The sequence below is a fragment of the Brevundimonas sp. GW456-12-10-14-LB3 genome, assembly GCF_059424365.1.
Map to the genome: position 1 here is coordinate 1 of NZ_JBWKZJ010000024.1, position 43,992 is coordinate 43,992.

Annotated in this window: 46 protein-coding genes; 27 read left to right on the forward strand and 19 right to left on the reverse strand. The window is 69.7% G+C overall.

The annotated features are described in order from the left end of the window. Positions 1–903 (forward strand): prolyl oligopeptidase family serine peptidase (locus tag AC07XS_RS10595; protein ID WP_182714394.1); only part of this gene is annotated, 903 nt, incomplete at its 5' end. Between the two features lie 6 nt (positions 904–909). On the opposite strand, the gene AC07XS_RS10600 is transcribed toward AC07XS_RS10595, so the two are convergent. Next, positions 910–2,844 (reverse strand): methyl-accepting chemotaxis protein, encoded by a 1,935-nt coding sequence (locus tag AC07XS_RS10600; RefSeq protein ID WP_182714393.1) that lies wholly within the window; start codon positions 2,842–2,844, stop codon positions 910–912. 153 nt (positions 2,845–2,997) lie between these two features. Between AC07XS_RS10600 and AC07XS_RS10605 the strand changes: the two genes are divergently transcribed. After that, on the forward strand, positions 2,998–4,203 hold the full coding sequence (locus AC07XS_RS10605) for a carbohydrate porin (RefSeq protein WP_182714392.1): 1,206 nt from the start codon (positions 2,998–3,000) through the stop codon (positions 4,201–4,203). On the opposite strand, the gene AC07XS_RS10610 is transcribed toward AC07XS_RS10605, so the two are convergent. Beyond that, a complete protein-coding gene (locus AC07XS_RS10610) occupies positions 4,200–4,679 on the reverse strand; it encodes an Lrp/AsnC family transcriptional regulator (RefSeq protein WP_182714391.1) in 480 nt (159 codons plus the stop codon). The two genes, AC07XS_RS10605 and AC07XS_RS10610, sit on opposite strands and share 4 nt — an antisense overlap. Before the next feature lie 85 nt (positions 4,680–4,764). Between AC07XS_RS10610 and AC07XS_RS10615 the strand changes: the two genes are divergently transcribed. The 4 genes from AC07XS_RS10615 (at position 4,765) to AC07XS_RS10630 (ending at position 8,707) form a co-directional block, all read left to right on the forward strand. Then, positions 4,765–5,667, forward strand: coding sequence for an EamA family transporter (locus AC07XS_RS10615; protein ID WP_182714390.1), 903 nt, complete (start codon positions 4,765–4,767; stop codon positions 5,665–5,667). Positions 5,668–5,732: 65 nt separating this feature from the next. Then, complete coding sequence (gene fliI, locus AC07XS_RS10620) at positions 5,733–7,076, forward strand: flagellar protein export ATPase FliI (protein ID WP_182714389.1); 1,344 nt, start codon at positions 5,733–5,735, stop codon at positions 7,074–7,076. 4 nt (positions 7,077–7,080) lie between these two features. Next, complete coding sequence (locus tag AC07XS_RS10625) at positions 7,081–7,491, forward strand: flagellar export protein FliJ (protein ID WP_054764866.1); 411 nt, start codon at positions 7,081–7,083, stop codon at positions 7,489–7,491. Positions 7,492–7,672: 181 nt separating this feature from the next. Next, positions 7,673–8,707 (forward strand): endo-1,4-beta-xylanase, encoded by a 1,035-nt coding sequence (locus tag AC07XS_RS10630; RefSeq protein ID WP_321208075.1) that lies wholly within the window; start codon positions 7,673–7,675, stop codon positions 8,705–8,707. A gap of 64 nt (positions 8,708–8,771) precedes the next feature. Here AC07XS_RS10630 and AC07XS_RS10635 read toward each other — a convergent pair whose 3' ends face one another. After that, positions 8,772–9,014, reverse strand: a complete 243-nt coding sequence (locus tag AC07XS_RS10635; protein WP_054764864.1) for a hypothetical protein — start codon at positions 9,012–9,014, stop codon at positions 8,772–8,774. Between the two features lie 195 nt (positions 9,015–9,209). Between AC07XS_RS10635 and AC07XS_RS10640 the strand changes: the two genes are divergently transcribed. The 5 genes from AC07XS_RS10640 (at position 9,210) to AC07XS_RS10660 (ending at position 13,595) form a co-directional block, all read left to right on the forward strand. Beyond that, entirely contained in the window at positions 9,210–9,920 is a 711-nt protein-coding gene (locus AC07XS_RS10640) for a response regulator transcription factor (RefSeq protein ID WP_182714387.1), read from the forward strand. After that, a complete protein-coding gene (locus AC07XS_RS10645; protein WP_182714386.1) occupies positions 9,908–11,254 on the forward strand; it encodes an ATP-binding protein in 1,347 nt (448 codons plus the stop codon). The genes AC07XS_RS10640 and AC07XS_RS10645 overlap by 13 nt, the downstream gene beginning before the upstream one ends. A gap of 82 nt (positions 11,255–11,336) precedes the next feature. After that, positions 11,337–11,621, forward strand: a complete 285-nt coding sequence (locus AC07XS_RS10650) for a type II toxin-antitoxin system HigB family toxin (protein WP_182714385.1) — start codon at positions 11,337–11,339, stop codon at positions 11,619–11,621. A 44-nt stretch (positions 11,622–11,665) separates the two neighbouring features. Beyond that, the gene (locus tag AC07XS_RS10655) at positions 11,666–12,049 is read left to right on the forward strand and encodes a helix-turn-helix domain-containing protein (protein ID WP_007390098.1); all 384 of its coding nucleotides are present in this window, start codon (positions 11,666–11,668) and stop codon (positions 12,047–12,049) included. 169 nt (positions 12,050–12,218) lie between these two features. Continuing rightward, positions 12,219–13,595 (forward strand): serine hydrolase, encoded by a 1,377-nt coding sequence (locus AC07XS_RS10660; RefSeq protein ID WP_321208074.1) that lies wholly within the window; start codon positions 12,219–12,221, stop codon positions 13,593–13,595. A gap of 66 nt (positions 13,596–13,661) precedes the next feature. On the opposite strand, the gene ctrA is transcribed toward AC07XS_RS10660, so the two are convergent. Beyond that, positions 13,662–14,363: a response regulator transcription factor CtrA gene (gene ctrA / locus AC07XS_RS10665; protein WP_054764860.1), complete on the reverse strand. Its 702-nt coding sequence runs from the start codon at positions 14,361–14,363 to the stop codon at positions 13,662–13,664. Between the two features lie 368 nt (positions 14,364–14,731). Between ctrA and AC07XS_RS10670 the strand changes: the two genes are divergently transcribed. Further along, a complete protein-coding gene (locus AC07XS_RS10670; protein ID WP_182714384.1) occupies positions 14,732–15,088 on the forward strand; it encodes a chromosomal replication initiator DnaA in 357 nt (118 codons plus the stop codon). Continuing rightward, complete coding sequence (locus AC07XS_RS10675; RefSeq protein ID WP_182714383.1) at positions 15,085–15,807, forward strand: DUF6456 domain-containing protein; 723 nt, start codon at positions 15,085–15,087, stop codon at positions 15,805–15,807. Before AC07XS_RS10670 ends, AC07XS_RS10675 begins: the two co-directional genes overlap by 4 nt. A gap of 2 nt (positions 15,808–15,809) precedes the next feature. Here the strand turns inward: AC07XS_RS10675 and AC07XS_RS10680 are convergent, their stop codons facing one another. Then, the gene (locus tag AC07XS_RS10680; protein ID WP_494732669.1) at positions 15,810–17,045 is read right to left on the reverse strand and encodes an acetyltransferase domain-containing protein; all 1,236 of its coding nucleotides are present in this window, start codon (positions 17,043–17,045) and stop codon (positions 15,810–15,812) included. A gap of 12 nt (positions 17,046–17,057) precedes the next feature. Between AC07XS_RS10680 and AC07XS_RS10685 the strand changes: the two genes are divergently transcribed. Together AC07XS_RS10685 and AC07XS_RS10690 are read left to right on the forward strand one after the other, a co-directional pair. After that, positions 17,058–19,145 carry a TonB-dependent siderophore receptor gene (locus AC07XS_RS10685; protein ID WP_182714382.1) on the forward strand — a complete coding sequence of 696 codons (2,088 nt, stop codon included), beginning with the start codon at positions 17,058–17,060 and terminating at the stop codon, positions 19,143–19,145. Between the two features lie 76 nt (positions 19,146–19,221). Continuing rightward, positions 19,222–19,818 (forward strand): class I SAM-dependent methyltransferase, encoded by a 597-nt coding sequence (locus tag AC07XS_RS10690; protein ID WP_182714381.1) that lies wholly within the window; start codon positions 19,222–19,224, stop codon positions 19,816–19,818. Between the two features lie 13 nt (positions 19,819–19,831). Here AC07XS_RS10690 and AC07XS_RS10695 read toward each other — a convergent pair whose 3' ends face one another. From AC07XS_RS10695 to AC07XS_RS10705, 3 genes are all read right to left on the reverse strand, one after another. Then, on the reverse strand, positions 19,832–20,986 hold the full coding sequence (locus AC07XS_RS10695) for a glycosyltransferase family 4 protein (RefSeq protein WP_182714380.1): 1,155 nt from the start codon (positions 20,984–20,986) through the stop codon (positions 19,832–19,834). 2 nt (positions 20,987–20,988) lie between these two features. After that, positions 20,989–21,942 (reverse strand): glucosamine inositolphosphorylceramide transferase family protein, encoded by a 954-nt coding sequence (locus tag AC07XS_RS10700; RefSeq protein WP_182714379.1) that lies wholly within the window; start codon positions 21,940–21,942, stop codon positions 20,989–20,991. Positions 21,943–22,108: 166 nt separating this feature from the next. Further along, complete coding sequence (locus AC07XS_RS10705) at positions 22,109–22,546, reverse strand: SufE family protein (RefSeq protein WP_182714378.1); 438 nt, start codon at positions 22,544–22,546, stop codon at positions 22,109–22,111. Positions 22,547–22,705: 159 nt separating this feature from the next. On the opposite strand from AC07XS_RS10705, the gene AC07XS_RS10710 reads away from it, so the two are divergent. Beyond that, positions 22,706–24,418: a HAMP domain-containing sensor histidine kinase gene (locus tag AC07XS_RS10710; RefSeq protein WP_321208073.1), complete on the forward strand. Its 1,713-nt coding sequence runs from the start codon at positions 22,706–22,708 to the stop codon at positions 24,416–24,418. A 13-nt stretch (positions 24,419–24,431) separates the two neighbouring features. Here the strand turns inward: AC07XS_RS10710 and AC07XS_RS10715 are convergent, their stop codons facing one another. Beyond that, positions 24,432–25,340, reverse strand: a complete 909-nt coding sequence (locus AC07XS_RS10715) for a hypothetical protein (RefSeq protein WP_321208072.1) — start codon at positions 25,338–25,340, stop codon at positions 24,432–24,434. A gap of 55 nt (positions 25,341–25,395) precedes the next feature. Here AC07XS_RS10715 and AC07XS_RS10720 point away from each other — a divergent pair, with 55 nt between their 5' ends. The 3 genes from AC07XS_RS10720 (at position 25,396) to AC07XS_RS10730 (ending at position 27,072) form a co-directional block, all read left to right on the forward strand. Continuing rightward, a complete protein-coding gene (locus AC07XS_RS10720) occupies positions 25,396–25,725 on the forward strand; it encodes a DUF1491 family protein (protein ID WP_054764853.1) in 330 nt (109 codons plus the stop codon). 110 nt (positions 25,726–25,835) lie between these two features. After that, a complete protein-coding gene (locus AC07XS_RS10725) occupies positions 25,836–26,837 on the forward strand; it encodes a GAF domain-containing protein (RefSeq protein WP_182714377.1) in 1,002 nt (333 codons plus the stop codon). Positions 26,838–26,898: 61 nt separating this feature from the next. Beyond that, positions 26,899–27,072 (forward strand): hypothetical protein, encoded by a 174-nt coding sequence (locus AC07XS_RS10730; RefSeq protein ID WP_152949596.1) that lies wholly within the window; start codon positions 26,899–26,901, stop codon positions 27,070–27,072. Positions 27,073–27,114: 42 nt separating this feature from the next. Here the strand turns inward: AC07XS_RS10730 and AC07XS_RS10735 are convergent, their stop codons facing one another. Continuing rightward, the gene (locus AC07XS_RS10735; protein WP_224761268.1) at positions 27,115–27,516 is read right to left on the reverse strand and encodes a winged helix-turn-helix transcriptional regulator; all 402 of its coding nucleotides are present in this window, start codon (positions 27,514–27,516) and stop codon (positions 27,115–27,117) included. A gap of 112 nt (positions 27,517–27,628) precedes the next feature. On the opposite strand from AC07XS_RS10735, the gene AC07XS_RS10740 reads away from it, so the two are divergent. Further along, positions 27,629–28,381 carry an SDR family oxidoreductase gene (locus AC07XS_RS10740; protein ID WP_182714376.1) on the forward strand — a complete coding sequence of 251 codons (753 nt, stop codon included), beginning with the start codon at positions 27,629–27,631 and terminating at the stop codon, positions 28,379–28,381. Positions 28,382–28,455: 74 nt separating this feature from the next. Here AC07XS_RS10740 and AC07XS_RS10745 read toward each other — a convergent pair whose 3' ends face one another. From AC07XS_RS10745 to AC07XS_RS10760, 4 genes are all read right to left on the reverse strand, one after another. Beyond that, positions 28,456–29,916: a hypothetical protein gene (locus AC07XS_RS10745; RefSeq protein WP_182714375.1), complete on the reverse strand. Its 1,461-nt coding sequence runs from the start codon at positions 29,914–29,916 to the stop codon at positions 28,456–28,458. A gap of 178 nt (positions 29,917–30,094) precedes the next feature. Continuing rightward, a complete protein-coding gene (locus tag AC07XS_RS10750; RefSeq protein WP_152949594.1) occupies positions 30,095–30,379 on the reverse strand; it encodes an Hpt domain-containing protein in 285 nt (94 codons plus the stop codon). Between the two features lie 7 nt (positions 30,380–30,386). Then, positions 30,387–30,770, reverse strand: a complete 384-nt coding sequence (locus AC07XS_RS10755) for a response regulator (protein WP_054764848.1) — start codon at positions 30,768–30,770, stop codon at positions 30,387–30,389. After that, positions 30,767–33,244 carry a CHASE3 domain-containing protein gene (locus AC07XS_RS10760; protein ID WP_182714374.1) on the reverse strand — a complete coding sequence of 826 codons (2,478 nt, stop codon included), beginning with the start codon at positions 33,242–33,244 and terminating at the stop codon, positions 30,767–30,769. Before AC07XS_RS10760 ends, AC07XS_RS10755 begins: the two co-directional genes overlap by 4 nt. A gap of 45 nt (positions 33,245–33,289) precedes the next feature. Between AC07XS_RS10760 and AC07XS_RS10765 the strand changes: the two genes are divergently transcribed. Next, entirely contained in the window at positions 33,290–33,643 is a 354-nt protein-coding gene (locus tag AC07XS_RS10765; RefSeq protein ID WP_054764846.1) for a response regulator, read from the forward strand. Here AC07XS_RS10765 and AC07XS_RS10770 read toward each other — a convergent pair. Beyond that, the gene (locus AC07XS_RS10770; RefSeq protein ID WP_182714373.1) at positions 33,606–34,379 is read right to left on the reverse strand and encodes a sterol desaturase family protein; all 774 of its coding nucleotides are present in this window, start codon (positions 34,377–34,379) and stop codon (positions 33,606–33,608) included. The genes AC07XS_RS10765 and AC07XS_RS10770 overlap by 38 nt on opposite strands. 38 nt (positions 34,380–34,417) lie before the next feature. Between AC07XS_RS10770 and AC07XS_RS10775 the strand changes: the two genes are divergently transcribed. Beyond that, on the forward strand, positions 34,418–34,939 hold the full coding sequence (locus AC07XS_RS10775; RefSeq protein WP_321208071.1) for a sterol desaturase family protein: 522 nt from the start codon (positions 34,418–34,420) through the stop codon (positions 34,937–34,939). Here the strand turns inward: AC07XS_RS10775 and fni are convergent. Next, complete coding sequence (gene fni / locus AC07XS_RS10780; RefSeq protein ID WP_182714372.1) at positions 34,906–35,958, reverse strand: type 2 isopentenyl-diphosphate Delta-isomerase; 1,053 nt, start codon at positions 35,956–35,958, stop codon at positions 34,906–34,908. The genes AC07XS_RS10775 and fni overlap by 34 nt on opposite strands. A gap of 139 nt (positions 35,959–36,097) precedes the next feature. On the opposite strand from fni, the gene AC07XS_RS10785 reads away from it, so the two are divergent. From AC07XS_RS10785 to AC07XS_RS10795, 3 genes are read left to right on the forward strand one after another with little or no spacing between them, the layout of a single operon-like run. Next, positions 36,098–36,994: a polyprenyl synthetase family protein gene (locus tag AC07XS_RS10785; protein ID WP_182714371.1), complete on the forward strand. Its 897-nt coding sequence runs from the start codon at positions 36,098–36,100 to the stop codon at positions 36,992–36,994. After that, the gene (locus AC07XS_RS10790) at positions 36,984–37,901 is read left to right on the forward strand and encodes an ABC transporter ATP-binding protein (protein WP_182714370.1); all 918 of its coding nucleotides are present in this window, start codon (positions 36,984–36,986) and stop codon (positions 37,899–37,901) included. The genes AC07XS_RS10785 and AC07XS_RS10790 overlap by 11 nt, the downstream gene beginning before the upstream one ends. After that, positions 37,898–38,965 carry an ABC transporter permease gene (locus AC07XS_RS10795; protein WP_182714369.1) on the forward strand — a complete coding sequence of 356 codons (1,068 nt, stop codon included), beginning with the start codon at positions 37,898–37,900 and terminating at the stop codon, positions 38,963–38,965. The genes AC07XS_RS10790 and AC07XS_RS10795 overlap by 4 nt, the downstream gene beginning before the upstream one ends. Before the next feature lie 6 nt (positions 38,966–38,971). On the opposite strand, the gene AC07XS_RS10800 is transcribed toward AC07XS_RS10795, so the two are convergent. From AC07XS_RS10800 to crtY, 3 genes are read right to left on the reverse strand one after another with little or no spacing between them, the layout of a single operon-like run. After that, positions 38,972–39,904, reverse strand: a complete 933-nt coding sequence (locus tag AC07XS_RS10800; protein ID WP_152949587.1) for a phytoene/squalene synthase family protein — start codon at positions 39,902–39,904, stop codon at positions 38,972–38,974. Continuing rightward, complete coding sequence (locus AC07XS_RS10805; RefSeq protein ID WP_182714368.1) at positions 39,901–41,382, reverse strand: phytoene desaturase; 1,482 nt, start codon at positions 41,380–41,382, stop codon at positions 39,901–39,903. Before AC07XS_RS10805 ends, AC07XS_RS10800 begins: the two co-directional genes overlap by 4 nt. Continuing rightward, positions 41,382–42,560: a lycopene beta-cyclase CrtY gene (gene crtY / locus AC07XS_RS10810; protein WP_182714367.1), complete on the reverse strand. Its 1,179-nt coding sequence runs from the start codon at positions 42,558–42,560 to the stop codon at positions 41,382–41,384. The genes AC07XS_RS10805 and crtY overlap by 1 nt, the downstream gene beginning before the upstream one ends. 80 nt (positions 42,561–42,640) lie before the next feature. Here crtY and AC07XS_RS10815 point away from each other — a divergent pair, with 80 nt between their 5' ends. Together AC07XS_RS10815 and AC07XS_RS10820 are read left to right on the forward strand one after the other, a co-directional pair. Continuing rightward, positions 42,641–43,375: a fatty acid desaturase gene (locus AC07XS_RS10815; protein WP_182714366.1), complete on the forward strand. Its 735-nt coding sequence runs from the start codon at positions 42,641–42,643 to the stop codon at positions 43,373–43,375. A 104-nt stretch (positions 43,376–43,479) separates the two neighbouring features. Next, a complete protein-coding gene (locus tag AC07XS_RS10820; protein WP_182714365.1) occupies positions 43,480–43,815 on the forward strand; it encodes a hypothetical protein in 336 nt (111 codons plus the stop codon). Positions 43,816–43,992: the final 177 nt, after the last annotated feature.

Here is a 43,992-nt window from a genome sequence, read left to right on the forward strand (position 1 = left end):
GTCCCACAGCCCCCGACGCCCGCCGCACCCCCGTCCGAGGCCGCCGTCGCCTTCGCCCGTTTGGAGATCCCGGACGGCGCCGGTCCGGCGATCGAGGCGGGGGTCTGGACGCCCGGCGCAGACGGCGGCGCCCGACGCCCCCTGATCGTCATTTCCCACGGCAACGGCGGCGATTTCCGCAGCCATGAGGCGACGGCGCGCGCCCTGGCCCAGGCGGGCTTCGTCGTCGCCGCCCTGACCCATACGGGCGACAACTGGCGCGACCAGAGCCGGGCGACCGACGTGGCCCAGCGCCCGCGCCAGCTTCACGTCCTGATCGACTATCTGCTGAGCGACTGGACCGGCCGGACGGCGATCGACGCCGACCGCATCGGCGCCTTCGGCTTTTCCGCAGGCGGCTTCACCGTCCTGACCGCAGCGGGCGGCGAGCCCGACCTGGGCCGGATCGGCGACCACTGCCGCGCCCACCCGGCCTTCTACGACTGCGGCCTGATCGCCGCCCGTGGCGCGCCGAAGACGGATCAGACCTGGGTGCATGACCGACGGATCAAGGCCGTGGCCGCCGCCGCCCCCGCCCTGGGCTTCGCCTTCACCCGCCAGGGCCTGTCGGGGGTCGCCCAGCCGGTCCAGCTGTGGCGGGGCGAAAACGACCGGGTCCTGCCCAGCCCCTTCTACGCCGAACCGGTGCGCGACGCCCTGCCCCGTCCGCCGGAATACCGGTCGATCCCCGGCGCCGGCCATTTCGACTTCATGCCGCCCTGTTCGGCGCGCCTGGCCGAACTGGCGCCGGCCGTCTGCGCCCCCACCCCCGGCTTCGACCGCGCCGCCTTCCAGCAGACCTTCAACCGCGACCTGATCGCCTTCTTCCGCCGCACCCTGACGGCGCCGGGCGGCGGCCGCTGAGCCGCCTCAGAACGCTTCCCAGCCGTCCTCGTCCGCTGCGGCGGAGGGGGCGGGGGCGGCGCCGCCGCGGCCGACGCTCTTCAAGGCCGTGACGGCGGCCGAGGGGGACGGCGGGGGCGTGACCGCGACGGGCGCCGGGGTGGAAACGCGAGGCGCGGCGGCGCCGACCTTGAAGCGGGCGACGGCGGCGTGCAAGCCGTCGGCCTCCTGGGACAGGGCGTGGCTGGCGGCGGTGGACTGTTCGACCATGGCGGCGTTCTGCTGGGTCATCTGGTCCATCTGATTGACGGCCGTATTGACCTCGGCCAGGCCGGTGGCCTGTTCGGCGGCCGAGGCGGAGATGTCGGTCACCAGGCTTTCGATCTGGGCGACATGGGCCACGATCCGGTCCAGGGCTGCGCCGGTCTCGGTCACCAGTTTGACGCCCGATCCGACCTGGGCGGTCGATTGGGTGATCAGCCCCTTGATCTCCTTGGCGGCGTCGGCCGAGCGTTCGGCCAGGGCGCGCACCTCGGAGGCCACCACGGCGAAGCCGCGGCCGCTTTCGCCGGCCCGCGCCGCCTCGACCCCGGCGTTCAGGGCCAGGAGATTGGTCTGGAAGGCGATCTCGTCGATGACGCCGATGATCTGGCTGATCTGGCTGGACGAGCGTTCGATCTCGCCCATGGCGGCGACGGCGTCGCGCACCACCGAACCGCTCTTGTCGGCGTCGTCGCGGGCGGCCTGAACGGCGCCGGCGGCCTGGACCGCGCCTGAGGCGGTGGCGCGCACCGTGGCCGTGACCTGATCCAGGGCGGCGGCGGTCTCCTCCAGGCTGGCGGCCTGCTGTTCGGTGCGGCGCGACAGGTCGTCGGCGGCCTTGGCGATTTCGGCGGCGCCCGCATTGATGGCGCCCGTATTGGCGGCGATGGTGGCGATGGCCTGTTGCAGCCCGTCCACCGCCCCGTTGAAGTCGGTGCGCAGCCGTTCATAGGCGGCCGGGAAGGGATCGACGATGCGATAGGTCAGGTCGGCGCGCGCCAGGGCCTCCAGCCCGTGCCCCAGGCCGGCGACGATGGCGGCCTGTTCGCGGGCGGTCGCCTCGCGCATCGCCTCGTCGGCGCGGCGGCCCTCTTCGTCCTTCAGCCGCAGCTGTTCGGCCTGATCGGCCTCGGCCCGGACGCGGGCGGCGATCAGGGCCTGGATGTCGACCACGGCGCGGGCGATGTCGCCGATCTCGTCCTTGCGGGCGGCCTCGCCCAGCTTGACCTCGGTCCGGCCCTGGGCCAGGGCGCGCAGATCGTCGGTCAGGCGGCGGATCGGCGCCACCATGCCGCGCACCCCCGCCAGGATCAGGCCCGCGCTGATCAGAAGGGCGGCGATGACGGCCGCGATCATGACGATGCGGCTGACGGCGGCCGTCGCCTTGGCGGCGGCGGCGTCGGACTGGGCCTCGGCCTCGATCTTCTCGGCGGCGGCGCCCATGGCGGTTTCCAGCACGCCGAACTGATCCTGGAACTCGGCCATGCGCCGCTGGGCGGCGGCGGGATCGGTTTCAGCCAGATCGACCATCTGGCCCGCAGCCTGGACATAGGTGCGAAGCGGCGCCTCCACCTCCAGAAGCGCGGCCTTCAGCTCGGGATCGGTGGCCAGCCGCGTGTTTTCGGCGACGGCGGCCTCGAACGTCTCGCGGTGCTCCTTCATCCCGGCCTTCATCTCGGCGGGATCGACGCCGTTGGCCGGGTCCGACGACAGCAGCGCGCCGAAGACATCGGAGCGCAGGGCGTCGTGCATCATGTCGGCCTGCATATGGTTGCGCAGGATCGAGGCCGAGACCGTCGCCCGGTCCAGGGCGTCGCCCAGGTCGGCGTTCATCTTCAACCCCAGGCCGGCGGTGCCGACGGAGAGGACCAGGACCGCGATCCCGGTCGCCGTCACCTTCTTGCCGATCGTCCAGTTCATCGCGCGCGCTCCCACACAATTCCGAACGGGGTTACGGGAGTTTGGGTTAACGCGCCGTTGCCGGTCCGATACGGCTTGCCCCCAATGTAATGCGAAGGTCCGTGTTCACCTTCCGAAGCTAGGCTGGAGGTTCAACATCACGGACTTCCGGCCATGCAGAATGCTAAGCCCCGCTCCCTTCTCCGCCGTCTGGCGGCCCTGGCCGGTCTGGCCGCCGTCGCGGCGCCGACCTTCGCCCTGGCCCAGGCCGAGACGGAGATCGAACCGACCTGGGCCTTCGCGGCCGAGTACGCCGCCGACGTCACGGGCGTCGTCTCGGGCGGGGCCGCGCGGGCGGGCCGCTATCTGGACAATCTGAGCGTCAGCCTGGACGGGGATCTGGAACGGGCCTGGGGCTGGCGCGGCGCGCGGCTGCATCTGTCGGGCCTTTACAACGGCGGGGGCGAGCCCAACGCCCTGGCCGGAACCCTGCAAGGGGTCGACAACATCGAGGTCTCCGCCCAGGGCGCACGACTGTATGAGGCCTGGATCGAACAGGACCTGGGCTGGGGCAGTCTGTTGGGCGGCCTGTATGACCTGAACAGCGAATTCTACGCCACCGAGGCCTCGGGCCTGCTGCTGGCGCCGCCGTTCGGCATCGGCTCGGAACTGGCCTCCACCGGTCCGAATGGCCCGGCCATCTTCCCCTCCACCTCCCTGGCTGCGCGGCTGCGGATCGGGGACGTCGAGACCTTTTACGCTCAAGCCGCCGTGATCAACGCGGACGCCCGCACCATCGGGGACCGGGGCGGGGTGGCCACCACCCTGGATCACGGCGTCCTGGGGATCGTCGAGGTCGGGGGCCGCGTCAACGGGGCGGGCCGCTACGCCGTCGGCGTCTGGCGCTATGACCAGCATCAGGACGACATCCGCGACCTGACGCCCGACGGCGAACCGGCCCAGAGCCTGGCGCGCGGCGCCTACGCCCTGGCCGAGGGGCGGATCTATGGGACGGCGAAACCGGACGGGCCCCAGGTCGATCTGTTCGGCCGGATCGGCGCCTCGGACGGGGACACCACCGATTTCGAAGGCGGCTGGCAGGCCGGCGTCCTGGTCAGCCAGGTCTGGGCGAGCCGCCCCGACAGCCAGGTCTCCTTCGGCGTCCATCAGGGCTGGCTGTCCGACAAGGGCCGCGCCAACATCGCCGACGCCGGCGACGACCCCGCCCATTACGAAGAGGGGCTGGAGCTGACCTACGCCGACCGGATCGGCCGTTTCACCCTCCAGCCGGACGTCCAGCTGATCCGCTACGCCGGGGGTCTGCGCGACGCCGACACGGTGGTGGTGGTCGCGCTGCGGGTCACGACCGCCCTCTATTAATCCACCACGGCGCGGGCGGGGTCGAAGCCGACCACCTCGCGGATCACGATCATGCTGCGATAGCTGCGGACCCCCTTTTCCGGGACCAGTTCGCGGATGCCGAAGGCTTCGTAATCGGCCATGGTCGGGACGGCCACGGTCAGCAGATAGTCGGTCTCGCCCGTCACGTCCCAGGCGCCCTGGACCTCGGGACTGGCCCTCATGGCCTGCTGGAAGGCGGTCATGACCTTGCGATCCTGAGTGTTCATCTCGACCAGCACATGCAGGACGATGCGCGGCTTGATCCGGGCCGGATCGACCAGGGCGACGTCGGCGACGATGACCCCTTCGGCCCGGAGGCGCCGCATCCGTCGCAGCACCGCCGATTCCGACAGGCCCACCGCCTGGGCCGTGACCCGCGCCGGCTCCTGATTGTCGCGCCGCGCCCGCGCCAGCAGCCGCCGGTCGAACTCGTCCAGGGTGACGAAATCCGTCATATCATGCTCTTTAACGCCGTTTTTCGGCGCAAGGAGGCCGGAAATCGGCGAGATACGCAAGCGGCTTTGGGCTATCTCTCGTCCCATGACCGCGCCCAGCCTGAGCCCGAGCCTGCAGTCCCCGCTGATCGCGCGGCTGATCCCCTACGCCGCCCTGTTCGCGGGCATGATGATCCTGGCGGGGGGCACCTCCTTCGCCAAGAGCCTGTTTCCGGTGATCGGGGCGCAGGGGGCCACGGCCTATCGGGTCGGGATCTCGGCCCTGCTGCTGGTTCTGGTGTTCCGGCCCTGGCGGTTCGCCCTGACCCGGGCCGATCTGAAGGCCGTCGTCCTGTACGGCGCCGTCCTGGGGGCGATGAATCTGAGCTTCTACATGGCGCTGCGCACCATTCCGCTGGGCGTGGCCATCGCCATCGAATTCATCGGGCCGCTCAGCCTGGCCCTGATCCATTCGCGCCGGCCGATCCATTTCGTCTGCGTCGGCTTTGCGGTGCTGGGCCTGGGCCTGCTGCTGCCGCTGAAGGGCGGAGCGGGATCGCTGGACCCGGTCGGCGTGGCCCTGGCGGCCTTCGCCGGCCTGTGCTGGGCGCTGTACATCATCTTCGGCAAGCGGCTGACCCATCTGCATCCGGGCCAGTCGGTGGCCCTGGGCATGAGCGTGGCGGCGATGGTGGTCGTCCCCTTCGGCCTCGCCCACGCCGGGGCGGCCCTGTTCAACCCGGCCATCGTCGTCGCCGGCCTGGCGGTGGCGATCTTCTCCAGCGCCCTGCCCTATTCGCTGGAGATGGTGGCCCTGCGCGGCATTCCCAAACGCACCTTCGGCGTGGTGCTCAGCGCCGAACCCGCCATCGGCGCCCTGGCCGGCCTGATCGTCCTGCACGAACATCTGACCGGCCAGCAATGGATCGCCATCGCCGCCATCGTCATCGCCTCGGTCGGCGCCATCGCGACGACGCGGGAGACGCCGGTCGCAGGAGATCCGGTTTAACCCCCCCTTCACCCCCCGTTAACCATGATGGCGCAAACGGTTAACGCCTGTTTCTGGGGTTCGTCTTGCATAATCTCGTCGCCGCCGTCGAAGCGATCGACCCCCTGGTCGTCACCGGCAAGGTCGCGGGGGTGTCGGGCCTGCTGATCGAGTCGCGAGGCGGGCTGTCGCGGCTGGCGGTCGGGGCGCGGGCCGAGATCGGGCGGCGCGGGCTGGAGCCCCTGCCGGCCGAGGTGGTGGGGTTCCGCGACGCCAAGGCCCTGTTGATGCCGTTCGGCCCGGTCGAGGGGGTGGCGCCCGGCGCCGAGATCCGCATCGTCGACCAGGCCGCCAGCGTGCGCCCGACCACCGCCTGGCTGGGCCGGATCATCGACGCCTTCGGCCATCCCATCGACGGCCTGGGCCCCCTGCCCCAGGGGCCGGCGCCCTATCCCCTGCGCACGCCGCCGCCCCCGGCCCATTCGCGCGGCCGGGTGGGCGAGCGGCTGGACCTGGGGGTGCGGGCCATGGACGTCTTCACCACCACCTGCCGGGGCCAGCGGCTGGGCATCTTCGCCGGTTCGGGCGTGGGCAAGTCGGTGCTTTTGTCCATGCTGGCCAAACAGGCCACCTGCGACGCGGTCGTGGTCGGCCTGATCGGCGAACGGGGCCGCGAAGTGCGCGAGTTCGTTGAAGAGACCCTGGGCGAAGAGGGGCTGAGACGCGCCGTCGTCGTGGTCGCCACCAGTGACGAGCCGGCCCTGAAACGCCGCCAGTCGGCCTATATGACCATGGCCATCGCCGAATTCCTGCGTGATCAGGACCTGGAGGTCCTGTGCCTGATGGACAGCGTCACCCGTTTCGCCATGGCCCAGCGCGAGATCGGCCTGGCGGCGGGCGAGCCGCCGACGACCAAGGGCTATACCCCCACCGTCTTCACCGAACTGCCCAAGCTCTTGGAGCGGGCCGGGCCGGGGCCGATCCGGCCCGACGGCACGACCGCAGCCCCCATCACCGCCCTGTTCACCGTCCTGGTGGACGGGGGCGACCATGACGAGCCCATAGCCGACGCGGTTCGAGGCATTCTGGACGGCCACATCGTGATGGACCGCAAGATCGCCGAGCGTGGACGTTTCCCCGCCATCGACGTGCTGAAGTCGGTCAGCCGGACCATGCCCGCCTGCCAGACCCTGCCCGAGCGCGAGCTGAACAAGCGCGCCCGCCAGTGTCTGTCGGCCTATGGCAATATGGAGGAGCTGATCAAGATCGGCGCCTACCGCACCGGCGCCGACCCGATCGTGGACCGGGCCATCGCCCTGAACCCCGCGCTGGAGGAGTTTCTGAGCCAGGACAAGGACGACGTCACCCGTCTTTCCGATTCCTTTACCCGGCTGGAGACTATTCTGAACCAAGGCATGATCAGAGAGTGACGAAATGACCGCTTGGGCCCAATCCCTGATCCGCATCTCCAACTATGAGGTCGAAACCCTCCAGAAGCGCCTGGCCGAGGTCAGCGCGCGCCGGGCCACGGCCGAGATGCGGCTGGCGGTTCTGGACGCCGAGGTCGAGGTGGAGCGCGAGCGCGCGCGCCTGGACGCCGACGCCAATATGATGCTGGCCGCCTATCTGAACGGCTGGAAGGCCCGCCGCGCCGCCGCCGAAAGCGATCTGAGCGTCATCGACGCCGAAGAGGCCGGGGCCCGCGACGCCCTGACGGGCGCCTTCGAAGAGCTGAAGAAGTTCGAACACGTCGCCGAAACCACCCGGCTGAACAAGCTGATCGCCATCGCCAAGCGCGAAACCGCCGCCTTCGACGAGCTGGGCCTGCGGAAGCGTGCGGTCTGAGGACTCTCAGACCTTCCCCCGCTTGCGGGGGAAGTGTCAGCTCGTCGAGCGGAGCGAGACGGCTGACGATGGGGGAAGTCTTCTGTTGAGCAGCACTTCCCTCTCCGATCCTGGTTCGCTTCGCGAACGCCGGGCCACCTCTCCCGCAAGCGGGAGAGGGTTTGGTCTCTCTCGCCGCGCCGTGATCGCCTCGTCGCTGGCCCTGGCCGCCTGCGACCGCACCGCGGCCGAGCCGACCGCGCCGAACCTTCCGCCGCTGAAGTCCGTCGCCCCCGCCCCCTTCGGCGCGGCGATCAAGGCGATGCAGATCGACGATCCCGACTGGGTCGCCCTGGCCCGCGCCCAGGTCTCTCAACTCACGCCCGAGTGGGAGATGAAGATGGAATATGTCCTGGCCGACGGGCTGGACCGGCCCCGGTTCGACCGGTCGGACCGGATCGCCGCCTTCGCCGCCCAGAACGGCATGGCCCTGCACGGCCACACCCTGATCTGGTATTCGCAAGGGGCCGAGGCGTTTGCGGGCCTGTCGGGCCCCGCCTTCGACCGGGCCTTCGACGGCTATGTCGCCGCCGTGGCCGGCCGGTATCGCGGCAAGGTCCGCAGCTGGGACGTGGTCAATGAGCCGATCCTGGACGACGGTTCGGGGATGCGCGACTGCCACTGGAGCGCCCGATACGGCCACGACGGCTATATTCTGCGCGCCTTCGAACAGGCGCGGGCGGCCGATCCGGACGCGGTGCTGTTCCTCAACGAATACAATCAGGAAAGCGTGCCGGCCAAGGGCGTCCAGTTCCTGAAACTGGTCGAGCGGCTGTTGAAGGCGGGGTGTCCGCTTCAGGGGCTGGGGCTGCAGTCGCATCTTTGGATCGACATCCCCGAGGGGGCGATCCGCGCCTTCATGCGCGAGGCGGCCCAGTTCGGCCTGCCGATTCATGTGTCGGAGCTGGACTGCACCCTGCGGACCGAGAACCGGCTGGACCTGCGCGGCGCAGGTCAGCGCACGGGCTTGCAGACGGCGCGGGTGCGGGAGCTGGCGGAGGCCTTCAACGCCCTGCCGGCGGCCCAGAGGTTCGCCTTCACCGTCTGGGGCCTGCGCGACACCGACAGCTGGTATCGTCAGGGCGACAAGGACGACGGGCGCGACCGGCCCCTGCCCTTCGACGGCGCGGGACGACCGGGGCCGATGGCGGCGGCCTTGGCCCAAGGGTTCGCTTAAAGTGGGAGAAAAAGACCGGCTTCGGGCGGTCGGCCGGGAGACCGCCCGAAGTCGGATCAGGGTCTCAGGACTTCTTCTTGGCCGTTTGAGCCGGGGTCTCGGCGCGCTGATGACGGCTGTGGCGGGCCGGGCGCTGCGGACGGGCGGCCGAGGTCGTCGAATGGGCGGTCGAGGCGGTCGCGGCCGGGGCGCGGCCAGAGGCAGAGGCGGGGGCCGAGGCGGGGACGGTTCCGGCGAAGGCGGCGCCGCTGCTCAGGGCGACGACGGCCAGGGCGCCCAGGACGGCGGAGGTGCGGAAGGATTTCATCTGAAGTCTCTCTGTGTTGAGAACGTCCGTTCGTTTCGGACGACCCGTTTCTCGACGCCGGCTCCGGCGGGCGATGGGCGGTTCGGTGTCGGCCCGTGTCGGCGGGGTGGAGATTTGTGTCCGACTGTGTCGGCCGCCTTTTCGCCATCAGCCGGGCGGACAGAGACGACCGACCCGCCACGCTGAACCCGCCCCATGACCGCCGCCCCGCCCGTGCTTCTGGTCGTCGACGACGACCGCGATATCCGCACCCTTCTGGCCGATCATCTGGAGCAGCACGGCTTTCGCACCTTAAAGGCGGCCGACGGCCGGGCGGCCAAGGCGGCGCTGGAGGCCGGGCCGGTCGATCTGGTGGTGCTGGACCTCAATCTGCCGGACGAGGACGGCCTAAGCCTGTGCCGCGCCATCCGGGCGACGTCGCGGACCCCGGTCATCATGCTGACGGCGCGCGGCGATCCGATCGACCGGATCGTGGGGCTGGAGATTGGGGCCGACGACTATATGGCCAAGCCGTTCGAGCCGCGCGAACTGGTGGCGCGCATCCGCACCGTCCTGCGCCGCGCCCGCCCGGAGGCCGAGCCGGTCCAGGGGCGCTGCGCCCAGTTCGCCGGCTGGTCCCTGGACGTCGCCGCCCGCAGCCTGACGGCGCCGGACGGGCGGGTGGCGCCCTTGTCCGGGGCCGATTTCGACCTGCTTCACGCCCTGGTCCGCAACGGGGGGCGGCCCCTGTCGCGCGAACGCATCCGCGCCCTGTCCACCGTCGCCGACGCCGACGACCGGGCGGTCGATCTGAGGGTCAGCCGCCTGCGCCAGAAGCTGGGCGACGACGCCAAGAACCCGGTCCTGATCCGCACGGTGCGCAGCCTTGGCTATATGTTGTCGGGCCCGGTGACGTGGCGCGCCTAGGCCGGGGCTCGAAGCGGGGGCTAGGCGGCGTCGTCGACGGGTCGACGGTCCGGCTGTTCGCCCTGGTCCTGGTCGGCGCCCTGGCGGCGGCGGCGGTGACCTTTCTGGCGCTTCAGCTGGGCCGCCATCACTGGCTGAAACAGGCCCATGACTTCACCACGGCCGAGCGGATCGGCGACCTGGCCCAGGCGGACGACGATCCGGCCGCCGCCGTGGCCGTGGCCCTGACCCCGGCCGACGGACAGCGGCGCGGGCCGCCCGACCCCGCCCTGACCCAGGCGGTGGCCCAGGCCCTGGCCCGGCGCGGCGTGACCGGGGTCAAGGTGCGGGCCTATGAGGCGGCCAAGGCCGCCTGCGGCGCCCCGGCGGACGCGGCCCTGCGCTGTCGCATCCTGACCCTCGATCCCCAGGACGGAACGGCCGTGGCCCCTGTGGCGGTCAGCCTGCCGCCCGCCCCGCGGCCCTGGAGCCTGGGGCGCGACAGCGCACTGTTGCTGGCCGTCGGCCTGGCGACGGTGGCGGCGACGGCCTGGCTGGCCTCACGCCGGGCAGCGGCGCCCCTGGCGCGGCTGTCGGCCGGGGCCGAGGCCCTGGGCCGGGACCTGGACGGCCCGCCCCTGGCGGTGGAGGGGACGCGCGAGGTGCGCCAGGCGGCCATGGCGCTGAACGCCATGCAGACCCGGCTTCAGGCCCTGATCGCCGAACGGGCCCGCGTCCTGGCCGCCGTGGCCCACGATCTTCAGACGCCCCTGACCCGGCTGAGGCTGCGGGTCGAAAAGGTGGCGGACGAGACCCTGCGCGCCCAGCTGATTGCGGATCTGGCGGCCATGCAGCATCTGGTGCGCGAGGGGCTGGACCTGGCGCGGCTGGAGACCCGGATCGAGCCGGTCGTCCCGGTCGATCTGGACGCCCTGCTGTCGGCCCTGTGCGAGGATGCGGCCGAGGCGGGACAGCCGGTCGTCTTCGTTCAGGGCTGCGGGGCGGTGCGGCCGACCCGGCCCCTGGCTCTGAGGCGGTGCCTGACCAATCTGATCGACAACGCCGTGCGCCACGGCGGCGATGCGGCCGTCAGGGGCGAAGCGCAGGCAGGGACGGTGCGTCTGATCGTCCGCGACCACGGGCCGGGCGTGCCCGAGGACCGGCTGGAGGCCCTGTTCGAGCCCTTCTACCGGCTGGATCCCTCGCGGTCGCGCGACAGCGGCGGCTCGGGCCTGGGCCTGACCATCGCCCGCCGCATGGCCGAGATCGCCGGCGGCCGCCTGACCCTGGCCAATGCGGCGGACGGGGGGATGGAGGCGACGGTGACCTTCGCGCCGGACGAAGAACGGGGCTGATCGACAGGTGTCGGCCCACCCTTGAGTTCCCATATTGGAAACTTTTCCTTGTTTCCAGATTGGAAACATGCGATACGACCCCATGAACGTGATCGCGAAATCAGCCCTGGTGAAGTTCTGGGAGGCCCAGCCGAAGGGCAAGCCCCAGGACACGGCGAAGGCGGCGATGATCGAGTGGCACACCGCCGCCTCGGACGCCGACTGGAGCAACTTCGCAGAGCTGAAGGCCACCTTCAGCAGCGCCGACTATGTGGTGGACGGCAAGATCGTCTTCGACGTGGGCGGCAACAAATACCGGATCGTCGGTCTGGTGGGGTTTCGAGCCAAGAGGATTTTCATCCTCTTCGTCGGGACTCACGCCGAATAGGACAAGATCGATGTGGCGAAACTATAGGATTGGAGAGAGCGACGATGACGATGGACATGAGCACGATCCGCACCCTGGCTGACGAGGCCGAATACCAAGCGGCGCTGAAGGCGGTGCGCCCCTATTTCGAGAACGAACCTGCTGAAGGCTCTGAGGCGGCCGCCCATTACGACGCCCTGGTCCTGCTGATCGAGGACTATGAGCGTCGGCACTATCCAATCCCACGGGCCGAGCCGGTCGATGTGCTGAAGTTCGTCATGCAGGCGAACAACTATACGCAGTCAGATCTGACCGAGATCCTCGGCTCCAAGGCGCGCGCCTCCGAGCTGCTGAACGGCAAGCGGGAGATCAACCTCGATCAAATCCGAAAGATCAGCCGGGCTTGGCGGATTCCGGCCGGATCGCTTGTCGGCGACTTAGCCGCCTAACACGGTCAAGGGCGCCCATGTCCTCCACGCCAGGAGCACAACTAGAAGCGACATCGGTCCTGCTCACCACCAGATCGCAAAGACCGACGCCCCTTCGTCCTCGCCCAGTTGCATCCGAACGCCCGGTTCGCAGCCTCTAAAGGCTTAAAGCCCATTTCAGGAGACGCCCGTGCCCCTTTTCCTTCGCCTTCGTCGCGGCCGTCTCGCGGCCTCCGCCTTGGCCCTGGCTCTGGCCCCCGTCCTGGCGGCAGGCCCCCTCGCAGCCCAGGATCGGGCGCCGGACGTGGCCCGAATGGACCAGATCGTCCGGGCCTCCAGCGAGGCCGACGCCTTTTCCGGCGCCGTCCTGGTCGCGCGCGACGGGGAGATCCTGCTGGACCGGGGCTATGGGCTGGCGAACCGGGAATGGGGCGTCCCCAATGACGGCGACGTCAAATTCCGCCTGGGCTCGCTGAGCAAACAGTTCACCGCCGTCGCCGTCCTGCTGTTGAGCGAACAGGGCAAGGTCGATCTGGACGCCCCGATCAAGACCTGGCTGCCCGACGCTCCGCCCGCCTGGGACGCCGTCACCCCGCGCCGGCTGTTGAGCCACACCGCCGGACTGCCCAACTTCACCACCTTCGCCGACTATGAGACGCTGAAGACCCGGCCGGCCACGACGGCCCAGTTGATCGCCCGGTTCAGCGGGAGGCCCCTGGACTTCGCGCCGGGCGAAGGCTTCGCCTATTCCAACTCGGGCTATATCCTGTTGAGCGCGGTGATCGAGGCGGCCAGCGGCCAGACCTACGCCGACTTCATTCAACAGGCCCTGTTCACCCCGCTCGGCATGGCCGACAGCGGCTATGACCGGCACGACCGCATCCTGCCCCGGCGCGCCTCGGGCTATGCGACGGAGGCGTCCGGCGTGGTCAACGCCGACTATGTGGACATGAGCATCCCCCTGGGCGCGGGGGCCCTGTACTCGACCACCCACGACCTCTTGAAATGGGAACAGGCCCTGTTCGGGGGGCGGGTGCTGAAGCCCCAGTCGCTGACCGCCCTGACCACCCCGGTCAGGAACGGCTACGCCCTGGGACTGGCCGCGACGCCGGACCGGAAGCTGGTCTGGCACAATGGGGCGATCGAGGGGTTCAACACCTATATGGCCTATGCGCCGGACGACCGGATCGCCGTCATCGTCCTGGCCAATCTGAACGGCCCGGCGCCCGACAAGCTCGGGCCGGACCTGATGACCCTGGCGCGCGGCGGGACCGTGACCCTGGCCTCGGAACGCCGCGTCGTGACCCTGCCGGCCGAGGCCCTGGCCGCCTATGTCGGGGTCTATTCCCTGTCGCCGACCTTCGCCCTGACGATCACCGCCGCAGAGGGCGGGCTGAAGGTCCAGGCCACCGGCCAGCCCGCCTTCGAGCTGAAGGCGCAAGGGGACGACGCCTTCTTCCTGACCGAGGTGGACGCCCAGATCACCTTCACCCGCGACGCCGAAGGCCGGGTCGACGGCCTGGTCCTGCACCAGGGCGGCCGCGACATGCCGGCGAAGCGGCAGTAGGCGCAAATAGAAAAAGCCCGCCGGAGGGACCGGCGGGCGTTTTCAGGATCAGCACGGAGCGGCCGTTCAGGCGGCGACGCTGTTTCCGGCCTCGGCCGGGTCGCGCAGGACGTAGCCGCGGCCCCAGACGGTTTCGATATAGTGTTTGCCGTCGGCGGCGGTGGCCAGCTTCTTGCGCAGCTTGCAGATGAAGACGTCGATGATCTTCAGCTCGGGCTCGTCCATGCCGCCGTACAGGTGGTTCAGGAACATTTCCTTGGTCAGGGTCGTGCCCTTGCGGAGCGAGAGCAGCTCCAGCATCTGATATTCCTTGCCGGTCAGGTGGACGCGGTGACCGTTCACCTCCACCGTCTTGGCGTCCAGGTTCACGGCGATCTCGCCGGTGTGGATGATGGCCTGGGCGTGGCCCTTGGAGCGACGGACCACGGCGTGGGTGCGCGCGATCAGCTCGTCCTTGTGGAAGGGCTTGGTCAGATAGTCGTCGGCGCCGCCGCCGAAGGTCTTGACCTTGGTTTCGATCTCATGCGTGCCCGACAGGATCATGACCGGGGTGTTGATCTTGCCGACGCGCAGCTGACGCAGCACCTCAAGGCCGCTCATGTCCGGCAGGTTCAGGTCAAGCAGAATGAGGTCGTAGTCATAGATCTTGCCCAGATCGATGCCTTCTTCGCCCAGGTCGGTCGTATAGACATTGAAGCCTTCCGACTTCAGCATCAGCTCGATGCTCTGGGCGGTGGCGTGATCGTCTTCAATCAACAGGACGCGCATTCGTGCCCCTCCAGGCAAAAGCTTTGCGGTAATCACCCTGGCGCACGACCGGGTAACCTTGTTCGCAGGTTAAGACCCGAAAACCTTAAGAAGGGTTAACGGCGAGCTATGAGTCGTTCCTAAGCTGATTTGCGAATCGGCGTCGAGAGTCCCGAGTCAATGATTCGAAAAATAATTAACCATGATGCGGACCGGACTCAGCCTGCGGCTCCGCGCGCAGCGCCGGTTGGAACGCGGACCTGCCCTGACGCAACCTCAAGTCCAGTCCGGCGCCACGTCCGATTCTGACGCGGATTAGGATGATATTCCTATCACGACGCAGCGCCCGCCTAGGATGGGGCGTCAAGGTTCGTGAACGGGAGTGAGGCATGGTTGAGGCATACAGGGCGCCGGTGCGAGAGGCGGACCGGTGCAAGGCGGGGCTGGCCCTGCATCTGGTGGCGGCGCGGACCGGGGCCAGCCCGGAGCGGATGACGGCCGGACGGCGGATCGATCCGCTCAACGCCCGGTCGCGCTGGCTGGCCATGTATCTGGCCCACATCGCCTTCGGCTGGACGCTGGAGCGGGTCGGCCACGTCTTCGGGGTCAACCGCAGCACGGTGGGGGCGGCCTGCCGCTGGGTGGAGGACGAGCGCGACCGCCGGGCTGTGGACGAACTGCTGTCGCAGCTGGAGGCCTGTCTGACCACGATCTACAGCGCCCCCCGCTGGGAGGCCGTGCAATGAGCCGGACGGTGGAGCGGGCGCGCTGTCTTCTGGCCCGGCCCGGCGCCTGGCTGGGCGCCGAACAGGGGGTCTATGCGCTGCGTCTGGGGCCGGACCGCAGGGCACGGATCAGCCTGACCCTGAGCGAGCCGGAGTTCCGCGCCCTGATCGAACGGCCGGGACTGAGGCGGCGGCCGCAGGGCGGATGGACCGTGCGCGCCGGGGGGGAGGCGGCCCCCGGCAAGGCCGAAACCCCGCCGCCCGGCCGCCCCGGCTTCATCGCGGGCGAGCGGGAGTTGATCGGGGCGGACGGGCGAATGGTCCGCCACGCCGCCAATCTGGGCGAAAGCCCGATCGCCTGGCTGGCGCGGCGCAAGGATGCAACGGGCCGACCCTGGCTGAGCCCCGCCGAGGTCGCCGCCGGCGAACGGCTGAGGCGGGAGGTCGAACAGGCCGGCGCCGGCCCGGCCCTGACCATGGGCTGGGACGCCCTGCCCCGCGCCGGGTCGGGCGGAACGATGCGGGTCGAACCCGGCGACCGCGCCCTGTCGGCCGGACGACGGGTGGAGGCGGCCCTGTCCGCCGTCGGCCCGCGCCTGAGGCCGATGCTGACGCGGATCTGCATCCACGGCGACAGTCTGAAACTGGCCGAGACGGGCCTGGGCCTGCGCCGCCGCCAGGGCAAGACGGTGCTGAAACAGGCGCTGGCCGCCCTGGCCGATCACTACGGCATCGGCTGAGGTCAGAGGTATTTCATCCAGGGCCGGTCGCTGGCGCGCTTGATCCGGGCGAACCAGCGGCAGGCGAACCAGCAGGGGACGGCGACCACGGCGGCCAGGGCCCACAGGGCGGCGACGCCCTGCACGCTGAAGCCCTGGCCCTGATTGGGACCGAACAGGGCCAGGGCCGCCAGATTCAGCAGATGCAGGCCGTAGAGGTGGATCAGATAGAAGAACAGCGGCGCCCCCCCGAAGACCGCCAACAGACCGATCAGACGGTCCGAGGCCCGCTCCAGTCCCGCCAGGATCAGGGCCCCCAGGCCCAGGGTCAGCAGCAGAAAGTCGGCCGAGGGCGGATATTTGGTGACGTTCAGCACGCTCATCGCCGTCCGCAGCGGCGTGTCCTGCACGCTCCAGGGCGTCGGGTCGCCGTACAGATTGATAGACCTGAGCAGGGCGAACAGGGCCAGGGCGCCCAGGCCGGTGACGACCAGACGCCGGAGCCGCGCCCCCTGGGGCCCGACGAACCACGGCCCGATCGCATAGCCCAGGGCCGCCACCCCGATCCACGGCAGCAGGGGATAGGAGGTGCGAACCTGTCCGCCCCAGGGCAGGTCCATCAGGCTGCGGTCGTGCAGCACGGCCCACAGCACATGGGCCGGACCTTCGGCGAAGGCGATCGGGTCCAAGAGATTGTGGCCCAGGGCCAGGACCAGGCCGACGGCGATCAGCCAGGCGCGCGGTAGATGAGCCAGGCCCGCCAGGGCGATCATCGACAGCCCGATGACCCAGATCACCTGGAGATAGAGGATCGGCGGCGTCAGGGAGAAGCCCCAGGCGAAGTTGACCAGGGTCAGCTCCAGCACCACCAGGAACAGGCCCCGCTTCAGCAGAAAGGCCGAGGCCGCCCCGGCGGCGGACCCTCCGCTGACCTCGGCTGTCTTGTTTCCGTAGAGCCAGGCGCCCAGGCCCGTCAAAGCGACGAAGATCGGGGCGCACAGATGGGCCGACAGACGGGTGAAGAACAGGGCCGGATCGGTCGCCTCGACATTCATCGGGTCCGGGACCTGAGCGTGGAAATAGAAGAACTCGCGCGTGTGATCGACCAGCATCAGCAGGATGACCAGACCGCGCAGGGCGTCGATCGAACGAATGCGCGCGGCCGGGCGGACGGCCGGAACGGCGAGGGCGGAAACGGGAAGGGCGGCGGTTGACAGCATGAGGCGCGAACGGATAGCCGCTACAGTATAACGTTTCAACGGAGTTCGTCCTTGCCCCTCCTTTCGAGCTGCGCCGGCCTGTGTCTTATTGCCGCCGCAACCGCCGCGACCCCAGTCCTGGTCCCCGTTGATGCGGCTCAGGCCGAGCCCCACGCCCTGGGCGAGATCGTGGTCCTGGGCCGCCGGGGTTCGCCGCACGACCATACGCTGGGCGTCGGGGCGATCACGGAGCGGATGTCGCCGTCCAGCCGTTCCATCGAAAGCGACCTGCTGCGCGCCGTGGGCGCCACCCGCCTGTCCGACGCCCTGGAGCTGGTCAGCGGGATCAGCCAGCAGAACAATCGCGGCGGGGTGATGGACAATTTCGCCATCCGCGGCTTCCTGGGCACGCCCGACGGCGGGGCGGAATATTATGTGGACGGCTTCCTGGCGAACCGGGGCATGGCGCCGCCGCGCGACCCGGCCACGGCCGAGCGGATCGAGGTGCTGAAGGGGCCGGCCGGCGCCCTGTTCGGCGACATCGACCCGGCCGGCCGGATCAACATCGTCTCCAAGACCCCGCGTTTCACACCCGACGCCGTCTTCACCGGCACGGTCGGCTCCTTCGGCCTGAGGCGGGGGGAGTTGGACGTGACCGGCCCGATCTCCGAGACCCTGGCTGGGCGGCTGGTCCTGGCCGGCGAGACCAGCAACGGTTGGCGCGACCATGTCGGCCTGGACCGGACGGCGGTCGCCCCCTCCCTGACCTGGCGGCCCAATGAGGATCTGCGCCTGACCTATGTGGGCGAGCTCACCGTCTTTTCGACCCTGTTCGACCGGGGCATGCCCGCGATCGACGGCGACGCCCTGGCCCTGCCGGAATCCAACTACTACGGCGAGCCCGGCGACGGCCGGACCCGGTTCCGCAACGCGCGGCACCAGATCACCGGCGAATACCGCCTCAACGACGGCTGGAGCCTGAACGGAGGGGTCGCCTGGCGGGGCGGCTCGCTGAAGGGCCTGTCCAGCGACCAGTCCCGCCTGGTCGGCGATGCGCTGTGGCGCCAGCGCCGGGGCCGGGACTTCTCGGTCGAGGACCTGTCGGCGCGGCTGGAGCTGAACGGGGAGGTCCAGACCGGCCTGGGCGTCCACACCCTGGGCCTCGGCGTGAAAGCCTATCGGCTGACCTATGGCGAGAAGTGGCTGCGCATCAATCCGACGGCGGCCAATCCCTATCCGATCTCGGTCTTCAACCCCGTCTATGGGTCGGTCGTCCCGCCGACGCCCCTGCCCTTCACCGACAATCTGGAGACGCGGGACGTCGTCACCCTGTACGCCCAGGACCTGTGGGAGGTGAACGACCGCCTCAGCCTGGTCGCGGGCCTTCGCTGGGACGACTACAGCCAGACCATCCGCAACAACCGCACCGGCGCCGTGGGCGAGACCAAGGACAGCCCGCTCGATTACCGGTTCGCCGCCCGTTATCGCCTGACCGACGGCCTGACCGCCCACGCCAGCTATGGCCGGTCCTTCGTGCTGAACTCGGGCACGGGGCGGACCGGGTCCGGCTTCGCCCCGGAAGAGGGCAAGGGCTATGAGATCGGCCTGTCCGGCGCCTGGCAGGGGATCGACCTGGCGGCCACCCTGTTCGATATCGAAAAGGCGAACATACTGACCACCGATCCCGTCGACCCCAACTATCTGGCGCCGGTCGGCAAGCTGACCTCGCGGGGAATCGAGCTGGACGGGTCGGTCCGGCTGGGCGAGGCGTGGCAGGTGGTGGCCAACTACGGCTGGACCGACGCCAAGGCCGACGACGACGCCTTCCCCACCGACCGGGTGCTGAACGTGCCCGAACATTCGGGCTCCCTGTTCGTGGTCGGCCGTTTCCCCACCCCGCACGGCACGGACTGGTCGATGACGGCGGGCGCCGCCTATGTCGGCGACCGGGCCGGCGGCCTTGCGCTCGGCGCGCCCGAACTGCCGGCCTATTGGAAGGCCAAGGCGGCGGTGGACTATGGCCTGACGCCCCAGGTCACGGCGCGGGTCGAGGTCGATAATCTGTTCGACGAACGCTACGCCGCCAGCTCCTACAGCGCCCTGTGGATCTTTCCCGGCGCGCCGCGCAGCGTGCGGGCTTCGCTGCGGATCGCCCTTTGACCTGCGCCTTGCCGCATCGAACGGTTGGCGCGCGAGCGGCGGTCCGATAACACCGGACAGGGATGGGGAGACCGAGATGGGCCTTGGGCGGCGGATCAGAGCATGGCTGGGCGCCAAAGGCGACGTCCAGGGCGGCGCAAGGCGCTCAGCCAAGGCGCGGCGGATCCGGGCCCTGCCCGACCGGCGGGTGATGGCCGAAAGCTATGTCCCCGCCCTGTCGGCCCTGGGCGGGCGCATCCTGTGGGTCGGGTGCCGTGAATATACGCTGGACGACTACGCCGCCCTGGAGGCGGGCGGGGGCGAGGTCTGGACCACCGACATCGACCCCGGCGCCGCCCGCTGGGGCCGGGCGGGCCGTCACCGGACCGGAGACGTCTGTCAGGCCGACGCCCTGTTCGCCGACCTGACCTTCGATACGGTGGTGTGCAACGGGGTGCTGGGCTACGGCGTGGATCATCCCGAACAGCAGCGTCAGGCCCTGGGGGCCCTGGCGGCGGTGCTGCGGCCCGGCGGGCGGCTGCTGCTGGGATGGAACACCGACAAGGTCGAGGATCCGCTGGGGGCGGGCCTGATCGACCAGGCGTTCGAACCGGCGCCCCTGGGCGATCGGCCGCCCCGCGTGACCTTCGAGGCGGTCACCCACGTCTATGACAGTCTGATCCGAAAGGGCTAAGCGGCCCCTCCCCTCAAGCCCGGCCGAGCGGCGGCAGGCCCAGACGCGGCAGGCTGAAGCGCGGGCGCGGGGGCGCCTCCGCCCGCCGTCGGCGCGCCTGTTCGGTCCAGGCTTCGCGCAGCCTATCCAGCTGGGCCGCCCGCGCCTCGGGGGCGTGGACCTCGGCCACGAAGGTTTGGCCGGACCGGGCCAGGGCCAGCCGTGTCTCCGGGTCCGCGATCAGCCGCTCCAGGGCGGCGGCGAGGGGGTCGGGTCCGTCCACCTCGACATAGAGGGCGTGATCGCCGCTGGCTTCGCGCAGACCCCCGCGACCGGAGGAGACCAGGGCGCAGCCTGCGGCGTGGGCCTCCAGAGCGGTCAGGCCCAGGGCCTCGCGCACCCGCGACGGGGTCGCCGCGATCGCCGCCCGCCGCGTGACCGCCCGCACCGCCTCCAGCGGGGCCGACTTCAGGATTTCGACCCGGTCGCCGAACCGGTCCAGCAGGCCCAGATAGGGATCGGCCCAGGCCTGGTGCCGCTCCCAGTCGCCCAGGACCAGGGCCCCGCGCCAGTCGGGATGGGCGTCCAGGGCGCGGGCCAGGGCGATGCAGAACAGGTCCAGCCCCTTGTCCGCCATGGCCCGGCCGCAGAACAGGATCAGCTTCTCCTTGTCGGCGGGATCGGCGCGCCAGGCCTCGACCGCAATGGGGTTGCACACCACGCTGACCCGGTCGGCCAGGGCCGGATAGTCGGCTGCGAACTCCTGCCCCGCCGCCTCGCTGACGAAGACCAGCCGGTCGAACCGCGCCAGCCGACGTCCGTAGCGCCAGGCGTCCAGCGGATGGCGGGGCGGCTTGATCCGGGTGTGGCGGTAAAGGACATAGGTCGCCGGCGGCCCCTCGGCGGCCAGGTCCGAGGCCGACTTCAGCTGCTGGTGATATTCGACCACATCCGGCTGGAGGGTCTCCAACAGGGCCTTGATCCGCCGGTTTCGCGCCCGCCCGCCCAGGCCGGGAGGCACCGTCAGAAGCCGGGGATCGGGGGCGGTCGCCTGGTCCGCGTCGCAGATCAGGGTCACGGCCGACTGGGACCGGGCGTGGGCCGCCAGGGTCCGCACCACCGTCTCCATCGAATTGGCCCGGTCGGGGCGGAAGCCGCAACCGCGCGGCAGGACGACGGCGACACGCATGGTCAACTCTGAGACGCGGAGGGCGGAGAAAAGAGGGCCGGATAGACGTCCACGCCGGTCCGGCGCGAACCGTTCAGCCCTAGGGCGCGGCGCAGCTTGTACTGCGTCTTCAGCCAGGGCTCGGCGCGGTCGCGGCGCACCGACTTGAGGTCGAGGAAACTGACGCCGCCCGCGCCCGACAGGGTGTGCAGCCCGTCGGAAAAGCCCGCCGCCAGATCGCCCGGTTCGAACCGCCGCACCACCGTGGCGGCGAAGTTCTGGGGCGTCAGGACGTCGATCCGCAAGAGGTTGACCGCCGCCCCATAGGCGGGGGCGCAGTCCTGGACCGGCAGATGCAGGGCGCCGTCATGAACGAAGGCCGAGCCGCCCGGCCGCGAGGTTTGAAAGCCGCTCATCACCGGGCGACCGGCGTGAGGCGTCCAGGGCCCGGTCAGCCGCTCGGCCCAGGCCAGATGCAGTTCGCGCATGGCCCGGTCGTCCGGTCCCGGCAGGGCGTGGAACATCCACCATCGGCCGTCGTGGCGCACCACCGTCGCATCAATGGCCGGCGCCTGGCCCAGACGCGCCACCGCCTCCCAGTCGTCGGGAAAACGACGGCAGCGATACAGGATCAGGCCGCCGCTCTTATAGGCTTCGGGCAGCATATAGAGCTCGCCCCCGTCCTCGATCAGGGTCGGATAGGACAGGTGCCAGGGCTCGGCCAAGGCCACCCCCTGCCCCACCAGCCGGTCGTCGGCGTCATATTGGCAATAGTGGATATCGCCCCGCCGGACCCGATAGTCGAAGGCCTCGACAAAGACCGTCAGAACCCCGTCGCGTTCCAGGCCGAAGGGGTCGGCGTAAAAGGCGTGGGGGCCGCGGTCGGGCAGCCAGACGATCTCGTCGGGGCGAGGGGGCCGTTCCATGACCTCGGTCAGGGGACGCCTCAGATATCCGGACCGCCAGATGTCGAACATTCGGAACTGAAATCCTGGCCCGACGCGCGACGGCCGATGGGGAAGAGGGTGACCGACCAGCCGGGCGGACTTGATTGCAAGCCGGCCCATGACGCCGTTAAGCCGCGCTTGTGTCAACTAAGCGACATTACTCTAAAAGCGTGGCGCATTATGACCTTAGCAAGCGTCAGGCCGTCTCCAGGGCCGCCTCGCGGATGCGGCCGACCATGCTGTTCAGGCCGTTGGCGCGCTGGCGGGTCAGGGCCGAGGGCAGGCCCAGCCGGTCCAGGGCGGCCTTGGCGTCGAAGGCCAGGATCTCGGCCGGGGTCCGGCCCGAATAGAGTTTCAGCAGAAGGGCGATATTGCCCTTGGACAGAGCGCTGTCGCTGTCGGCGTCGAACCACAGCCGCCCCTCGGCCGGATGGACCGCCAGCCAGACCTGGGCGGCGCAGCCCGGCACCTTGTTGGCCTCCACCCGATCGGCCTCGTCCAGGGGCGCCAGCCCCTTGCCCAGTTCGATGACGTATTCGATCCGCTGCTCCCAGTCGCCCAAGAGGTCGAAATCCTCGGCGAGGTCGGCCAGGGTCTGGTCCAGGCTGTCGGCGGGCGGCGTGCGATCGGTCATGGCCGCCAGATAGGCCGCCCGGCCGTTAACGACAACCGGCCGGTTTGTCCCCCGAAATTCATGGTGAACGCGCGGTTGCAGATCGCCTGACACGGGAGGGGCCTCGCGCCGACTCGGCGCGCCGTTTAGTCTGGGGACGACCCATAATGGCGACGGCGCTTGCATAATCACCCTCCACAACCTCGGCTGGCGGCCCAGACCGCAGCGGCGTCGGCGGCTCAGCCGTCGGCGGCGCCGGCCGCCCTGTGGCACGCGGGGTGGGCGGCGGCGGTCGCCCTGACGGCCCTGGCGGCCCAGAGCTTCGCCCGGCTGGAGCCCACGGTCCTGGCGGCCCTGCTGCTGACGGCCGCGCCGGGCGTGGCGGGCGTGGCCCTGATGGTGCGCGACACGGCGGGTCTGAGGTTCAGCCTGATGGGCGGCTGGCTTCTGGCGACCGTGGCGGCGGCGGGCCTGACCGGCGGGGCCACCGGGGCGACGCCGGGGCTTCTGCTGCTGCCCCTGGCGGCCGGGCTGGTGCTTGACGATCCCAGGATCGGCGAAGACCGGCTGATCCGGCTGGGCACGGCGGGCCTGGCCCTGCCGCTGATCTCGGGCCTGATCTCGACCCTGCTGATCGGATCGACCGCCCAGCCGCCGGTCCTGGCGGCGGCGTCGGGCCTGTTGGCGGTTCTGGCCCTGGCCGGGGCGGCCCGTCTGTCGAGCCACCGCCGCATGGCCCGTCTGACCCGCGCCGAACAGGACGGCGCCCTGGTCCAGGCCGTGCTGAACGCCCAGCCGGGCCTGACCCTGCTGCTGGAGCCGACCGGCCGCGCCCTGGCCGCCTGGGGCACGCCCCCGCCGTCCGTCTCGGTCCCGGCCCTGATGGACCAGGGGCTGATCGCCGCCGTCCACGCCCCCGACCGCCCCGGCGTCGCCGGCGCCCTGCAACGCGCCGCCCAGGGCCAGCCGGCCGAGGTGATGTTCAGCCCCCGGATCGCCCTGGACCGCCGGGTGGTGCTGATCCTGCGCCGGTACGACGGCGAGACGGGGGCGGTGGCGGGGGCGCCGCGCCTGATCGCCCAGGCCTTCGACGGCACGGCCCAGTTCGCCCGCGAGCTGGGGCTGGAAAGCGCCCGGGTCGAGGCTGAGGCCCAGAGCGCGGGCAAGACTCGCTTCCTGGCCAATATGAGCCATGAGCTGCGCACCCCGCTGAACGCCGTGATCGGCTTCGCCGACATCATGCGCCAGCGCCTGTTCGGCCCCCTGCCCGACCGATACGCCGACTACGCCGAGTCCATCCATCAGGCGGGCGGCCATCTGCTGGACCTGATCAACGACGTTCTGGACCTGTCCAAGATCGAGGCCGAGCGGTACGAACTGGCCCTGGACCTGTTCGACGCCCGCGATCCCGTTTCGGCCGCCGTGGCCCTGATCCGGCCCCAGGCCGACGAAAAAGGGGTGCATCTGGCCCCCGTCCTGCCGCCCCATCCGCTGGAGGTCGAGGCCGACGCCCGCGCCCTGAAGCAGATGGCGCTGAACCTGTTGTCCAATGCGGTGAAATTCACCCCGGCGGGCGGGTCCGTGACCCTGACGCTGGACGGGATCGGCCCCTATCTGGAGCTGGTGGTGTCCGACACCGGCGTGGGGATCGCGCCCGAGGATCTGCAAAGGCTGGGCCGCCCGTTCGAACAGGCCGGCGGCGCCGATCAGAAGGCGCAAGGGACGGGGCTGGGCCTGTCGCTGGTCCGATCCCTGGCGGAACTGCACGGCGGGCGCCTGACGATCGACAGCACCCTGGGCGAGGGCGTGGCGGCCATGGTGCGCCTGCCGGTCGCAACCCTGTCGCCCGCCATCGAAGCCGACGAAACGCCGGGCGCCGCCGTCGAGGCGTGAGACGATCCAGGCCCTAAGTCTGGCCCATCGCCAGGAAGGCGCGGCCGGCGGCGAAGTCGCCCGCCTCGAAGACCGTGCGCGCCACGCTGCCGTCGCGGAAGACGAACTCCACCGTAAAGACCTCGCGCGGATCCAGGCCGGACAGGGCGTCGGCCGCCGCCAGGGGGAAGCGCCAGGCCTGACCCGCCGTGCGTCCCTGGACCAGCAGGCCGGGATCGGCCGTCGTCACGCCCGAGGCCCAGAAGACCCGGCGCTGGGCCGCAGGCGGCAGTTCGCGCGCCAGCCAGGGTCGGGGCGCCACCGTCGTGTCGCGCATGACCAGCCGCACCCCGGTCGGTCGCGACCGCCCCTGCCAGGAGACCACCGCCGTCAGTTGATCCGCCCGGTCCATCGCCCCGACCAGGCCGAACCGCACCGGCGAGCCGCCGACGGCGGTTCCCTGCATCAGCCGCCAGGTCGGGCGGCTGTAGGCGGCGCGGTCGGCGCTCCATGCGGCCCGGTCGCCGGGAAAGGTCATCCGCGCCGTGCGCGACCAGCCGGCGAAGGCGGCCTTCACCCGACCGCTGACCGTCTTCATGTCGGCGGAATCGCAGGCGGCGGCGGCGGCGCGGGCGCGGGCGCGGGCGGCGGCCTCTGACAGTCGCCGCGGATCGGCGCCGGCCCGCAGGGCCGCGCCCCGCGCCTGCCAGGTCGAGGCGTTCAGGGCCGCCGTCAGCTGGGGCTGAAACAGGCCGCACCGCTCATTGGCGGCCAGGACGAAGCTGCGCTCATAGAAGCGGTCGGCCGCCCCCGAGGCGGCCCCAGATGCGGCCTGGGCCGCGACCGGATCGCCCGCGATCACCACCGCCCCGACCACGGCCGCGCCGATCAGGGCCGCGCCGATAGGGACTTGGGTTCGCCGGGGATAAGGCCGTAAGATCATGGGCCGAGCCTAGCGGCCGGGCCTTTGAGTCTGGTTTCCTTACAGGGTTAGCGAATTGCTTCTGTCCAGCGACCTGTGGGTCGGCGCCCTGATCCGCCGCGCCGAGATCGAAGGCGCCCACGCCGTCGTGGTGAACAAGGGCGACGCTCGCGCCGGCGCCGTGATCGTCAAGGCCTATGACACCTCGACCCGCACGGCCCGCCTCTATGCCGAAGCCTTCGGCCCCGACGGCGAACGGCTGTGGATCCAGCCCGTGACCTCGGACAGCGAGGCCGAACTGGACGCCTATATCGCCCGCCAGCGCCAATACGACCCCGACCTGTGGATCGTCGAAATCGAAGACCGCCAGGGCCGGCATTTCCTGACGGAGAAGGTGCAAGGGTAGGGGGCGGAAGCGCAACCGAGACCTGTTCCCAGCCCCCTTTAAAGTCGTCTCCCATCCTGTTTCCGGCTAGGGTGATCCATGGCGTGCAGGCGCGGCCGGGGAGGATGCGGATGGACGATTTCGACAAGTTTGAAACGCAGCTTCGCGGCGACGCCCGCGACGTCCTGACCAAATATTCTGACCGGGTGCTGCATCTTGAGCGGTATCGGCCTTGGCTGATCGGCCTCGGCGCCCTGGGCGCCTTGATCGTGGCCCTGTCGCGACTGGATCCGACCGGCACGCCCGGTCTGGTCGCCCTGATCGCCGGTGTCATTCTGGCCTTCGTCAGCGCGGCGCTGGTAGGCGCCATGGATTTCAAGAAGATCGAGATCGGCGCCCAGTTCAAATCGACGGAGGACGCGGCCGAGCAGGCGATCAAGCTGGGCCGGGAGATTGCGGCGGACCGTCGGAAGGTCGAGGACGGCGCCACCGCCCTGGACGAGCGACGGCGGAAACGGCTGCAAGCCATCGAACAGATGCTGCAGGCCGTCGAGGCCGGGCTTCTGTCCTCGGACGAGGCGGCGAAGAAGGCGACCGCCGCGACCCTGCTGAGGCGATCCATCACCTCCATCCGCAGCGCCGTCGACTATAAGGCCGCCGACGTCTTCACCGTCTCCATCTTCCGACGCGAAGGCGATCAGATGGTGCGCATCGCGGCGGAGTGGACCGATCCCGAGCTTGCCCGGACCGGGGGGCGCAGTTGGCGAAAGGGCAAGGGTTTCACCGGCGCCGCCTGGCACAAGGCCGAGGCCAATCCAGACGGCGAGGTCATCCTGCCCGACACGGCCCAAGACTACATCCTCTCCGAATATCCCGTCCCGAACCGCGATCCCCGGCGTGAGGAACTTTACAGGTCGGTTGCGTCCATCCCGATCCTGATCCGGCACAACAACGAGGTCTGGGGCGTGGTGACGGCCACAAGCAATCGGCCGGGCGTGTTTGATCGCAGCGGTCCAGGGCTCCAGAACGTGGATGTCGTCCGCGACATCGCTCGGATCGCGGCCCTGCTCGCCGGGCTGAACGCCCCTGCGCCGCCCGGCCGCACCCGCGGCAAACCCGCAGCGGCCGATTGAAAATTGGGCTGGGATCGGCCATTGTCAGACCTGATCCCATGCCCCTCTCTAGGAGGCGAAAGTGCAAGACGACGAAACGCTCGAGCGGGAATATCGCATCCTGTCCGCAAAGGTGACCTATGCGGAGGTCGCCGGACAGAAGGTCGAGCCCGCCGATGAAAAGCGGCTGGAGGAGCTGGCCGAACTCAGGGTCAAAGCGGTGCAGCCCGACTTCCGCGATTACGCCGCCGCCTGATCCGGCCCAGACGGCGACGTCATCGGGCGGATCGGCCCCTCTTCACTTCCTCGCGTCGAACGCCGCCCGCGCGGCTTCGATGCGGTCGATATTGGCCTCGGCCCAGGTCCAGACGCCGCAGAAGGCCTCGGCCAGGGTGAAGCCCAGGTCGGTCAGGCGGTATTCGACCTTGGGCGGGATGACCGGATGGACCGTGCGCACCACCAGGCCGTCGCGCTCCATCTGGCGCAGGGTCTGGGTCAGCATCTTCTGGCTGATGCCGCCCACCAGTTCGCCCACGCGAGTGAACCGGGTCTCGCCGTGTTCGGCCAGGACCTCCAGGATCAGCATGGTCCATTTGTCCGCCACACGCCCGATCACCTCATTGACCAGGGCCTCGACGCGCGGATCGGCGACCTCGCCGGTTTCAGGATGCGAAATTCTTGCGGGCGGATAGGCCGTCATGTCCATTTCTTTCCTGCGGGTAAGTATGGCGGGTTTCGGTGCCTACTTTCCAGTGGAGAGCGACCGTCATAACTGAGTTTCCGCACTGACGCATCCCCTGAAGGAGAGCCCCATGAACATCAGCGGAAACACCATACTGATCACCGGCGGCGGCACGGGCATCGGCCGCGCCCTGGCCGAGGCCCTGCATGCGCGCGGCAATCAGATCGTCATCACGGGTCGCCGCGCGGACGTGCTGAAAGACGCCGCCGCCGCCAATCCCGGCATGGCCTGGGCGACGCTGGACGTCGCCGATCCCACAGCCGTCGCCGCCTTCGGCGAACAGGTGGTCAAGGACCACCCCGCCCTGAACGCGGTCATATTGAACGCCGGGATCATGAAGACCGAGGATTTGAAGGCCGAACCGTTCGACCTGGCGACGGTGGAGGCGACCATCGCCACCAACCTCCTGGGACCGATCCGGCTGACGGCGGCCCTCCTGCCCCATCTGACGGCCCAGCCCCGGGCCACGGTCATGACCGTCACCTCCGGCCTGGCCTTCATCCCCCTGACGGCCACCCCGACCTATAACGCCACCAAGGCGGCCCTCCACTCCTGGACCCAGTCCCTGCGCCATCAGCTGCGCGACACGGCGGTGGAAGTGCTGGAGCTGGCGCCGCCCGGCGTGGCCACCGACCTGATGCCCGGCCATGCCCAGAACCCCGCCTCCATGCCCCTGGCCGACTATACCGCCGAGGTGATGGACCTGATCGAACGGGGCGAAACGCCGCGCGGCGAAATCCTGGTCGAACGGGTCAAGCCGCTGCGCTTCGCCGAGGCTGACGGCTATCAGGCCGTGTTCGAGGCCCTGAACGGAGCGGGGTGAGATCAGAACATCGATAGGAAGGAAAGCCGCCGCCTTGGCAGGCGGCGGCCCTCAAGAGTGGTGACAGATTGGCTCTATGGGGCGATCCAAGCGTCCGTCATCTGGAACTCGGTATGGATGACGCCGACATAGACCTCAAAGCGGAAGGTTTGCGCGTCGGGATGGCGCGTGAAGACGCCCTGGAAAAAGCGATAACGTTGCCCCACCTGCGCCGGCGTCGCGGCCGTTGAAACCACATTCCCGCTACCATCAATCTGATGCACGACGACCGTTACGGGATAGGTGTTACCGCCACTGGCGTAGGGAGCCTTTATTGCGGCTCCATAGCTGAACGTCTGGAACGGCGTGTTCAGCGGTGCAGTGTCCTGATAGATGGACTGGCCGCTGGGCTGGGACGGAATCGAGAAAAGCACCGCGCAGTTGGCGCTTTCCCGCGGCGCCTGGGGATTCTGGTTAAAACCCCAGTTGAGATCGCCGATCCGCGACCAGGGCGCCATCACCCTGCATTGGCTGCCGGACTGACCGCAAATGCGCGTGCGACCGCTGCTGTCAGTACAGCGCATATGGGTGTTGGTCAGCAGATTCTCGCTCGTGTAAAGCGGATCGATATGGAAGTTCGCCGGGTTCCAGCCGCCGTTCGCGGCAGGAAAGATGAATGTCCAATCGTGGCAATCGACCAGATAGTAGGTCGTATTTCCATAATGAGCCACGCCATTATCAGTCCCCACTCCACAACGCTCGACGGCGACAGGGTTGGGACCTGAGACCTTATCGGACGACTGCCATGCCTCCCACTTGGTCTTTCCATACTCCTTCGTGAACATGAAAACTTCGATTGCGTCGGAGTTCGAACTGTTCTGGCTGAAATGCCAGGACTTGATCGTGTTGAGGCGCTTGCCGCTCTGATAACGATAGTTTGGGTAATAGTTCCATCGCGTCATGGACTGACTGAAACGATCCACTGTCGGGCATTGCGGGAAGCTGGCCGTAAGCGTTGTGGTCGCCTGCCCCTGTCCGAAGGGAATCTGCAGGCCGATGGGCGCGACGATCCATGAATCCAGCAGGCTGCACTGGGCGTTTCGCCAGAAGGGCTGCCAGCCTCCGCCTTGGTCGTAGGTGCCGGCGAACGACGCATAGGCGCCTTCGGTCACACCCAGATCATAGGCCGACACGCCGTCGTTGGGCCCACCCGGCGCGAAATAAGGTATTTGATCGTCTCGCGTGAAGTAGAAGGTCGAAACAACCCTTTCCTGACCATACGCTGTTTGAATAGGATAAGAGTCGCTGATCTGAGCCAAGTTGGACTGTTGAGGCATGTCCCATTTATGATAAGGCAGCATCTCGCCAGGCAAGAGTTTACGCGTACGTCCAGGACAGCTTACCGGGTCTTCCGAGGTTACCGCGCCAGCGGCGTCCAGGCATACTTGCTGTACCAGGTAATCCCTTATGGTGTCCGCGCGCGCAGGACTGGGTCCTGCCAATATCAGCGCGGAAACGAAGCCGACCCAAGCGGCATTGAAAATCGCCCACCTCATACTTCACCCCTCACCTTGAGCTAAACCTCAAACTCAACCAAATCACGATACGTCCATAACCCCAAGTTACATAATTGCGACGGCGCTCTTGAGGTAGGGCGACACAGCCGTGGATTTCTTGCTTCGCGCAAGAATAGGAAGCCTGTCGCGTCAGACGATCGACTGCCCCCTGAGCGGCTCAGCCCTGCCGCCGCGCCAGGGCGTCGCGGATGGCCTGGGCCAAGGTTTCGATCAGGGCGGGGTCGGGCGTGCGGTCCTGGGCGAAGGCGTCGTCGCAGTCGCCGGCCGCTTCGCTGATCGCTGGGAAGCCGAAGACGGCGCCGGCGCCGGCGAGGCTGTGGACCAGGCGGCGCAATTCATCGGCGTCCCAGGCGCCCCGCGCGACGTGACGGTCGATCCGCGCCAGATCGCCGACGCACCGGTCCAGGAACCGGGTCCGCAGATCGGCCATGTCCGCCGTCACGGCCCCCTCACCCGGCCTGGGCCAGGATCGTCCGAATCTCCTCCACCAGGGTCATCGGGTCGAAGGGTTTGACGATGACGTCCAGGGCGCCCAGGGCGCGATAACGGCTGATCTCGCTCGACTGAGCCCGGGCGGTCATGAAGATGACCGGCGTCGTCTCATGTCCCGCCCGTTCGCGGATGCGCGCCAGGGCTGCGGGACCGTCCAGAACGGGCATCATCACATCCATCAGGACGACGTCGGGACGAAGCCCGCCGTCCAGCGCGGCCAGGGCCGCCTCGCCCGAGGCCACCGAGGTCACCGTAACCTGGGGGTCCAGCGTCAGGGCGAAGGCGGTCACGTCGCGAATGTCCTTGTCATCCTCGACGTGCAGGATGTGGAGAGCGGTCATGCAACACCTCGGGCGCGGGGGGCCAGGCGGCGCACGGTCCGCGCCAGCTGGGTCAGGGACATGCGGGACTTGATCAGGACCGCCTGAACGGCCGGGGCGGCCTCTCTGTCCATGTCCTGAGCCGAATAGATGATGACGGGAATGGTGCGGCCGTCCTCCTCGGTCAACAGCGGCAAGAGGTCCAGGCCGTTGCCGTCGGGCAGGCCCAGGTCCAGAATCACCAGGTCCGGTCGCCGCCGCGCCAGGGCCTCGCGCGCCGCGGCCAGGCTCTCGACCGGCACGACCTCGACCGTATCCAGGGCCTGGCGCGTCACCTCCAGAATGTCGCGGTCGTCGTCGACGTGCAGAACCACCGGCTTGTCGTCGGCGCTGAACAGGGCGCGGACGGCCTGGCGCAGCCGGTCCTGATCGACCGGCTTTTCGACCCAGTCGGCCACCTCCAGCGAGCGGCCGCGCACCCGGCCCCGGGCCACGTCGCCGGAGACGACCACCACCGGCATGGCGCGCGTCGCCTCATCGGCCTTCAGCTGCCGGATCAGGCTGACCCCGTCGGCGTCGGGCAGTTGAAGGTCGATGAGGGCGGCGGCGTAGGGCGCGCGGCGGGCCAGGGTCAGCGCCTCGCGCGCCGTGTCGGCCACATCGGCCTTGAACCCTTCATAGGACAGCATCTCGACCAGGATGCGCGCGGCGTCGGGATCGTCTTCACAGATCAGCAGCCGCACCGCCTCCTCGTCATGCGCCGCATCGGCCTGGTCCAGCGGCAGGTCCAGATGGAAGGTCGCCCCCTCGCCCTCGGCGGATTCGAACCACAGCCGCCCGCCGTGGCGTTCGGCGATCTCCTTGGCGATGGCCAGGCCCAGGCCCGTGCCGCCCTTTTCACGCGCATCGGTCGAATCCGCCTGGGCGAACTTGCCGAAGATGCGCGAGCGGAACTCGTCGGCTATGCCGGGGCCGCGGTCGGATACGCTGAGCCGGGCGATCCGGGTCTCGGGATTGACCGTCACCCGGACCTCGCCGCCGGACGGCGAGAACTTGACCGCGTTTGACAGAAGATTGGTCGCCACCTGGATCAGCCGATCGCCGTCGCCCCGCACCGGCGCCGGCGGGCCGTCGTTCAGGCTGACGCCCACGCCCAGCTGATCGGCGTAGCCCTGGATCCCCTCGACCGCTCGGGCGGCGACGTCGCGCAGGTCCAGCGGGGCCAGGGTCATCTTCAGCTGCCCGGCCTCCAGCTTCTCCACATCCAGGATGTCGTTGATCAGCCGCACCAGACGGCGGCTGTTGGCGTGGGCGATGTCGATCAGTCGGGCCGCCTTTTCCGGCAAGCGTCCGCCCGCCCCGGCCGCGACCAGGCCCAGGGAGCCGGCGATGGAGGTCAGGGGGGTGCGCAGTTCGTGGCTGACGGTCGAGACGAAGGCGTCCTTCATCTCGGCGATGCGGCGGCGTTCGGTGGCGTCGCGGATCACCGCCACCACATGGCGGCCCGTCGGCAGGTCCATGGCCGCAAGAGCGACGTCGACCGGGAAGCGCGTCCCGTCCCGGCGCTTGCCGGTCAGTTCGAGCAGAAGCCCCTGCTCCAGATCGCCGTGGCTGGCGTCCAGCCGGTCCAGAAAGGCGCCCTCTCCGTTTTCGGCCAGATCATCGACCAGAAGGCCGACGTCGCGGCGCTCGACCTCCGGCGCCGACCAGCCGAACAGCCGTTCCGCCGCCGGATTCAGCGTCTCGATGCTGCCGCTGGGGTTCAGGGTCACGATGGCGTCGAAGGCGCTGTCCAGGGTGGCGCTGTGGCGGGCGGCGGCGGCCTCCAGCCGCTCCAGCAGGGCGCTGCGGGTGGCCAGATAGCGCCAGACCAGGAAGGCGGTCCCCAAGGCGGTCAAGACCAGAACCTTGAACATCAGGGCCACCAGGAATTCGGTATGCCGGGTCCGTTCGCGCGCGTCGGCCGACAGAGCCGACAGCAGGTCGGCCTCACGCTGCGTCATCCGATCCACGATCTGGCGGATATCATCCATTGTCAGCTTGCCTCGCCCGCTGATCACGAGGCTGATGGCGGCGGACGCCTGGCCGGATTCGCGCAGCGCGATGGTCCGCTGCATCTCCAGCCGCTTCTGCCGGACCCGTTCCGACAGAAGACGCTGGTTCTCGGCCTGTGGCGGGTCCTTAGCCGAAAGACCCGCAAGCTTGTTCATCTGAGCGTCCAGCCGGTCGAGGGCGCGATCATAAGGCTCAAGGAAGGTCTCGTCCCCGGTGATGATATAGCCGCGTTGGCCGGTCTCAGCGTCCTGAACCAATGAGAAGACGGACTGAATCTGCAGCCGGGTGTCATAGGATTGCTCGACCGCATCGCGCAGAGCGTCCGCGCTGGAGAATTCTCGTTGCAGCGTCACCCCAGTGGCCGCCAGAAGCAGGGTCACGACCGCGCCCGCCAAGGCGATGGCCAGTCGGAAACGCCGTCTTCCGAGTTGACGCAACATGGGATTCATCCGTTAGTTCCCCCTGATCGCATCTGGAGGTTGGGCGTGAAAGTCTGCGTGATCGAGGACGATTCGCTGGTTCTGCTTCATCTGGAGGAGATGCTGAAACGGCTGGGTTGCCAAGTCCTGACCGCAGCAACGGTCAACGAAGGGTTGCGGATCGTCGAGGACTGGTCGCCCGACGCCGTGCTGGTGGACATTCTGATGCCGGACCGCGACGGGCTGAACTTCATCATGGACACCCGGCATTTGAGGGACTCCCTGCGGGTCATCGCCATGAGCGGCGGGGGACGTCTGGCCTCGTCTTCCATACTGCAGATGGCGACCGGCCTGGGCGCCCACGCCGCCCTGACCAAGCCGATCACCGAAGAGGCGCTGAGGGCCGCTCTGGAGGGATGACCGGGGATGGTCGCGAGGGGGCGGCCGAAACCTCAGTCCCGGCCCAGCGGTCCCAGAACTGGAAATAGAGGCCGTAGTTTCCGTTGAACCGCTTGTGGTGGGCGTCGTGGTGGGTGGCGGTGATCAGCCAGCGAAGCGGCGCCCGCTCCAGCCAGGCGGCGGGCCAGACCTCGCGCCCCGCATGGTTCAGGGCGGCCGCCAGCGACATCAGCGTCAGCAGGGTCAGGGCCACGCCCCAGTGGATCGGCACGATCAGGGCCAGGGCGGGCAGGAACCAGGCGGTGGCCGCAGCCTCGGCCGGGTCGAAGGCGAAGGAGGCGAAGGCGCTGGGGTCGCGCGACCGGTGGTGTTCGGCATGGGCCCAGCCGAAGACGCGCGGGTGATGCAGGGCCCTGTGCACCCAGTAGTAGAAGGCGTCGTGCGCCAGCAGATAGACGATCAGACTGACCGGCAGCCACCACAGGGGCCAGGCGTCGGGATCGCTGTAGATCGCCGTCCCGCCCCGCTTCCACAGCTCCAGCACCAGGGCCGCCGGCAGGGCGTAGATGGGGCAGGCGATCAGGGAGGCGACGATCTCGGCGCGGATGCGCTTCATCGGCGGCGGCCGCAGGTTCAGCGCCCGTCCCCGGCCCGCCCCGGCCCACAGCAGCCCATGGGCCGCCGCGCCGACCAGCAGATAGCGCAGGCCGATGATCAGGCTCAGCGCCAGGGTGGTGATGAGCAGATCCCTCAACATGGGGGCACAGACGGTCAAATCCCGGCGGCGGTCAAGTCGTGGCTAAGGCGGATCAAACCGCCTATGCTGGGGCCATGGCCTGGCTGACGTGGATCGCGCTGTTCCTGACCGCCTTTTTGGGCATGGAGGCGTTCGCCTGGATCATGCACCGCTATGTGATGCACGGTTTCCTGTGGTCCTGGCACCGCAGCCATCATGAGCCGCACGATCACCCCCTGGAGAAGAACGACCTGTTCGCCGTGGTCTTCGCCGGCCCGGCCATCGTCATGGTGGCCGTGGGTCTGCACCTGTGGCCCTGGGCCCTGCCGGTCGGGCTGGGGATCACGGCCTATGGGATGGTCTATTTCTTCTTCCACGACGGCCTGGTGCACCGGCGGTTCCCGACGGGCTTTTCCGGGCGGTCCGGCTTCTGGACGCGGCGCATCCAGGCGCACCGTCTGCATCACGCCGTGCGCACGCGCGAAGGCTGCGTCTCCTTCGGCTTTCTATGGGTGCGGTCGGCGCGGGCGCTGAAGGCCGAACTGGCTCAGAAGCGGGGCTCTTCCAGCAGCGGCGCCTGAGCGAGGGCCGCCAGATCGGCGGAGCCCGTGCAGAAACAGGCGAGCCGCAGCTGGGCCGCCATCAGCTCGAAATGATCGACCACCGCCTGGGTCGAGGTCAGGGCCGCCTCCAGCACCCCGGCGGCCTGGCCGACCAGATCGGCCCCCAGACGGACGGCGCGGGCCGCATCCAGACCGTCCTTGATCCCGCCCGAGCCGATCAGCCCCAGGTCCGGGGCGGCCTGGGCGCAGTCGCGGAGGCTGCGGGCCGTCGGCACCCCCCAGTCGGCGAAGGGGGCGGCCAAGGCCTCGGCCCGCCCGCCGGTCGCCCGCGCCCCTTCGATCAGGCCCCAGTTGGTGCCGCCCGCCCCCGCCACGTCCAGGGCCGCGACGCCCATGTCGGCCAGGCGCCGGGCGACGGCGGCCGACAGGCCGGCGCCGGTCTCCTTGACCACCACCTGGCCCGGAAAGGCGGCGGCGATCCGCTCGATCCCCTGGGCCACGCCGCGCCAGTCGCGGTCGCCCTCGGGCTGGACGCCTTCCTGAAGCGGATTCAGATGCAGGATCAGGGCGTCGGCGCCGATCATCTCCATGGCCCGGCGCGCCTCGTCCACCCCATAGCCCAGGGCGAACTGCACCGCCCCCAGATTGGCCAGGATCAGGGCGTCGGGCGCCCGGCGGCGCAGATCCGGCCCCAAGCCCGAGCCGCCGGACCCGCCGGCCGTCTCCAGGGCGACGCGCTGGGAGCCGACCGCCAGGGCCACGCCCAGGGCCTGGGCCGCCTCGGCCAGCCGCGCATTGATCGCCTCGGCCCGCGACGGGCCGCCGGTCATCGAACTGATCAGGAAGGGCAGGTTCAGCCGCCGCCCCAGGAAACGGGCGGACAGGTCGATCTGGTCCAGGGCCAGGTCCGGCAAGGCGTCATGGACGAAACGCACCGCCTCCAGTCCCGAGGACGCGCCGCTGAGACCCCGTCCGGCCCGCACGTGGTCGATGTGTTCGTCCTTGCGTCGGATCAGGGCGTCGTCGGGGGTGGGCATCGCAAACGCTCCTAGCGGTTCCCTCCGAAACGATCATGCTCTGGCGGGTTGCATCCGACGCAGTCGTGATGCCGTATGTGATCATAATGCGTCAGCCCAGGGTCGCAACGCGACTGTCGAAGGACATCAGGAGACCCGTATGGCGATCGTCGGCTTAAGGCCCCAGCCCGTGTCGGACCCCGAACCTCAGTCGCCCGAGAATCTGCGTGGCCTGGTGCAGGACCGGCTGGCCGAGACGGCGCCCTCATCGGACGGTCTTTTAGCCCTCGCCGCGCGCGAGGCCCTGCTGGGACCGGGCAAGCGGGTCAGGCCGGTCGTGGCCATGTTGGCCGCCGCGCACGTCGGCGGGCGGGCCGAGGACGCCCTGGATTTCGGTTGCGCGGTCGAAATGGCCCACGCCGCCTCCCTGGTTCTGGACGACCTGCCCTGTATGGATGATGCGGCCTTGCGGCGCGGTCAGCCGACCCTGCACCGCCGCCACGGCGAGGATGCGGCCGTGCTGGCGGCCGTGGCCCTTTTGAACCAATCGACCCGGCTGATTCTGCAAAGCCGGGCGCCGGCGGAGGCGCGGCTGGGCGCCCTGGACGATTTGACGCAGGCGATCGGCTTCGACGGCCTGGCCGAGGGCCAGATGCGCGATCTGCGCGACGATCCCGTTCAGCGCGACGTGGTCGCCCTGCGTCGGATCAACGATCTGAAGACCGGCGCCCTGTTCGTCGCGGCCGCGCGGGGCGGCGGCCGGATGGGCGGCGGCGATGCGGACGACCTGGCGCGTCTCGCCGCCTTCGGCGAGGCGGTCGGCTTCGCCTTCCAGCTTTGCGACGACCTGATGGACGCCTGTTCGACGAGCGAGGCCTTGGGCAAGGACGTGGGTCAGGATCAGGGCGTGACCACCTTCGTGGACCTGTGGGGCGAAGGCCGGGTCCGCGCCGGGGTGCGCCAGTCCCTGGCCCGGGCGGCCGAGGCGGTCGGGCACGACAGCCCCCTGACGACCTATGTCCTTCATCTCTTCCGGCAGGCCGAACTTGGACGCTAGCGTCGCGCCGGCGCTGGTTCTGAAGGACGTCGAGGCGGGCTACGGCGAAGGGCCGGTGCTGCGCGATTTCAACCTGACTGTCGCGGCCGGAGAGGTTTACGCCCTGCTGGGTCCGAACGGGGCGGGCAAGTCCACGGCGGCGCGGGTGGCCTGCGGCCTGATCCCCGTCCGGCGCGGACGGGCGACGGCCGGCGAGGGCGCGCCGAAACGCGGGCGCATCGGCCTGGCGCCTCAGGACTGCGCCCTCTTTCCCGCCCTGACGCCGCGCGAGAACGTCGCGACGGTCGCGGCCCTGTGCGGGGTTCCGCGTCCCGACCGCCCTGCGGCTGTGGAGCGGGCCCTGGCCCTGACCGGATGCGGCCCCAGGGCGGATCAGCCGGTTCATTCCCTGTCGGGCGGATGGCGTCGGCGCGCCAACCTCAGCGCCGCCCTGGTCGGGCGCCCGCGCCTGCTGATCGCCGACGAACCGACCGAAGGGGTGGACGCCGCCGCCCGCGTCGTCCTGTCGTCCGCCCTGCGCGAGGCGGTCCAGGCGGGCGCGGGCTGTCTGCTGATCAGCCACGACGAGGCCTTCGTCTCCGAAACGGCCGATCGGATCGGCGTCCTGGCCCAGGGCCGGCTGCTGGCGGAAGGACCGCCCAAGGCCCTGCTGCGTCAGGCCTTCGGCCTGGCGCGGCTGCTGGTCGTCAAACTGCCGCGGCCCGCCTCGCGCCCGGCCGCGAGCCGGTTCGCCCAGTCGGGTCTGGCGCCCTCCAAGGACGGGCTGGAATGGCGGCTGCTGTGCGAGGACGCCCTGGGCGCGGCCCAGCGGGTTTCGCCCGAGGCGGACGCCGAGGGGGGCGAGGTCGCCGTGCGTCGTCCCGGCCTGGACGACCTGGTCGCCCATCTGTCGGACGCCTCGTCATGATGGCGGTTGCGGGCGCCTGGGCGCGCGGCTTCTGGCGGGACCGTTCGGGCATGGCCCTGACCCTGGTTTTGCCGCCCCTGGTCTATCTGCTGTTCGCCGCCGTCTTCGGTGCGGGGGCGCGTGGCGACATCGACGCCAGCGTGGTCCTGCACGATGCGGCGCGCACCCCGGCCACGGCCGCCGTCGGCGAGGCCCTGTCGCGGGACCTGGGGCCGCGCCTTCGCCGTCTCGACGACGCCCAGGCGGTGGAGCGGGCCGTGATCGACGGCCGCGCCGACGCCGGCGTTCTGATCGCCCGCGACGAGGCAGGCGCGCCCCAGGTGACGGTGGTGTCGGCGGCGGGCCGAGACGTGGCGGCGGCGGCGCTCCAAGCGCGGCTGGTCCCGGCGGCGGCGGCCCTGGCCGGTCGGCCCGCGCCCCCGTCGCGCGCGGTCTCGATCCGCCAGGTCGGGCCGCAGGGCGACGTCCAGGCCGCCTATTACGCCGGGGCGGTCAGCGTGATGTTCGTCTTCTTCGCCGCCATGCACGGCGCCATGGGCGGGCTGGACGAGCGGCGCTCGGGCCTGCAGGCGCGGCTGGTCCTGGCGCGGGGCGGAACGGCGCCCATACTGGCGGGACGGGCGATCTGGCTGACGACGGTCGGCCTGATGCAGTCGATCGCCGTCTTCGTCGCGGCCTGGCCCCGCCTGCCGGATCTTTCGCCGTGGCAGGCGGCGGCGGCGCTCCTGACGGCGGCCTTGGTGGCCCTGTGCGCGGCGGGGGTGGCCTTGGCCCTGACGGCGGCCTGCCGGTCGCGCGAACAGGCCCAGCCCCTGACCACCTTCGTCGCCCTGCTGCTGGCGGCCCTGGGCGGGTCGATGGCGCCGCGCTTCCTGATGCCCGAAGCCTTCCGCGCCCTGGGCTGGATCACGCCCCATGCCTGGGCCGTCGAAACCTATCAGGCCCTGATCTGGCGCGGCGACTTCAACGCCGGGGTCCTGGCCGGCTGGGCCGCCCTGGGCGGCGTGGGTCTGGCCGGGATCGCCCTGGCCGTGATGATGGAGCACAGACGCGCGGGGCGCTGAGCGCCGTCAGATGTGGGTCCACAGGGCCGGGCGCGGCGGCGGTTCACGCCAGGCGTCCAGGGTCTTGCACCACAGGGTGATCAGGGCCCCGCGCCCCACCAGGGCCAGCTTGCCCGCCTTGTCGACCGAGGTCCGGCCGTCCCAGGCCGTGGCGCCCGAGCGCGAGACGTGGCGGCCGATGGCGCGATAGACGCCCCGCGCCGTGGCGACGGCCCAGGCCGAGCGCGGATTGAGATCGCGCAAGCCCCAGCGCGCCGAGGCGTAATAGGGCTCCGCCGCCGCCACCAGCCGCTGGGCCGTATGGGCGACGGCCTGACGATGCCGGGGCTGATCGACCTGATCGCGCGGCACGCCCGCCTCGTCCAGCCACTGGCCGGGCAGATAGACCCGCCCGCCCTTGGCGTCCTCCACCACGTCTCGGGCGATATTGGTCAGCTGAAAGGCCAGGCCCAGGTCCTGGGCGCGGCGCAGAGTCGGCGCGTCCTGAACCCCCATGATCCGGGCCATCATCACCCCGACCACGCCGGCGACGTGATAGGCATAGTCCAGCGTGTCCTCCAGGGTGTCGTAGCGGCGGCCCTCCACGTCCATCTCGAACCCCTGCAACAGGTCCATCGCCTCCTCGGCGGGAATGGCGTGGCGGGCGGCGACGCGCTGAAAGGCGGTGAAGACCGGGTCCGTCTGCGGCTCTCCGGCCAGGGCGGCGGCGGTGCGTTCGCGCAGTTCGACCAGTTTGCGCCCCGCCAGGACCGGGTCGATGCCGACCGCCCCATGGCCCAGGACCTGGCCGTCGATCTCGTCGTCGCAATGGCGGCACCAGGCGTAGAACATCCAGGCGTCGTCCCGGATGGCCGCCGGAAACAGCCGGGCGGCGGCGGCAAAGCTCTTGGAGCCCTGCTCCATCGACTGGCGGCTGTGGTCCAGGACGGCGTCGGTCATGCGGTCCGCCCCGCGTCTTCGATCATCAGGCCGGCGGTGGCCTTGGCCGAGCCCACCACCCCCGGCACGCCCGCGCCCGGATGGGTGCCGGCGCCGACGAAATAGAGGTTGGGGATCTGGTCGTCGCGATTATGGACGCGGAAATAGGCGCTCTGGGTCAGGATCGGCTCCAGCGAGAAGGCCGAGCCCTGGTGGGCGTTCAGCTGGTCGCGGAAATCCACGGGCGTGAAGATGCGGCAGGTGTCCAGATCGGCGGTCAGGCCGGGAATGTAGTGCTGCTCCAGATAGGCCAGGACCCGGTCGCGATAGCGCGGCCCCTCGACCGCCCAGTCGATGTCGGCCGAGGCCAGGTGCGGCACCGGCGCCAGCACATAGAAGGCGTCGCATCCGTCGGGCGCCAGGGACGGATCGGTGCGGGTCGGGGCGTGCAGATAGAGGGAAAAGTCCTCCGGCAGGTCCGGCCCCTTGAAGATTTCGCCGATCAGCTCGCGATAGCGCGGCCCGAACAGCACCGTGTGGTGGCGCACCTCCGGGTGGACCCGCTTCAGGCCGAAATAGATGACGAACAGCGACATGGAATGCCGCTTGGCGGCCAGACGCGCCCCCTCCTTGCGGCCGCGCGGCTCCTGGCCCAGCAGGCGCTGATAGGTGTGGACCACGTCCGCGTTGGAGGCGACCATGTCGAAGGCCAGGGCCTGGCCGCCGACCACCACCCCGTCGGCGCGCCCGTTCGCCAGGGTGATCCGCTCGACCGGACTGTTCAGCCGGATTTCGCCGCCCAGGTCCCGAAACAGCCGCACCATGGCCTGGATCAGGGCGCCGGTGCCGCCGCGCGGGAACCAGACGCCCCAGCGCCGCTCCAGCGCGTGGATCAGGGCGTAGATCGATGAGGTGGCGAACGGGTTTCCGCCCACCAGCAGGGAGTGAAAGCTGAAGGCCTGACGCAGATGCTCGTCCTGGATATAGCCGGCGACCTTGTCATAGACCGACCGCCAGGCCTGGAGCCGCATCAACTCCGGCGCCGCCTTGACCATGCTGGCGAAGTCCAGAAAGGGCACGGCGCCCAGCTTCAGATAGCCTTCCTTCAGCAGGTCCTGGGAATAGGCCAGGAACCGGCGATAGCCCTCCTTGTCGGCCGGATTGCGCGCGACGATCTGGCGGTCCAGTTCGTCCTGATCGTTGACGTAGTCGAAGACGTCCCCGTCTTCCCAGCACAGCCGATAGAAGGGGGCGACCGGCAGCAGTTCGACATAGTCGGACAGCTTGCGCCCCGCGCCCTCGAACAGCTCCTCCAGCGCGGACGGATCGGTGATGACGGTGGGGCCGGCGTCGAAGGTATAGCCCTTGTCCTTATAGACATAGGCCCGGCCGCCCGGCAGGTCGCGCGCCTCGAAGACCGTGGTCTGAATCCCCGCCGTCTGCAGGCGGATGGCCAGCGACAGCCCCCCGAACCCCGACCCGATCACTGCTGCTCGCATTACGCACGTCCTCTTTCGACCAGACAGGTCAGGGCGGCGCCGATCGGCACCGGGGGTTTGCCGCTGAGGATCCGCGCCTTGTCGCCCAAGGTCGTTTCCCCCGCATAGAAGCGTTCGATCAGCGGCTGAGGCAGGCGATAGAACCGCTCCAGCACCCTGTACCTCTGATCCGGCCGGGCGGCCCGGAACAGCATGCGATTCAACAGCCGATAGAAGCCTCGTTTGGACCATACGTCGCAAGCCTGGCGGCGGATGACCTGAGACAGGTCCGAACCGTCCCGCGTCGCCGTGATCCGGTCCGCCAGATGGTCCGCCAGCCGCACCGCATCCGGCAGGGAATAGCCCGTGGTGGGGTGGAACAGGCCGGCGCGAAGACCGCTGACCGCCGTCGGCCCCATGCGCCGCAGATGGGCGGCGATGTCGCCGTCCAGGGCGACGGGCAGCACCCCCTCCTCCTCGCGCAGGACCGTCTCTATGACCCAGCCCCGCTGCGCGGCGTAGTCCCTGACGCCTTGCCGAAACACGTCGCGATCCAGGTCCGCGCCGTCGGTATAGCGGGTGTCCTCGATCAGCAGGGTCCGGTCGTCGAAGGGCAGGACATAGAGGAAGCGATAGCCCCCGGCCTGGTCGACGCAGGCGTCCATGACGATGGGCTCGTTCAGCCCGTGGGGCGCGGTCAGCCGCACCTCCAGGCCGACGAATTTCTGAAACCCCAGGGCCAGGTCCGGCGAGGCCGTCGGCCCCCGGCCGTCGATCACCGCCCGGGCCGTCAGCCGCCGACCGTCGGCCAGAACCGCCTCGGTCGGCCCGGCCGATGCCACCGAGACGCCCGTCAGGATCCGTCCCGGCAGGGCGCGGTCCACGGCTTGGGCGAACCGCGCCGCCGTCACGCTGGAATATCCGGTCGCCAGACGCCGTTCGAACGCCGGAAACCGCACGGAATAGCCGGGCCAGCTATGGGCGATCAGCGGCGCGATCCACGCCCGCTGCCTCGGCGTCAGATCGGGTTCGAAGAAGGACCAGGTGTGAACCCCGCCCAGCCGGTCGGCCGCCTCCACGATCCGCACGTCCAGTTCGGGCCGGACCTGGGACAGGCGCAGGGCCAGAAGGCCGTTGGCCAGACCGCCCCCCAGCAGCAAAAGGTCCGGCGCGGAACTGTCGGGGGCGGCGGCCTGCATCCGCGACAGGTGGCACGGGCGGACGTGACGGGCAAGCCGCCTGGATGCATCCGACGCCGGCATAGGCTAGATTGAAGTCCATGACCGCCGCCGTCGCCGAGCCACGCATCGTCCCGCGCCAGACCTGGATCGGTCTGACCCTGGCGGGAATGATCGTGGCGGGATGGGCGGTTCTGCATGTCTACGGCGTCTATTTTCACCGATGGGGGCCGTTGACCCTGGTGATCGCCCCGGCGATCGTGGCGGTCCAGACCTGGTTGTCGGTCGGCCTTTTCATCGTCGCCCATGACGCCATGCACGGCTCCCTGGCGCCGGGACGGCCGCGGCTGAACGCCGCAGTCGGCCGGCTGACCCTGGGGCTCTATGCGGGCTTCCGCTTCGATCGGCTGAAGACGGCGCACCACGCCCACCACGCCGCGCCCGGCACGGCCGACGACCCGGATTTTCACGCCCCGGCGCCCCGCGCCTTCCTTCCCTGGTTCCTGAACTTCTTTCGCACCTATTTCGGTTGGCGCGAGATGGCGGTCCTGACCGCCCTGGTCCTGATCGCCCTCTTCGGCCTGGGGGCGCGGCCGGCCAATCTCCTGACCTTCTGGGCCGCGCCGGCCCTGCTTTCAGCGCTTCAGCTCTTCACCTTCGGCACCTGGCTGCCGCACCGCCACACCGACCAGCCGTTCGCCGACGCGCACCACGCCCGCAGCAGCGGCTACGGCCCCGTTCTTTCCCTGCTCACCTGTTTCCACTTCGGCCGCCACCACGAACACCATCTGAGCCCCTGGCGGCCCTGGTGGCGTCTGTGGCGCGGCGAGTCTTGATCCAGGGCTGGGGCGCGGGCCGCGAAGACCTGTTCGGCGACCTTTGTATCGACGAAGGGAACACGGCCGCGTTCAGGGCCTTATAGGTGAGAAGGAACTCGCCCATGCCCCTCGCCCTGCTGTTCGCTCTTGCCGCCCTCAGTTCGACGCCGGCGCCCGCCGCCGATCTGGCCAAGGCGCAGCCCAAGACGTCCGGCGGGATCAAGGCGGCGGCCCAATCCTCTGCGCCCGTCTTGGACGACGTCAGGGTTCGACTGCGATGCATTGGGCGTGCCGACGGCCGGGTTTCGGATTGCGTGGTGCTGTCGGAGAGCCGGCCGGGCTATGGGTTCGGCGATGCGGCTGTGGCCCTGATGAACGGGACCGCGACGCCCCCCTCGCGCGACGGCGGCCGCCCCGTCGACCGGCCTTTCGAACACACGATCCAGTTCACCCCTTGAGCGCCGACGCTGATCGTGGGGGGTCCGGGCTGGGGCGGCGCGGGCCTGTAGGTTCAGACAGCAAAAACCCGCTAGATCGTTGATCTAACGGGTTTAAAACTTGGGTGCGGGAGCAGGATTTGAACCTGCGACCTTCAGGTTATGAGCCTGACGAGCTACCGGGCTGCTCCATCCCGC

Coding starts and splice junctions, on each gene's coding strand:
- AC07XS_RS10735 (WP_224761268.1), bottom strand. CDS start 27,516: ATGACGGCCTATCCGCCCGCAAGAATTTCGCATCCTGAAACCGGCGAG.
- AC07XS_RS10625 (WP_054764866.1), top strand. CDS start 7,081: ATGACCGCTTGGGCCCAATCCCTGATCCGCATCTCCAACTATGAGGTC.
- AC07XS_RS10600 (WP_182714393.1), bottom strand. CDS start 2,844: ATGAACTGGACGATCGGCAAGAAGGTGACGGCGACCGGGATCGCGGTC.
- ctrA (WP_054764860.1), bottom strand. CDS start 14,363: ATGCGCGTCCTGTTGATTGAAGACGATCACGCCACCGCCCAGAGCATC.
- AC07XS_RS10650 (WP_182714385.1), top strand. CDS start 11,337: ATGAACGTGATCGCGAAATCAGCCCTGGTGAAGTTCTGGGAGGCCCAG.
- AC07XS_RS10715 (WP_321208072.1), bottom strand. CDS start 25,340: ATGATCTTACGGCCTTATCCCCGGCGAACCCAAGTCCCTATCGGCGCG.
- AC07XS_RS10745 (WP_182714375.1), bottom strand. CDS start 29,916: ATGAGGTGGGCGATTTTCAATGCCGCTTGGGTCGGCTTCGTTTCCGCG.
- AC07XS_RS10785 (WP_182714371.1), top strand. CDS start 36,098: ATGGCGATCGTCGGCTTAAGGCCCCAGCCCGTGTCGGACCCCGAACCT.
- AC07XS_RS10700 (WP_182714379.1), bottom strand. CDS start 21,942: ATGTTCGACATCTGGCGGTCCGGATATCTGAGGCGTCCCCTGACCGAG.
- AC07XS_RS10760 (WP_182714374.1), bottom strand. CDS start 33,244: ATGTTGCGTCAACTCGGAAGACGGCGTTTCCGACTGGCCATCGCCTTG.
- AC07XS_RS10615 (WP_182714390.1), top strand. CDS start 4,765: ATGACCGCGCCCAGCCTGAGCCCGAGCCTGCAGTCCCCGCTGATCGCG.
- AC07XS_RS10695 (WP_182714380.1), bottom strand. CDS start 20,986: ATGCGTGTCGCCGTCGTCCTGCCGCGCGGTTGCGGCTTCCGCCCCGAC.
- AC07XS_RS10795 (WP_182714369.1), top strand. CDS start 37,898: ATGATGGCGGTTGCGGGCGCCTGGGCGCGCGGCTTCTGGCGGGACCGT.
- AC07XS_RS10800 (WP_152949587.1), bottom strand. CDS start 39,904: ATGACCGACGCCGTCCTGGACCACAGCCGCCAGTCGATGGAGCAGGGC.
- AC07XS_RS10675 (WP_182714383.1), top strand. CDS start 15,085: ATGAGCCGGACGGTGGAGCGGGCGCGCTGTCTTCTGGCCCGGCCCGGC.
- AC07XS_RS10605 (WP_182714392.1), top strand. CDS start 2,998: ATGCAGAATGCTAAGCCCCGCTCCCTTCTCCGCCGTCTGGCGGCCCTG.
- AC07XS_RS10705 (WP_182714378.1), bottom strand. CDS start 22,546: ATGACCGATCGCACGCCGCCCGCCGACAGCCTGGACCAGACCCTGGCC.
- AC07XS_RS10805 (WP_182714368.1), bottom strand. CDS start 41,382: ATGCGAGCAGCAGTGATCGGGTCGGGGTTCGGGGGGCTGTCGCTGGCC.
- AC07XS_RS10820 (WP_182714365.1), top strand. CDS start 43,480: ATGCCCCTCGCCCTGCTGTTCGCTCTTGCCGCCCTCAGTTCGACGCCG.
- AC07XS_RS10610 (WP_182714391.1), bottom strand. CDS start 4,679: ATGACGGATTTCGTCACCCTGGACGAGTTCGACCGGCGGCTGCTGGCG.
- AC07XS_RS10815 (WP_182714366.1), top strand. CDS start 42,641: ATGACCGCCGCCGTCGCCGAGCCACGCATCGTCCCGCGCCAGACCTGG.
- AC07XS_RS10755 (WP_054764848.1), bottom strand. CDS start 30,770: ATGACCGCTCTCCACATCCTGCACGTCGAGGATGACAAGGACATTCGC.
- fni (WP_182714372.1), bottom strand. CDS start 35,958: ATGCCCACCCCCGACGACGCCCTGATCCGACGCAAGGACGAACACATC.
- AC07XS_RS10670 (WP_182714384.1), top strand. CDS start 14,732: ATGGTTGAGGCATACAGGGCGCCGGTGCGAGAGGCGGACCGGTGCAAG.
- AC07XS_RS10740 (WP_182714376.1), top strand. CDS start 27,629: ATGAACATCAGCGGAAACACCATACTGATCACCGGCGGCGGCACGGGC.
- AC07XS_RS10725 (WP_182714377.1), top strand. CDS start 25,836: ATGGACGATTTCGACAAGTTTGAAACGCAGCTTCGCGGCGACGCCCGC.
- AC07XS_RS10690 (WP_182714381.1), top strand. CDS start 19,222: ATGGGCCTTGGGCGGCGGATCAGAGCATGGCTGGGCGCCAAAGGCGAC.
- crtY (WP_182714367.1), bottom strand. CDS start 42,560: ATGCAGGCCGCCGCCCCCGACAGTTCCGCGCCGGACCTTTTGCTGCTG.
- AC07XS_RS10635 (WP_054764864.1), bottom strand. CDS start 9,014: ATGAAATCCTTCCGCACCTCCGCCGTCCTGGGCGCCCTGGCCGTCGTC.
- AC07XS_RS10655 (WP_007390098.1), top strand. CDS start 11,666: ATGACGATGGACATGAGCACGATCCGCACCCTGGCTGACGAGGCCGAA.
- AC07XS_RS10770 (WP_182714373.1), bottom strand. CDS start 34,379: ATGTTGAGGGATCTGCTCATCACCACCCTGGCGCTGAGCCTGATCATC.
- AC07XS_RS10640 (WP_182714387.1), top strand. CDS start 9,210: ATGACCGCCGCCCCGCCCGTGCTTCTGGTCGTCGACGACGACCGCGAT.